We start from the raw sequence: 54,055 nt of genomic DNA, 5'->3' as shown, positions 1-54,055 counted from the left end.
CGACGCCCTTGGGCATGGCATTGTGGCAACCGGCGCACTCGGGCTTTTTCTGGATAACGGCATGGCACCCAGCGCAGCTCTGGGTCGCGCCGACCTTGTGCATGGCCGCTTCCAGGGTGACAAAACCGCCTTCCTTGGCCCCGGCCGGGGTGTGGCAGGTGGCCGAGCAGGAGGTCAGCGAGGCATGGTGGCAGGAGACGCAGGTCTCGTTTTTGGCTTCGTGGTACTTGTGGTCAAAGGGGACGGGCTGCATGCCGGCATAGGGCTTGGCCGGCTTGCCGTCCACGATGACGGGCGTTTCAGAGACAGCCGGGCGCACCATGGCGAAATCGGGCTGGCCGCGCTTGATGCGCAGATCCGCGCCCTGGGGCACCTTTTTCAGCGACGTCTCGGCAATGGCCTTCTGATCCAGCGGACCATGGCAGCCGGCACAGGTGATCGGGCCGGTGGGCACGTCCTTGCCAGCGGCGGCCGTGGCCTTGTGGCAGGTCACGCACTCGCCGTGGGCGGCCAGACGCAGGGAGCGAATCTCCTTGGGCTGGCGCTTTTCATCCACAGTGGTGGTGGGACCGTGACAGTAGGAGCAGGAACCGGGGACGTCTTCCGGCTTGGGAGCGGGAATGGTCTTGCCGGCCTTTTCACCGTAAATGTGGTGACAGGCACCGCACTTGTTCTCGGCTTTTTCCTGGGTGGCGGCGTGGCGGAAGTGCAGCCGCTTGTCCACGGTGATGGGCTGCCAGTTGGAAGCGACATCAGGTGTGGCGGTGTGGCAGCCTTTGCACTGGACATCCGTGGGACCGGTCTTTTGACCTACCGCCGCCATGTCCTTGTGGCAGCTGATACAGCCGGCATGGAAGCCGTCGCGTAACTTTTCTGCGGACACCGGCGCACCGTCACGCTGGAATCCGAGCTGCATCACGCCATCCTTATCGGAGGTGTGGCAGGTACCGCATTCTTTTTTGTAAAAATCTTTTTGTTTGCCCAAGGCCGTGGTGTGCTTGTCATGCAGGAAGACCACCTTGGGCTGCGACAGGGAACCGTAGGCCTTCATTGCATCAATCGTGATGATGTCGGCCCGCTGCTTGTCATTTGTCGGCTGACTGGCCCTTGCCAGACTGGCCGGCAATGCAGACAGACCGCCCAAGCCACAAATAGCCAGGACGGCCAGCAGCTGCTTCATGCGCCGTTTTCCGTTTTTCATACCTTCTTCGACCCTCTGCTTACGTGTTGCGTTCGCCCTTCCCCGGTTGGCAATAGACGTACTGCTCCCGCCCGCACACCTCCCTTGGTCCGTGATCACTCGAACTTGCGTTCCCGACACAACCCGCGCCACGGCCCGGCTCTTCCTGCCCCTTGACAGTGTCAGCCAAACTTGTCACGAGTTGCAAAACTTGCGTGACATTAAAACTAACCGCTTTTGTGAAAATTGTCACCTAATTTTTTCTTTTCGTGATAAACTGAACCCGGAGGCCACGTTGAGCGGCATTGACCTGGAGCATGTCCTGGAGGATATGGGGCACCCCATGTGCGATGAAAATACCCCGGTCCCGGCCAACGTCCCGGAACCCAATTTCCTCACAGCCGAGCAGATGCAACGGCTTGACGCCGCCTTTGACGCCTGGGTGTCCAAGGCCAAGGGCAAGCGTTCCGTGGTGTCGCGCAACCGGGCCAGACTGGTTTTTTTGCTGTTGCGCTACACCGGGGCCAAACTGGGGGAAATCCTGGCCATCGACGACCGGGTTGACTTTGTCCTGGCCTGCCGCAAGGTGCTCTTGGGCGGGGGGCGCGGGGATGAGGCCAAACCCCGGCGCGAGGTCTATCTGCCGGGCGAACTGCACATCGAATTAAAGCTGCTGCTGCGCGATGCGGATTACATCCCCTTGCGCGGGGGGATTTTCCACCTGGACCAGGGCTACATGCGCCGGGTCATCTACGACCGGGCCGCTGAATCCGGCATCCCCAAGCATCTGGCCAACCCCAACACCCTGCGCCGCTCCCGGGCCGTGGAGTTGCTGCACAACGGTGTGCCCCTGACCATTGTCCAGCGCATCCTGGGGCATTTGACCGCCAACTCCACCGCCGCCTTCCTCGATCTGCCCGAGGAAGAGCAAAAACGCCTGGAAAAGCACTTCCTGGACCGGGAAAACCGTCGGGCCACCGGGGTGCACAACACCTTTTTCGGCAAGATCGCCGCCATCAACGTCGGCGAGATCCAGTCGCACATAACCATGCGCACCCTTGGCGGCCTGGACCTGACGGCTGTGATCTCCACCAAAAGCCTGGAGGCGGTGGGGTTGCGGGAGGGCGGTCTGGCCACGGCCCGGATAAAGGCCCCGTGGGTGACCCTTGACGCCGGGAATGCCAGCGAACAACCGGGAGCGGAAAACCGTTTTCGGGGAGTAGTGGAACGGGTGACCCGGGGGGCCGACGCCGCCGAAGTGGTGGTGGTTCTGGCTGACGGCACGCGGCTTTGCGCCACGGTGGGGCTTAACGCTTTACGCGAAATGCACTTAGGCCAGGGTGATGGCGTGTGGGCCGGGGCCAGCGCCTTTTCCGTGATTATCGCGGCCGGTTGACCGGCCGGTCCCCAAGCCAGCCGGTGCAGGCGCCCGGCCGCAACAAGGAGACGCCGCCATGACGCCCCTTCCCCCTGGCTTTTCCCAGCGGTTGGCCGCCGTGGCCGGTGCCTTGCCACGGTTGTTGCGCACCATCCGCTGTTCGCTGATCACCAAGCTGGCCATCGTGTCCGGCTCAGCACTTATGTTTTTTTTCTTCTTATGGTCTTCGCTTAATATCAGCGCCATGAAGACCCTGGCCACCGAGGCCACCCTGTCGGACATGAATAGGCTCGGCAACACCGTCAATCTCGGCCTGCATTATGCCATGCTGACCTACGCCCCGGATACCATCCGCGAAATCATCAAAAGCATCGGCACCCAGCAGGGCATCCTGTCCATTCGCGTCTATAATAAAAAAGGCCAGATCAAATATTCCAATCTGCTCTCGGAAATCGACGAAATCACCGACATCAAGGAAGAGGCCTGCTACGTCTGCCACCGCACGGCCCCGCCCCAGGTCCATCTGGCCCTGCGCGAACGCACCCGCTTTTTCTCCGACGAATCCGGCCACCCCTGCATCGGCATCCTGCGGCCCATCGAAAACGAGCCGGCCTGTGTCAACGATGCCTGCCACGTCCATCAGGCCGACAAGCAGATTCTGGGGCTGCTCGACATCACCGTGTCCCAGGCCGCCAACGAGGCCACCCTGGCCCACTACACCGAGCGCAATTTCCTGGCCGCCCTCGGCGTTGCCGCCGGCACCTTTCTGGTGCTGTTTCTGTTTACCCATCTGCTCGTCAACCGTCCCGTGCGCACCATGATCCGGGCCACCCGGTCCATCGCCGCCGGCCGGGCTTTTACCGGCGTGGACATCCGCCAATCCGACGAACTGGGGGAACTGGGCCGGGCCATCGACTCCATGGGCAAGGAAGTGCTCAGCAAGCAGGCCGAACTGCTGCGCCAGAAAGACCGCTACCAGGATCTGTTCGAGCATGTGCCCTGCACCATCACGGTCCAGGACAAAAACCTGCGCCTTTTAAGCTATAATCAGGCCTTTGCCGAAGAATTCCACGTCCATCCCGGCGAGTACTGCTACAAGGCCTACAAGCACCGGGATGAGCCTTGCGACAACTGCCCGGTCATCCGCACCTTTGAGGACGGCCTGCCCCATGTCACCGAGGAAATTACCCTGGACCGCGACGGCTGCAAGCGGACCTTTTTCGTCAGCACCTCGCCCATGCCCGACGAGACCGGGGCCATCGCCTCGGTCATGGAAATCAGCCTGGATATTTCCGAGAGCAAATTTCTGGAAGAGGAGCTGGAGCGCTCGCGCAAAAAATACCAAGCCATCTTCAGTTGCATCCCAACCGCCCTGTTTGTTTTAAGCCGCGACAATCTGACCATTTTGGAACTCAATGCCCGGCCCCAGTCCCTGTACGGCTATGCCCCCGGGGAACTGCTCGGCACGTCTTTTTTGGCCCTTTTTGACGAGCCCGACCTCACGCCCTTTGAAGCGGCCATCCGGGCCGAACGCCCCATCGACCGGGTGCGCCACCGCCGCAAGGATGGCCAGCCCTTTGTCGCGGCCGTGCGCGTTTCCACCGCCGAATACCCAGGCTCCCAGGTCTATCTGGCCTCGGTCACCGACATCACCAACCGCCTGGAAACCGAGCAGCAGCTCATCCAGGCCAGCAAGATGGCCACCCTTGGCGAGATGTCCACCAGCGTGGCCCACGAACTCAACCAACCCATGACCGTCATCCAGACCATTTCCGACTACCTCGTGCGCAAGGTGCGCCGGGGCCAGTGCGTGGACCAGGAACAACTGACCGAAATGGCCGAAGGCATCAGCCGCCATATCGCCCGGGCCACGGGCATCATCAACCACATGCGGGAATTTGGCCGCAAGTCAGACCAGACCGTTGCGGCCGTGGATCTGGCCGCCGTGGTCCACCACACCTTTGAACTTTTTTCCCAGCAGCTCAAAGTCCGCAACATCGAGGTGGTTTTCGACATTCCCGATGGTCTGCCGCCGGTGGCCGCCCAGGCCAATCCCCTGGAGCAGGTGCTCATGAACCTCCTTATCAACGCCCGCGACGCCGTGGAAGAAGGCCATGACCCAAACACCCGGCCCGGCGACAAGCGCATCGTCATTACCCTGGCCCTGGCCGGGACACCGGACAAGCAATTCGTGACCGCCAGTGTTGCCGACAACGGCCCGGGCATCGCCCCGCAAGTGCTCGGGCGCATCTTCGAACCGTTTTTCACCACCAAGGACGTGGGCAAGGGCACGGGCCTGGGGCTGTCCATCAGCTACGGAATCATTAAGAATTACGGGGGAGATATCGTGGCGGACACGCCTGCCGGCGGCGGGGCGCGCTTTACCATCCGCCTGCCGGTGTGGCAGCAGGCCTAGCCGGGATGGCGCGTGCGGCAATTCCCCGTCCGGCTGCGACGTTTTTCCTTGCCTGCCCTGGCCGATCCGTTTCATAACGGCCAGGCGCAGCAACTCCCCCGGAGGCTCCCATGGCCCAGAAAATCCTGATCGTGGACGACGATCCGGATATCATCGCCTACCTGGAAGATGTGTTTTCCGACGAAGGCTATGCCACGGTCTCGGCCCGAAACGGCCGGCAGGCTTTGACAGCCATCGAATCCGAACGCCCGGACGCCATCACCCTGGATCTGGAAATGCCGGACATGACCGGCCCCAAATTCAACCGTGCCCTGGAGAAATCCGGGCGCGACATCCCCATCGTGGTCATCACCGGCCATCCGGGCCTGAAATACGTCATTCCCGGTGCCCGGGCCGTGTTTGACAAGCCCATCGACCGGCTGGCCCTGCTGGCCGCGCTTCGTGATATCCTCGGTCCGCCCGAGGCCTGAAAAGGACGGGAACCCTGGATCAGCCGCAAGGCGCAATTCACGGTTGGCAACAACCGGAAATCACGCTAGATAACACCAGGATGCGATACGGCACGCCCGGGACGAAGCCATCCTCCGGGCCAATTCCACAAGGAGGCGGGTATGGCGAAGAAAATTATGGTGGTCGACGATGATCCGCAGATCATCGCATATCTGACCACGCTTTTTTCCGACAACGGCTACGACATCTGCAGCGCCAACGACGGCGAAGCGGCGCTCAAAGTCCTTGAGCAGGAACACCCCGACTGCATCACCCTGGACCTGGAAATGCCCAACGAGTGGGGGCCGCGCTTTTACCGCAAGTATTCCCAGAAAGAAGAATTCAAAAACATCCCGGTCATCGTCATCAGCGGCCTGGACGGCCATGACCAATCCATCCGCAAAGCGGTTGCCGCCATCCACAAACCGTTTGAGCCGGAAGCGGTGCTCGTGGCCGTAAAAAAGGCCCTGGGCGAATAACCCGGCCGCAGGCTGGCTTTTTTCGGGCGGGACCAGCCGGTCCCGCCCTTTTTTTGCGCCCCGGCTCAGCCCCGCCCCCGGCTGCACACGCTGCCGGCGTCCCCCAGGCAGGCCCGGCCCGGCCCCGGCGGGTGTCCCTGGAGATCATCAGAAGCGGTGGCAGGCAGCTCCTCCACCGCCAGCCCTTGCAGGATGCCGCAGTGTGCAACCGGCGTCACCCCGCCGCAGCACTCCCGCAGCCCGACAAGCTGCCCCCGAAGCGCCTCCAACCGGGCAAGCCGCTCGGCCACATGGCCGATATGGGCGTCGAGCAGCGCCGCCACCTCCCGACAATCCGCCCCGTCGCCGTCTTTTATGGCCAAAAGCGCCCGAATTTCCCCCAGGCTCATCTCCAAGGCCCGGCAGTTGCGAATAAACAACAGCCGGGACAAATGCCCTTCGGTATACAGGCGGTAGTTGCCCTCGGACCGCTCCGGCTTGGGGAGCAGACCTTCGCGCTCATAATACCGCACCGTGTCGGGCAGACACTCCGACCGCTTGGCCAGTTCGCCGATACGCATACCCAGCTCCTTAAAAATACTGCTTGACCCTGTAGCGGCTCCAAGGTGTCTCATCGACCCAGAAGAGGCAAGGAGGAAGTACATGCCCCACCCGCACGAGCACAACCATGGCCCCGGCCAGGACCAGCCCCATAGCCACGCCCCGGCCTCCCCCTGCTGCTGCGGCGGCACCTGCGGCCCGGACCCTGAGCCCGCGACCGGCCCGCCGCCCATAGCTGGGCAGGCCGCCCACACCGACGTCTTTCGCATCGAAGCCATGGACTGCCCCACCGAAGAGCGCATGATCCGAAAGCTCCTTGGTTCGATGGACGGCATCAAAGGCCTGGCCTTTAATCTCCTCGGCCGGGAACTGACCGTACACCACGATCTGCCCGACACGACCGCCATTGTGGCGGCCATCGCGACGCTTGGCATGCAGGCCGTGCCGGTTGCGCCCGGGGCTTCCATGGCATCGCGCCCCGAGCCCCCGGCCGCCTGGCTGACCCCGCCCCTGGCCGTGGCCCTGCTGCTGGCCGTGGCGGCGGAAGGGCTGGAATGGTTTGGCCTGGGCACGCCCTGGCTGCCGGCTCTGTGCGCCCTGGCGGCTATCGCCTTAAGCGGCCTGCCCATCTACAAAAAGGGTCTTTTGGCCCTGCGCCAGCGCGACCTGAACATCAACGCGCTTATGTGCGTGGCCGCAACCGGCGCGCTCATCCTCGGCAAGTTCCCCGAAGCGGCCATGGTCATGGCCCTTTTCGCCGTGGCCGAAAAGCTGGAAGCCGCCTCCCTCACCCGGGCCAAAAACGCCGTCACCGCCCTGCTCGCCCTGGCCCCCCAGGAGGCCACCGTCGGCCGACCCGACGGCAGCTTTACCGTCGTTGCGGCCGCTGCTGTGCCGGTTGGGTCCACGGTGCGCCTGCGCCCGGGCGAACGGGTGGCCCTGGACGGTCTGGTCACGGCCGGGCGCTCGTCACTTGATCAGGCGGCCATCACCGGCGAAAGCCTGCCCGTGGAAAAAGGCCCAGGCGATACGCTGTTTGCCGGAACCGTCAACCAGGAAAGCGAACTCCTGTATCAGACCACCGCCCTGGCCAACGACTCCACCCTGGCCCGCATCACCCGGGCCGTGGTCGCCTCGCCGGGCAAAAAAGCCCGCACCGAGCGCTTTGTGGACCGCTTCGCCGCCATCTACACGCCCTCGGTTTTCGCTTGCGCCCTGGCCGTGGCCGTGCTGCCGCCGATGATCTTTGGCGCGTCCCTGGCCGAGTGGGTCTACAAGGCGCTGGTCATCTTGGTCATCGCCTGCCCCTGCGCCCTGGTCATCTCCACCCCGGTCTCGGTGGTCAGCGGTCTGGCCGCAGCAGCCCGGCGCGGCATCCTGATCAAGGGCGGCCTGTTCCTGGAACAGGGCCATGCCATAAAAACCCTGGTTCTGGATAAGACCGGCACCATCACCACCGGCCGGCCGGCCCAGACCGATTTCGTCCATCTGGCCGGCGACCCGGCCGCCAACCGGGCAATTGCCGTCAGTCTGGCCGCCCGGTCCGACCATCCCGTGTCCAAGGCCGTGGCCCGGGCCGGGCGCGAGGACGGTGTGGCTCTGCTGCCGGTGGCAGATTTCACGGCCCTGCCCGGACGCGGCCTGCGCGGCGTCGTGGCCGGGAGCGTCTATCATTTGGGCAATCACCGGCTCATTGAAGACCTCGGCCTGTGCTCGCCGGCCATCGAAGCCCGCCTGGACGTCCTTGAAGGGGCTGGCAAGACCGCCGTGCTCCTGGCCGACGCGAGCGGCGTCCTGGCGATCTTCGCCGCCGCCGACGCCCTGCGCCCCCACAGCCGCGAGGCCGTGGCCGAACTGCACGCGCTTGGCGTCAAAACACTGCTGCTGTCGGGGGATAACGGCCATACCGCCGCTGCCATCGCCTTGGCTGTCGGCATCGACGCGGCCAAGGGGGATCAGTTGCCCGAAGACAAGGCCGCTGCCGTGGACGCGCTGACAGCCCAGGCGGCCCAGGCCGGCGGAAAGGGACTGGTGGGGATGGTTGGCGACGGCATCAACGACGCCCCGGCGTTGGCCCGGGCCGACATCGGCTTTGCCATGGGCGCGGCCGGCACGGATGCGGCCATCGAGACAGCAGACGTGGCCATCATGGACGATGATCTGCGAAAGCTGGTGGCCTTTATTCGGCTGTCCCGGGCGACGGTAGCAACGCTCAAACAAAACATCGCCCTGGCGCTTGGCCTCAAAGGGCTGGTGCTGGTCCTGACGTTTCTGGGCTACGGCACCATGCTGCTGGCCGTTTTCGCTGACATGGGGACCAGCCTGCTGGTCATCGCCAACGGCCTGCGGCTGCTGCGGCGGTAAGCGGCCAACCGGCCTCCCGGTTTCCACGCCTGGAGCATTGACGGCCCCAGATCGAATATATATCTAAGGATCGAAGAGTTGTTACTCCTTGAGCCTTGCAGCCTGCAAAAAGGAGGAGCCCATGGCCGATGAACGCCAAGAGCGGCTCAAAAACGCCTTAAACGCGTACACAAAAAAGACCACGGCCAGCCCAAAGGCTGCCCGCGAGGCCTTGATCCTGGAGGGTATTTACACTGCTTCCGGGGAATTGAATAAGAACTACACCACGACCAAGGCCGAGAAACGTTGAGCAGACTGCACACGTCGTTTGTTCTGGGTTACCACGGATGCTTGAGAATTCCCGGAGAGAAAATTCTCTCCGGGAATTCTTTTTTTGAACCCAGCGAAAATGCCTACGATTGGCTTGGCCCAGGCGTCTATTTTTGGGAGTCCGATCCCGACCGCGCCTGGGAATGGGCCCACAACAAGGTGGCCCGAAAAAGCTGTGGCGATCCCTTTGTCGTGGGGGCGATTATCGATCTGGGCAATTGCCTCGACCTCATGGCCCAGGACAATTTAAAATTGGTCAAGTATGCGTACGAGAGTTTAAAGGCGACGCATGCTGCAGACCCAACCCTTGGAGCCTTACCGGTGAACGCTGCGTCCGGAAAGGGAGATGGCGATATGCTTTTGCGCCGGCTGGACTGCGCCGCACTGCAGCACCTCCATGTGGGATTGGAGTCGGCAGGAGAACCCCCGTTTGATACCGTGCGCGGATTATTTACCGAAGGCGGCCCGCTCTATCCTGGCAGTGGATTTCAAGCCAAAACGCACATTCAGATCGCTGTACGAACGTTGACCAATATCAAAGGCGTTTTCCGCGTGGAAAGCCCCCCGCATAGGCCGAGAAGTTAAGCAGCTCCAGGATTTCCCATGTGCCTGCCCCAGGCTGGCACATACGCGGCGCGTGGGAGGTTAAAGGCTCCCCCATGATTGAACGTGTTCGCACCAAAAAAAGCGAAGCCATAGCAATGGCTTCGCTTGTCTTAGTGGCGAAATAAAAACGGTAGCCGCTTAAAATGGCACGTCGTCCATGCCCGAGGCTTCGGACGGGAAGGCCGGGCCGGGCTCGTCGTCGGGATAGGGCTGACGGCCGCCGCCCGGCTGGGGCCGGGGCGCGCCGCCTTGGGGTCTGGGGGCACCGCCGCCGTAGCCGCCACCTTGCTGGCCGCCTTGGGGAGCGCCCTGGCCACCGGCCGCTGCCGCAGGACGCCGGGGCTGCTGCTGGGGCGCAAAGCCGTCATCGCCCATGGGCGCGTCGGCAGTCTGGCCGCCGCGTCCAGAAAGACCCTGGATCGTTTGCCCCCCCATGCCCGAAACGATTACTTCCGTGGTATATCGTTTTTGCCCTTGCTGGTCGTCCCAACTGCGCGTGCGCAAGGTGCCTTCTATGTATACAAGACTTCCCTTGGTTAAATAATTCCCGCAAAACTCGGCAGAACGGCCATAAACGGCCACGCGATGCCATTCAACTCGTTCGACCTTGTTGCCCTCGCGGTCCTTGTAGGACTCGTCGGTGGCCACGGAAAAATTAGCCACCGGCTGGCCCGAGGGCAGATAGGTCAGTTTTGGATCCTGTCCGAGGCGTCCGACAAGAATGACTTTATTGATATTACCGGCCATGGGGCCTCCTTGCTGTGGCGTAACGAATCGTTAGGGACGCGGCGCGAGCTTTTCCAACTCGGCCAGGGCGTCTTCGAGCTGGTACGAGGCCTGATCCGCGGCTTTGGCGTCGCGCTCGCCCAGCGCCCCTTCCAGGGCGGCCTTGGCGGCCATGACTTTCTCGACCCCCGGGGTCAGGGCTTTGCGCTCAGGGGCCGGCAGATCGCCCAGCCGCACCCGGTCGTCCAGGGTGGCGGCCAGTTCGACCAACCCGCGATGGCTGTCACCCGGGGTGGCCTCCACCGGCCAGGCCAGGGCGTAGAGCTTGGGATAACGCGTCTCGGCAGCTTCCTGGTCAAAAGTCTGGGCTATGACGCGGATCTGGATGTACTCGCCCATAACTACTCCTTTTCCTCCCAGTCCGTGCGAACCCGGTTGACCACGTCCTGGATAAGGTCGGTCTGGTCGGCCGGACACACGCCAACAAGAGGCGCGCCCTGGTCCACGTTCTGGTCGTGCTGGAAATAGACGGCATAGATGATGCCTTCCGGGCCTTCGTAGAGCAGCGGCTTTTCCCGCTTCATGCGCGAAACGATAAACAGTTCCAGGCCGGGTTTGACCGTCACCGAGCGCGGTCCCGAAGCCTTGACCTTTTTGTCGATGCTCGGGATGAAATAATATTTGGCCCGCTCCGGTGCGCAGAACAGATACAGCACTTTTTGCAGGATGTTGGCAATGACCTCGTCCTTGGACAGGTAGTGGCGGATGACCACCAGGGGCGTGCCGGCCTCGACAAAGCGGCCTTCCAGTTCCCGGTGCACGACGCCGACCACGCCTTTGGCGTTGGCGAAAAGGGGCTTGTCGTTATTTTCCCGGGTGAGCTTGGCCAAAAGAGTACCGGGCTTTTCGCCGAACGCACCAGTGATGCCGGTCACATGGGCACCGGTTTCGATGCCGGCAAAGGTCACCGTGCCGGTATGGGGGGCGGCCACCACGATTTCCTCGTAGGGCGCGGCCTTGATATTTTCAAGCAGGGCTTTGACGTCGATCACGAGTAGCATCCCCCGTCGGCGACTAGCGGCGCGACATTGGAAATTTACGGCTCTTTACAATGCGGCGCGAAGCGCCGCAAGCCAAATAGGAATTGCCTGTCCGGCCCGGGGCCGGGTTGTCCCCGCCGGGGCGGGCGAACAGCCAGCGCCACGCCCCCCTGAAAACGTCTCCAGTTGCAGGGGTCCGGGGGGATCATCCCCCCGGCCGCCGGAGGCATTCTTTTCTTTTCTATTCTTTTCTATTCTATCTGTAATACAAATTACGGCCGCCGATGGTCAGCAGCACCTGCTTGAGATTCTTGCGAATCTCGCGCCGGTCCCAGATGCCCTGGATATGTCCCCGGGCCAGGGCGTTATGGGCCTGATGGTAGTCCGGCGGGATATCCACCCCGGTGGTCTCGCGGATGACACCCGGGCCGGCAAAGCCGATGTTGGAAGACCGCACGGCGAACTGGTACGGCGAGCAGCCAAGGAAACTGGCCACCGGGCCGGCGTAGGAATTGGTATCGTAGAGCACCACATAGAGGCCGCCGGCTTCGATGTAGCGGCGAACGGCCAGGGTGACGCGCGGCATCTGGATGAGGCCGTTTAGGCTCTCCTGGATGCGGATGCCGGCGGTGCCGTGGACGTAGGCCAAAAACGGATAGTGGCGACGCCGCGCCCGGGCCAGGGCGCGGATGAATTTCTCGCCTTCGGCCGCACCCACCGAGCCGCCCCGGAAGGCGGAATAGAGCACGGTGGAGACGAGCTTGATGCCTTCGATCTTGGCGTCGATGGACACGCAGCCGGATTTGAGTCCGGTCTTTTTCTTGGCTGCTTCGAGCTTTTCCTCAAAGCCGGGATAATCGAGCGGATTGCCGGCTTCGATGTCGGCGTCGTAGTCAACGATGGAGCCAGGATCAAAGACGTTGCCCATGACCCACTGGTATTCCATGGGAAAATGGTGGCCGCAGTTGACGCACACGCCGGCAAAATCGCCGTAGAGATCAGGTGCCCAGAGGTCGGGGCAACCGTAGGTCTTGGCCCCGGGACAGGTGACGGCCCGATCCTCGGCCGCTTTGGGGCTGACGTAGCTCCAGCCGAATTCCTCCAGGCAGGCCCCCTGCTCGGGCTGGGACAGCTCGGTGAGCATGCGGCTTTTGGCCGGATCGCAAACGACAGGGGCGTTTTTGTCCCGGGTCTTTCGCAGCGGCGCCATGAGCTTGTGGGCGACAAGGCGCAGTTCGGCTTCCAGGTCGCCGGCGGCTTTGGCCAGATTCTTCGTGTGTTTGCGCAGGAAATCGTAGCGGATAAAGGAATAGCCCGACCACAGGACGCTTTTGGCCCGGGAGGCGATGCGCTCGCCGGACGGCCGCCCGTCGCGGTAGGCGGTCTCGGCCATGCGGCGGTATTTGCAGTAGCGCTTCCAGACGAGGCGGTCGGCGGCGGCGTCGTCGAGGGTCCAGCGCACGAACATGCTTTCGGAATCGCCGCTTTTGCGCCGCGAGGCGACCAGGGCGCGAAAAAGCTTAAAGCCCGAGATGCCGAGAAACACCTGGTCCGTGGCCTGGATGACTTCCTGGCGCAGGGTCTTGAAAAAGTCATAGTGATGGGGCCGGGCACCCAGGGCCGGTTCTTCCAGCACCTTGTCCACGTAGCCCATGCGCAGGTTGTCGGCGGCGGTGATGTTAAGCCGCTTGGCGCACTCGGCAATGAGTTCCGGGACCACGCGCTGGCCCTGGCGGATGCCGGACTCGATGGCGGCCGCGCCTTCGGGGGAGATGACGGAATAGTAGCCGCGCGAGAGCATCATGCGCACATCGGACAGGCCGATGGCCTCGGCCCCGCCGGAACCGCCTTCGGAAATAACCGACACCACCGGCACGCGCAGGCCGCCCATCTCATAGAGATTGCGGGCGATCTGCTGGGCCGCACCGGGGTAGTCCTCCACCGGAAACGCGCCCGGGGTAAAGACATAGGTGTGGATGGGGATGCGCTCGGTCTCGGCGACCTTCATATATTGCAGAGCCTTGGCGTTGCCCCAGGGCTTGACCGAGCCGCCGTTGCGAAACTCCTGGCCGTGCCCTTTTTCCTGGCCGATGACCATGACCGGCTGGTTGACGACCCTGTCGCCTTGGCGCCGGGTGATGTAGGCCCGGGCAATGAGCATGCTGGGATCGATGGAATATTCGTCCTGGCCGCCGATCTCGGTGTAGTTGTCGTAGACGTTTTCCAGAATGTCTTTGAGCGAAACCCGGGCCGGATGGCGCACGATGCGCACCATATCCATGGGCACGAGTTCGCTGTCGAGCTTGTTTTCCAGAAAGGCAAAGAGATCCTCGATCTGGCGCACCATCTGCGCCTTCTCGCCCGGGGCGGCAGCGGCCTCCCGGCTGGAAAACTCGGCGAGTCGCGCCTGCATCAGCGCGATATTGGCGTTTTCCCGGCCGCCGAAGATGTCTTTGATATAATTAAGGCGATCGGTCAGTTCGACCACGCGCTTTTCGATTTCCATAGTGCGTCTTCCCGAAAACGCCCGCTTACGATGCAGCGGACGCTAAAATTGCAGGATCGTGGAGGTTTTGTCTCGCAGGAAACGGACATTGGACTTCAGTTCCGTTCCCGTGCCATCGGCCCCGGACAGGGTCAGCTCATCGAGATAATCCACGCCCCGTTTTTTGGCCTCGGCCAGATCCTTGCCCCAGACAATGGCCAGGGCCAGGTTGGGATCATATTCGGTGGGAATCTCGTAAGGCTCGTCCATGGGGATGTGGGTATGCAGGGAGGCATAGGGCAGGGTCGGGGCCAGGAACTGGTCGATGCGGCCCACCCAGGGGGTGAACCGATTGGCCGGATCTTCGGCAATGATGCGGTATTCGATGCCCACCCCGTCAAAGGTGATGTTGGACTGGTCGTAGCCCATGGGTTCGCCAAGGCCCAGGCGGATCTGTTCGGCGATAATATTGACGCCGCCCTGGCCGCGCACGCGCGAAATGGCGGCCGACACGCCGTTTTCCACCTGGATGCGGGTGTTGACTTCCATCAGAAACGGCTGGCCCGTGGGGGAAACGATCCACTCCCAGGTACCCACGTTATCGTAGCCAACCTCCCGGGCCATGGCCAGGGAATAGCCCACGATGTCTTCCATGAGCTTTTCCGCGTCAAAGGCGTAGTCCACTTCCTGGGGGCGGAAACCCGGGGCGATTTCCACCCGTTTCTGCCGGCCGGTGGACTGGATGGTGCAGTTGCGCGTGCCGAAATGGACGATGCCGGTTCCGGTGCGGTCGGCCACGATCTGGACTTCGAGGTGGTTGAAATCGAAGATGCGCTGTTCGATCAGCACGCCCTCGTCGTGGAACTGGCGCTTGGCATAGTTGCGGATGCGCCGGTACACGGTTTTAAACTGCTCGATGTCATAGATTTCCTCGATACCCATACCGCCGCCGCCGGCCGAGGCCTTGACCAGGACCACCGAGTTGCTGATACCCTGCTCGGCCTGGAAGGCGAAAAGGGTTTCGGCGATCTCCTCGGCTTCCAGCTCGTCATAGACGGGCCGGTCCGAGCCCGGGACCGTCGGAATCGACAGGCTGCGGGCCAGACGCTTGGTGTTGATCTTATCCCCCAGCGAGCGGATGATGCGCCAGGAGGGGCCGATAAAGATCAAACTCCGCTCACGTTCGGCCACGCGCCGGGCAAAGCGGAAATCTTCGGCAAAAAAGCCGTAGCCGGGATGGACAGCGGTTGCCCCGGCATGGTCGGCCACGGCCAGGATTTCGTTGGCGTCGTGGTAGGAGCTGACGCGGTAGGCGGCGTTTGGGCCGCCAAGGGACCGGGCCAGGGCCAGATGTCCCGAAGCCTCGTCGGCCCGGGTGTAGACGCAAACAAAATCCAGGCCGAGCGAAACGCAAGCCTGGATGATGCGAATGGCTATTTCGCCCCGGTTGGCAACCAGGACTTTATGTTTTTTCGTCGACACGATCGGTCTTTTTATCCTCAGGGTTTTCGACGCCCTCGCGCGATTTGCGCAGATCGATGCGCCGTTTTTGGATTTCCAGAATCAACTTGTCGAGCCAGGCTTCCTGGCGCAGGGTCAACTCGCCAAAGGCCAGTCCCGCAAGGCCGCCCTCGGCCCGGCGGGCCAGGGTAGCCGGCAGGCCGGCAATCAACTCCCTGGGGCCGATGCACAGCGCCAGACGGCAGCTCTGCCCCAGCGCCAGCCGCCCCTCGGGATCAACCAGGGCCAGACCCGAGGCGCTGACATCATGCACGACATAGCGCGCCGCGTCGCCGTCCAGTCGGGCCACAAGCCCCTGGACACGCTCGCGATGGGCGCTGCGCTTGCCGACCTCGCCTTCGAGCTGGAACGTGACGTCCATCATACCCCGTCTCCTACTCGCCGATCCAGCGTTCCAACACAAACTCCACGCGTTGATTCCTGGCCCGGTGTTCGGGGGTGTCGTTGGGGTAGAGGGGTTCTAAATCAGCTAATCCGGTGGCTGTCAATCGGTTGGGGGCCATGCCCAGGGAGACAAGATAGCGCAAAACGGCAACCGCCCGCAACGACGATACTTCCCAGTTGTCGCGAAACCGGCTGCCGGTGCCCGGCGGCGCGTCGTCGGTAAAGCCCCGGATGTTGACCCGCTCGCCGGCCGTCTTGACAAGAAATTCAAACAGCGTCCTGAGCCGGGCCTTGCCGTCGTCAGTCAAATCGGCGCTGTCCTTGGGAAAAAGCACGCCGGTCGGGAAGGCAATGGTGATCTTGCCGGCCTCCAGGGTGGCCCCGATGACGCCGTCAAGCCCCTTTTGGGACACAAAAGAGCGGAACTGATCGTAGACCCGGCGCTGTTCGCCGATGATGCGCTGTTTGATGCGCGCCTGTTCCACCAGCACCGTCATATCGCCGGTGGAGATGGGGGCCATGGTCACGGTCTTGTCCTTGCCGCCAAGCGCTGACTTGACCGAGGAAAACGACTCCGAGAACTTCTTGACGTCCAGGCTCGACATGGAAAACAACATAATGAAAAAACTCATGAGCAGCATGGACACGTCGGCCAAGGTGACCAACCATTCGTTGGGCGTTTCAGCCTCCCCGATCTCATCGTCTTCGAAGCTGTCTTCATCGTCGGACATTACGGCGCTCCCTGGGGGCAATAAACGACGACAGCTTCTCGTAGACCAGCCTGGGATTGTTATTTTGCAGGATGCACTTGGCCCCTTCAAAAATGATGTCGAGTTGATGCGCCTCGCTGATGGTCCTGGCCCGCAGCTTGCCGGCCACAGGCAAAAAAAACAGCGTGGACAGCATGGAGCCATAAAAAGTGGTAATAATGGCCACGGCCATGGCCGGCCCGAGACTTTTGGGGTCGTCCAAACGGGTGAGCATCTGCACCAGACCGATCAGCGTGCCGATCATGCCGAATGACGGGGCAAAGCCGGCCAGGGATTTAAACACCGCCTCGCCCACGGCATGGCGGCGCTTCATGGAGCTTATTTCGATGCGCACCGTCTCGCGGATCAACCCCGGATCGGCGTTGTCGGCGATGAGCTGGCAGGCTTTTTTGAGGATAGCGTTGTCGGTCTGGATGTTTTCCAGGGCAATAAGCCCCTCGCGCCGGCTGATTTCGGCTATGCGCACCATCATTTCCACCACTTCGGCGTCGCGGACCTTGCGCGAGGAAAAAATCTGCAGCATCCCCGAAAAGGCCTGCATTACTTCGTGGATCGGAAAAGCCACACAGGTGGAGGCGATGGTGCCGCCAAGAACGATCATAAGGCTGGCGATGTCCAGAAACTCGCGCAGCGAGCCGCCCATAAAGATGGCGCCCAACACAAGGGAGATGCCTGAGGCCAGACCGAGAAACGTCCCGAAATCCATCCGTTAAGTCCATGGTGAGGTGGTTTCGGGACAGACACGACACGGAAAAGGCCTCCCCCTTCCCGATCCGCTGGTCCCATGCTACGACGACAGGCAACGGGAGTACTCTTATGTATATTAACGATGATGTAAAGCGTGCGGCCGAAGCCGCCACCGTGCGGCTTGGCCCCATTCCGGCGGGGTGCGTGGGACTGGTGACCGGCACGGGCCTGGGGGGTATCGCCGCCGCCCTGACCGAGCGCCGGGAAATCGCCACGGCCGAGCTCCCGGGCTTTCCCCGGGCCACGGCCCCCGGGCATGCCGGCGTGCTGCTGCTCGGCCGCATCGAATCCCGCCCGGTGCTCATGCTCTCCGGCCGGCTGCATCTCTACGAAGGCCACGCACCCCGCGATGTGGCCTACGGGGTGCGGCTGCTGGCCGGCCTTGGCGTCAAAACCCTGGTGCTGACCAATGCCGCCGGAGGACTCGACCCCCATTTCGCAGCCGGCGGGCTTATGCGCGTCACCGACCATATCAATCTGACCGGCCGCAATCCCCTGCTTGGCCCCAACGACGAAGGGGCCGGACCGCGTTTCCCGGACATGAGCCGGGCCTATTGCCGCCGCCTGGGTGCCCTGGCCGACCGCAAAGCCCTGGAATTGGGCCTGCGCCTGGAACGCGGCGTCTATGCCGGCGTCCTTGGCCCCTGCCTGGAAACGCCGGCCGAAACACGCATGCTGCGCCTGCTTGGGGCCGATGCCGTCGGCATGTCCACAGTCACCGAAGTCATCGCCGCGCGGCACCTGGGCCTGGATGTTCTGGCCATCTCGTGTCTGACCAACCTCAATCTGCCCGACTGCATGGACGAAACCACCCTGGAAGCGGTCATCGCCACCGCCAAGCAGGCCGAAGGCGACCTGACACGATTACTTACAGCTGTTATTCCAGAGTGTTAAGAGAGAGAAAGAGAGAAAGCGAAGAGGCCTCCGGCGGCCGGGAGGGGGTAGCCCCCTCCCGGACCCTCCCTGCCTGGGGGGCGCTTTAGCCTCAGGCAGGGCCTGAGGCTAAAGCGCCCCCCAGAAAGTGAGAAGTCGGGAAAAAAAGGCGAGAGCTTGCGGGCCGTGCCGGGTGTCCGGGGACGTGCAACCAACCGCCGGAGCAACGGTGGTTCCCGTCAAGCTGGCACTGCGACAGTGCTCGACCGATGATAGTACATTGTTACCCCACTACCCTTCGCAGCAACGCCGTTCCCTTTAACCCCTTGCCTTCAGGTGGGATTCCAAAGGGCTCAGCCCTTTGGCCGCCGGAGGCACTCTTCTGCCTTTTCTTCCCCCGCTCCCCCGGCCGGCGCGGCAAAGCCGACGGCACCGCGGCGGCCGAGCTGGCGTAGAAATTCCGCCACGGCCAGCCGGGCTTCGTCTGCATCCAGCCGATAGCGTGTCGCCAGGGCCGCGCCGATTTCCCCCACCGTGGTTTGGCCGTCGATCATGCGCCAGACAAACGTACCGACGGCGTCGAGTTCCACGGTCTTGCGCAGTACCCGTCCATCCCAGGCCCCGAACCGTCGGGCCAGCCCGGCCAGGGCCGGCCGCACCGACACGGGTACGGAGAGCTGCACCAATCCGCCGGCCGTTTCGCTGACCTGCACATCGCGGCTGGCCACCGGGGCCAGGGCCATGGCCTCGTCCCGGGTCATGACCGGTTCGGGCGGTTTTTTCGCGCTAAAGGGAAACACAGTGTGCCGCCGTTTCGGCCAGCCAGCCGGGATCGATGGGTTTGGGGGCGGCTATCGCCGCGCCGAGAAGTTTGTCGGCCGCCTCGTCGTGGCGCAGGACAGCCAGCCGGGAGGGTCGGCCGCACAGGCGCAGCAGCCGCTGGCCAAAGCCGGTTCCTTGCCGCTCAGCCAGCCACACGGCCGGGCAGCGGCCCATGGGTGTGGTGGCAGCGGCGACATCGGCATCAAAGCCGAAGCCCTGGGCGGCCAGCCGGGCCAGATGGTCCCGGGCCAGCAGCACTTCGGCCGGAGCCAGACGCAGGATATCCAGGCGGCGGCGGCCGGCGGCGAAATGCAGATTGAAACGCCCCGGGGCAAAATGGAATGAGGCGAGGAGAAATTCCGGCGGCGGCGTATAGCCCAGGCCAAAAACGGCAAAGGCCGGCGGTCCGGGCTGGTGGTGGTCCAGGCTTGCCAGCACGGCGGCGACCTCGGCCACCCGGTCGGGACTGGGGCCGGCGGCGGTGCCGTAGGCCTGGAATACGGCGGCCAGACCGCAGTCCGGGCAAAAAAGCGCCGCCCCAAGGCCGGTATGGGCACCCGTACTCCAGGCAATGGGCATGGATTCGAAGGCGGCCAGCCGGTCCAGCCAGCTCTCGGGCAAGGCCTCGGCCCGTCTGGCCCGGCCCTTGGGGGTCATGGCCCGAAAGGCGGCTTCCATGCCGTCGCGGCCGGCGTTTTGCCGCCATTTGAGTTCAAAGGCCGGGCCGGCCCCATCCTCAAAGAGCATATAGCCCAGCCCCAGGCGGGTGGGCCGCCAGGCGGACGGCACGGTCAGGCGCAGGCCGTTCCAGGCCGTGGGCGTAAAGGGGGGGGCAGTGGACGTCATGGCGGCAGTCTAGGCCATGGCCGGGGTCGGGGCAAGGCGTGGGACAGAAGGGGGCGGGGCACCGGCGGGCAGGCAGTATGACGCCGCTGCGGGTCAGGCGCAAAAGCACTGTATCCCGATCGGAACCGTATGGCACTGCAGTCGGGCCGCGGCGATGGACAGGTTGAAGGAGTGCTCTTTTTCTCTATGCGCGGCGACGGCAGAAAACCTAAAAAATGACAATATAGCAAAAATTACTAACTTGAAATGTTACAAAATCCGCTCTTTGAGCTAGTCAATTCATGCGTGATTTACAGGGAATACCGCATCCGCCCTTCACCGCGACATTTTTGGCACCTCATTACGCAGCAAAAATGTCGCAAAACGGGTTTTTTTGCCCAAACCAGGCTGCACCTCTCAAAAAAACCTTTTATTCAGGCCTGTTCCAGACAAGGCCCCAACATTGCACAGCCTACTGTGACGACAACACAACCGCACCCCCGGAGGCCCCATGTTTACTTCCTTCGATTCCTCGTAACCGGCACGGACGGCGGCACGCCGCGTGGCGGCAATCGGTGCATGGCCGACGCTCCTGTCGGTAGAACCCCAGGCTTCGGAGACAAACATGAAAAAAGGCATCCTCACCCTGCTTCTGGCCCTGTTTTTAACGACCCTGGCCTTGCCATTGACGGCTCTGGCCGACGACGCCCCGGCCCCGGTTTCCGACCCGAGCGGCGCATCCATCGGCACCGCTGCCGACGTCATCGGCGTCACCGCCGGCGCCCCCACCAAGGAAGACATGGAGACCCTGGCCGCCAAGGAACCCCTGGCCGCCAAACTGGCCGACGTCGTCGGGCACAACCGCATCGCCATCAACATGGTCTGGACGCTCATTTGCGGCTTCCTGGTCATGTTCATGCAAGCCGGCTTCGCCCTGGCGGAAACCGGCTTTACCCGGGCCAAAAACGCCGGCCACACCATGGCCATGAACATGATGGTCTACGGCATCGGCATGCTCGGCTACTGGATCTGCGGCTTTGCCCTGCAGATGGGCGGCGTCGGCGGTGTGGCCACCCTCGGCGGTGCCCAGGCCCTGGCCAACGAGTTCACCATCACCATCGGCGGCAATGACTTCGGCCTGTTCGGCACCACCGGCTTTTTCCTGTCCGGCGTGTCCTACGACGCCGTCATCTTCTCGGTGTTCCTGTTCCAGATGGTCTTTATGGACACCACGGCCACCATCCCCACCGGCACCATGGCCGAACGTTGGACCTTTAAGTCCTTCGTGGTCTACGCCTTTTTCATCTCCATGTTCGTCTATCCGCTTTATGCCAACTGGGTCTGGGGCGGCGGCTGGCTGTCGAGCCTGGGCAAGCTCTATGCCCTGGGCCATGGCGCGGTGGATTTCGCCGGCTCCTCGGTGGTCCACATGACCGGCGGTGTGGCCGCCCTGGCCGGTGGCATCGTGCTCGGACCGCGCCTGGGCAAGTACCGTGAAGACGGCACCCCCAACGCCCTGCCCGGCCACCACATTCCCATGGCCATTGCCGGCTGCTTCATCCTGGCTTTCGGCTGGTTTGGCTTTAACGCCGGCTCGACCCTGGCCGGCGGCGACCTGCGCATCGGCGTCATCGCCGTCAACACCATGCTGGCCTCGGCCGCTGGTTCGTTTTCCGCCATGCTGTACATGTGGCTGTTCTACGGCAAGCCTGACATCTCCATGGTCGCCAACGGCCTGTTGGCCGGTCTGGTCGCCATCACCGCGCCCTGCGCTTTCGTCAACTCCGTCTCGGCCGTCGCCATTGGCGCCATCGCCGGCGTGCTGCTGTGCGCCAGCGTCTTCTTCGTCGAGCGCACCTTGAAAATTGACGATCCGGTCGGTGCCATTTCCGTCCACGGCGTCAATGGTGCCTTTGGCATGCTCTGCGTCGGCCTTTTCAGCGACGGCACCTACGGTGACGCCTTAAACGGCGTGGCCGGCGGCGTCACCGGCCTGTTTTACGGCGAAGGCAGCCAGCTCATGGCCCAGCTCATCGCTATCGTCACCAACTTTGTGTTCGTCTTTATCGTCATGTATGCCTTCTTCAAGGTTCTGGACCTGATCATCCCCCTTCGTGTAAAGCCCGAACACGAACTGGAAGGATTGGATCAGCATGAAGTGGCCGTGTCCGCCTATCCGGAATTCGTCCTGCAGAAAACCCATCGTTAAGCACGGGGAATCCCATGAAAAAGATTGAAGCCATCATCAAGCCGTTCAAGCTCGACGAAGTCAAAGACGCCCTGGACGCCCTGGGCGTGCACGGCCTGACCGTCACCGAAGTGCGCGGCTACGGCCGCCAGAAAGGCCATGTCGAGGCCTATCGCGGCATCGAATACCAGGTGCAGTTTAACGCAAAGGTAAAAATCGAAGTGGTTGTGGCCGACGGGCTGGCCGAGAAGGTCGTGACCGCCATCCGCGAAACCGCCAACACCGGAGCCATCGGCGACGGCAAGATCTTTATCTACGCGCTGGAAGGCGTGGTGCGCATCCGTACCGGCGAAACCGGCGACGCCGCCATCTAGCGGCAACGCCCCTTAAGGCAGCGCGGGACATCCGCGCTGCCCCACAAACCAAACGCAGGGAACGTCGCCATGGACGTTCCCTGCGTTTGGTTGGCGGTTGACCTAAGTCATGTCCCTGTCGTCGCTCCTGTGGCAGGCTGCCCGTCAGGAGGACGCCCCATGCCCGACGAACCGACCCGGCCCACCCGGCTCCCCTACATGGCCGACATGCCCGACATGGCTGCCATGGACGAGGAAGACATCCTCGACGCCATGCGCCACCTCGGCGGCTATCTCGACATCTCCCCCACCGACGCCCTGGCCCTGTACCGCCTGGCCTTTGCCCACGCCGCAGCCCGGCTTGGCCGGGACGTGCCGGTCGCCGCAATCATGACCCGCGATCCGGTGTGCGCCGCCCCGGCCACAACCGCTCTGGCGGCGGCCCAGGCAATGGCGGCGGCCGGCGTCTCGGGCCTGCCGGTGCTGGAAGGCCGCAGCGTGGTCGGCGTGCTCTCGATCAAGGATTTGCTGCGGCTGCTGGCCCTGCCGGCCGAGGCTTCCGCAGCGGCGCTGACCGCACGCCTGCTCTCCCCCGACGCCTGCCCCGGCCCCCTGGCCGCCCCGACCCTGGGCGAAACCCCGGTTGCGGACCTCATGACCAGCCCGGCCGTGGTGATCGGCCCGGACACGCCGCGCTCGAAGGCCGCCCGCCTCATGGCCGAACAAGGGATAAACCGCCTGCCGGTGGTTGATGCCACCGGGCTGTGCGGCATCGTCAGCCGGGGCGACGTGGTGCGCTCCTGCCGCGGCGGCGACCAGGGGTGTCCTGTATGACATTTTTTACCAAAATGCGCGGCGCGGGAACACGCCCGCCCCGGGTGGGCGCAGCCGAAATCGGCTGGTCGTTTCTCGGGGCCGCAGCCGGCATCGCGGCCGTGGCTTTTCTGCACGAGCGGGTGGCCGATCCGGCCGGCCTGTCCATGCTCATCGGCTCCTTCGGGGCGTCGGCCGTGCTGCTCTACGGTGCCCCCAAAAGCCCGCTGGCCCAGCCGCGAAACCTCATCGGCGGCCATGTCCTCTCGGCCCTGGTCGGCGTGACGGTGCGCCTGGCCATTGCCTCGCCGGACTGGCTGGCCTGTTCCCTGGCCGTTGCCTTGGCCATCGCCGTCATGCACGCCACCGGCACGCTCCATCCCCCGGGTGGTGCCACGGCGCTGATTGCCGTCACCGGCGGCCCGAAAATCCTGGCTCTGGGCTACCTCTACGTCCTCTTTCCAGTGCTCTCCGGGGCGCTTATCATGCTGCTCGTCGCCGTAGTGGCCGTCAACGCGGCCCCGAACCGGCGTTATCCCGAATACTGGCTCTGACCCGGCACAGCCCAGGGACAGCCAACAACACCCGCTCGGAGGAACACCCCATGCCTGCCTGGTTTTCAAGCCGCCTGCGACAAGTGGAGGAACTGCTGGAACACATCGAGCAGCCCGAAGCCGTGCTGGATGTCCTGGCCATCCTGGAAGCCCCTCCCCTGGAACTCAACACGATCTGCCGCCTCCAACTGTATGCGGAAACCTTGCCCATGGCCCAGGAGTGTCCGCTGACGCCGGCCCAGCGGCATAGGCACTTTCTTTGGGACGCCTTTGACAAGCTGCCCTTGAGCCTGATCGTGCCGTTCGCCATTCCCTTTCGCCGCCTGCTGGCCCGGCACCTGTTCGGGGCCTGCGGAGCCGCCTTTACGGCCGAAGAAAACGTGCGCTTTAATTTCGCCCCGCTGCTGCGCGTTGGCGACGGCGTTTTCATCAACCGCAACGTCTTTCTCGACGCCAAGGGCGGCATTACGCTCGGGCATGGCGCGTCCCTGGCCGAGGACGTGCGCATCCTCACCCACCTGCACGGCGAAGCGTCGCACATCGAACGCATCTACAAGCCCGTCACGGTGGGCGATTACGCCAAGGTCTATTCCGGGGCCATGCTCTTTCCCGGCGTGACCGTCGGTCGCCAGGCCATTGTCGCGGCCGGCTCCCTGGTCGTTCACGACGTGCCGGACAACATGGTGGTGGCCGGCCGGCCGGCAACCATTTTGCGCGAGCGCCGCACCGACGGCAAGGAAGGCGCGGAATTGGACCATATCTGGTTATTTTAGGCTGATGATGCAGGAATAAAGAAAAGAAGCCTCCGGCGGCCGGGGGGGATCATCCCCCCCGGACCCCCTGAAAGGGAGAATTTTTTGAGGGGGTTGTTGGCGTTGGGCGAAACGCTGGCCGACGAAATACTGGGCAGTCGAAGATGGCGCTTGACGGAAACGCCTTTCCCGCTCCCACCCACGGCCTGTCCAGGCCGGTAGCCGGCCAGTGTGCCGGCCAACGGCCAAAACCCCTTGAAAAACTTTCCCCGATGGGGGGTCCGGGGGCCTCAGGCCCCCGGCCGCCGGAGGCTTCTTCTGTCTCTGACCTACACACCCTCTAAATCGAGTTCCAGGCGCAAGTTGTCGCGTACTACGGTATAGCGGTCGTCGGGCACGCGCTCGGTCACCCGGAACCCGGCTTTTTCATAGAGCCGGCGCGAGGCGGGCAGACCGTCCACGGTCCAGAGAAACATCCGGGCGAGCTTTTGCTCCCGGCACCAGGCCAGGGCTTGGGCGAGCAGGGCTTTGCCGACGCCACAGCCGCAGCAGGCCGGGTCCACGATAAAAAACCGTAGTTGCGCCCCTTCGGGCAGCCGGCGGCGGCCAAAGACGCTGATGGACCCGATCAGGCGGCCGTCCCGAAAAGCTGAAAGGACCAGATCGTGCCGGTCGTCGTAGCCTTCCATAAATTCCCCGAATTCACGGGCGATAAGCGCCTCAAACGGCGCGCCAGCCCCCCAGGCCGCGGCGTAGTAGCAGCCATGCAGTTCCGCCACCCGGCCGATCAACCCGGGCACGTAGCCCCGGCGGATGGTGACGCCTGATCCGGCTTGCTCTTGTTGTGGTGTCATCAGAGACTCCCTTGCAGCGGTGTGGCCCCGGCCCAGAGCTGCTCAAAGGCCAGATTGAGCATGGCGGCCACGCCCCGGTTGTGGATGACCACGGCGGTAAAGCTCGGCGGCCCGCCGGCCGGGTCTTGCATGGAAAGGAGTACGGTCTCGTCGTCGAAGGATTGCATTTTAAGCGGCAAGGTCTCGGCCAGCCGCACGGCCAGACCCTGGCTGCGCAGAGCCTGCAGCAGCGGGCCGACATCCGGGGAAGTAAGGGTGGCCGCGTCGCACAGCGCCCGGTAGTCGAGGCCGCGACCAAGCGGCGCTTCCATAAAGGTCTGATTCTGCTCCCCCGACAGGATGAGTGGTTGGGCGATCAGGGAATTAACCCGGTGCTTGGCGCTTGCGGCCAGGGCCAGGGCGCGTTGGGCGATGCGGGCCGGTCCGGTCAGCACCTCGGCATAGGCCAGGGGATCGCTCTGGCCACGCCCGCCGGCAAAGATCGGAGAGAGCGCCTCGGCCAGCCGGGCCGCAGCAGCGGCAGCTTCCCGCTTTTGCCGGGCAAGCTGCTCCCCGCGTTCGCGCACCAGCAGATCCAGGGCAATGGCCGGGGCCACGGCGGCATAGGCGCGCGGCGAGCCGTCCCGGGCCAGACACAGCCCCTTGGCGGCCAGACTCGCCAACACATCGTAGACCCGCTGCCGGGGAATGGCTCCCCGGGCGGCAGCCTCGGCCGGCGTCAGTTGCGGCCGGCCCAGCAGCGCCAGATAGGCAGCGGCCTCGTAACTGGTAAGGCCCAGCAGCGTCAGTTCCTGCGCTTCGATCATGTGTCACCACCTCCACGTGGTGACAATATTTTTGCCACCACCATCCAGTGGTGTCAAGAGCTTCAAACGCTTCAGGCAGCCCGCCGCATCTTGTCAACGGCGCATCCTGGGCGTACTCCCGCCCCTGGTCCGGGAACATGCCAACCACTTGGCCGTTGCCCCCGCCGTCGCCCAGGCCACCGGGCGTCATCAGCCAAGCCCGGACCCTATAAGGACGCAGCATGGATTTTTTTTCGCCGGCCCAGATGGTCGGCTATCTGGCCTTTGTCCTGGGTGTGACGGCCTTTGCCCAACGCATCGACTGGAAGCTCAAATCGCTTATAGCTGTGGAATGCCTGGCCTATACCGTGCATTTTGCCTTGCTTGGCAATCCCACGGCGTCGTTTTCGGCGGGCTTGTCGGCGGTGCGCATGTTTGCGTCGTTGCGCACCCGGTCGCCGTATCTGGCGGGATTTTTCCTGGCGGCCAACATCATCCTGGGGGTGTGGCTGGCCACGTCCTGGACAGCGCTGTTTTCTATCGCCGCCGGCTGCTCGGGCACGGTGGCGGCCTTTTTCCTGACCGGCATCCGGCTGCGGGGGCTCTTATTTTTCGCCACCCTATGCTGGCTGGGCAACAATATTGCCTCGGGCTCCATCGGCGGGACGCTGCTGGAATCGATTATCGCCGTGGTCAACGGCGCGACCATGTGGCGGCTGTGGAGGGAGGGGCGCACGCGTTAACGGCGGTGCCGGGGTGGCGCGGCGGGAGGGACCCACGCAGGCAAGGCAGGCTGAAGCAGGACCGAGCGGCACAAGCCGCCCGCAGCCCTACGGCTTGGCCACGAGCGACGGGCGGGCAGATTGCGCATGCCGGAGCGCGACAGACGCAACAAACTGGCGGTCTCGGGGGCGTGGCCGCCCGGATCAGACGATGGGGTCCATGGGCAGGACGAAAAAGAAGTTGTTGCCAAGATCGGTTGCTTCGTAGCCTTCCACGCCGCCGTGCAAGCGCACCACTTCGCGGATGAAATACAGACCATGGCCGGTGCCGTATTCGCCGGAAGCATTTTCGCCGCGCACGCCCTCCTCAAACAGATGGGCTGCGGTTTCCGGGGGAATGGCCGGGCCGGAGGTGAAGACGTTAAGCTTGATACCGTCGCGCCCGGGACCGAAGAAATTCTCCTTGCGCTCCCAGCCAAAGGAAATAAAGCGCCGCCGCTGGCCTGAGGCCGCGTCCACCACTTCGCGGGTGTATTTGACGGCATTGGAGAACAGGTTGGCGTAGACCTGACTGATCAGGCCAATATCCACCACCACCTCGATTTCCTGGTCAGGCACGCCGCCCAGCGACGTATCGACCTCGATGCCGCGCTCCTCAAACCGGGGCCGGTAGCGTTCCATCTGCAGGTCGATGACCTGTTTTTTAAAGTTGCAGGCCCGTTTTTCCAATACGTAGCGCCCTTCCTCGAAATGCGAGCGGCGCAGCAGGGTTTCCAGAAACAGGCTTGTCTGCTCGTAATGGGTCAGAATCTGGCGGTACTGGTCCATGAGACCCTCATGGACATAGCCCAGATCGCGCAGCAGCTTGTCCTTGGCCGCCGGCAAATCCTCGACCGGCTGGGATTCATTTTCAAAAAACTGCTTGAGCTTCCACTCGAAAAACTTGAGCAGATCAATTTTCGAGCGCAGCCGTTTGTAATACAGCTTGAAATAAATATTGGGCACAATGACGTTGTGGCCGATATCCTTGACCAGACTGCGGATAAACAGCAAATGTTCTTTATTCTTATTGGTCAGGATGCGATTATGGAGTTGGAAACCGAAACGGTTGGCGTAGCGCTCGAAGAAAAGCCGGTCATGCTCGGAGAGCTGGTCAGCCGGATAGATTTCCAGCATGCCGAACACATCTTCACGCGGCGTGAACGGCAGTTGCGAGATCAGCTCGTGATTGCCTTTGATGGGAATAAAAAGCCGGTCGTCGCGCACAACAGTCCGTTGGGGAAACGGCAGATCGCCGATCTCGCCGGCGTCGGCATCCATGCAACGGTAGGCACACCGGCGGATGGCACCGCTTTTGCTGTCGAGCACATACAGATTGCACTCGATATCAAAAAACAGTTTGGGGATGAGCAGACACACCGCATACAGGTGTTCCAGTTGCGGGAATTCCTGGGCCAGATCAAAAAAGATATTAAGCGCGATGCTTTGCTTGGCGGTAAAGTTGTAGGCCTCGTAATCATCCATCTTTTGATGAATGCGCCGAGCCACGGCGTCGATGATCTGCCGGTCGAGGACTGCGGGATCGATGGCCGCGCCGAGATCAAACCCCAAGGGGGAATCGTCGGCGTCCCAGGCGCTGGTCATTGCGGCCCCCCTCACGAAAGCGTTTCCCAATCCATTACCCGGCAAGTGCGGCGAAGACAATACATCCGGCCACCGACAGACCGCAAAGAACTTTGGCCGGCCCACCCGGGACCACGCCCGCAGTTTCCAGTGCAAATGCGGCCACCGACAGACCGCAAAGGGCGAGAGCCGGCCCCGTCAGGCCGGGCCGGAAGCCGCATCAATCGATGTGGACGTCGATGGGGCCTGGGCCAAAGCCCTTGAGTTCGGACACCAGCCCCCGGATACCGGCGGCCAGGATGCGCTCGACAAAGGGATTGAGCGTCAGCGGCCGGCCGCCTACGGTAATGGCAATGGACACATGGCGGGTGGCGCAGTCCTCGATGGTCGCCCGACCGGCCATGATGTCGCCGGCCAGGGCCGCACAGTCGTCGCGCCCGCAGGCTCCGCAGTCCAGTCCCGGCAAGACGAACCCCTTTTCCAGCACCAGGGCGGCGAGCGCCTCGACGGATTCGATATGGGGCAGGCCCGGGGCGCGCACGTCGCCAAACGTTCCCAGCACCAGCCCCGGTGCGGACAACTGCTCGACCTCGGCCGGGTCGCGCAGCATAAGCACCCGGGGCGCAACCACGTGCTCCCGGCCGCCTTCCATGACCAGCACATCGCCGTCGAGCATGGCCAGCAGGTCTGAAACCTTGCGGGGATCGTTCCAGAAAAGCGCGCTTTCCTGGCCGGCGATGGCCCCCACCGTGCGGCAGTGGACCAGAAACCGGTCGGTGTCGGTGTCTTCCTTGTCGATGCCGGGGTTGTGCGTACATTTCAGCGCGCACGGGGCATGGCCCAGCCCCTGCAGATGGGCCAGCAGGGCCTGGCACGCAGTCGTCTTGCCGGATTTTTTAAAACCAAGAATCTGAACGCCCTGTTTCATGACACATTCCTTGCGACCGTGTTGGTTTGCTCGGCGGTTTCAGGCCAGGCGTGGCCGTCGGCGAACAGCGGGGCAGCCAGTGTGCCGTCGCGCAGCCACAGGATGTCGTCGCAGATGGCCCGCAGCCAGGCGTGATCGTGGCCGCTGATGACCAGGGTCGTGCCATGGCGCTCCCGGGCGGCGACAACGGCCCGGCGCACCAGTTCGGCGCTGTCGCGGTCGAGATTGGCCGTGGGTTCGTCCAAAAGGAGCACCCGGGGGCGCAGGGCCAGCCGCGCGGCCAGGGCCACACGCTTGACCTCGCCGCCGGACAGCTCATGCCACATGCGCCCGGCAAAGCGGCCCGGGTCAAGCCCGACCATGGTCAGGGCTTCCTCCACCCGGTCGCGCACGTCACGCGCGCCCCGCGCGGTCAGGCCAAAACCCACGTTGGCCCGCACCGAGCGCTTGAGCAGATACGGCTCCTGGGGAAAGCAGGTCACCTCGCCGCGCAGGGCGTATTCACGCCCCACTGTCGGCGCGCCGCGATAGTGGATTTCGCCGGCCACCGGCGTTTCGAGAAAGGCCAGCAGCCGCAGCAAGGTGGACTTGCCGCCGCCGTTGGGACCGGCCAGCCCCAGGATGACCCCTTCGGCCACAGCCAGGCTGGGCAGGCGCAGCACTTCCCGATCCCCGTAGCACTGGACCACGTCGGTAAGCACGTAGAGGGCGCTCATGCGGCCGACCGGCGGCGAAAGGCCGCAGCAGTCATGTTGACGGCAAGGGCGATAATCATAAGCACGATGCCCAGGGCGATGCCCGTGGCAAATTCTCCTTTGCCGGTCTCCAGGGCGATGGCCGTGGTGATGGTGCGGGTGGACCATTTGATGTTGCCGCCGAGCATCATGGAAATACCGATTTCGGAAAAGATGCGGCCAAAGGCGGCTGTGGCGGCCAGGAGCAAACCAAACCGGGCCTCGCCGAGAGTGGCAAAAAAGACCTGCCTGGGTCCGGCTCCCAGGGTGAGAAGCGTGGGGCGCAGCCTGGGGTCGAGATTTTCCACGGCCTGGGCGGTCAGGGCAATGACAATGGGCAGTCCCAGGATGGTCAGGCCCACGGCCATGCCCGGCACGGTAAAGAGAAGCCCCCACTCGCCAAGCGGCCCGCGTCTGGACACAAAGGCGTAAACCACGAGGCCAATGACCACCGTCGGGAAAGAGAGAAAGGTTTCAACCACAAGCCGGATCAACCGTTTGCCGGGAAATTCGGTGTAGCCCAAAAAAAAGCCGGCCGGCGCGCCAAGCACCAAGGTGGCGGCCATGGCCTCCAGAGTCACGACAAGGGTGGTCCAGACGGCTGAAAACGTTTCCGGATCGCCGCCGGAAAGAAGGGCCAAAGCCTGGCGCAAGCCGTCAAGAATGTAATTCATGCCCTGTTGCCTCGCCCGGCCGCATCCCCTTGCGCGGTTGCGGCCGGGTCCGATAGCTGCGTTGGCGCAGCCCTTACTTGGTAGCGTTGGGAGTGAAAAGCTTCTTCCCCTTGAGCGTAAAGTCGCCCACGACCTTCTGGCCCTTGGCCGAGGCCAGCCAGTCGGAAAACGCCTCGGCTTCCTTGACCTTGACCTTGGGGCACTTGGCCGGATTGACCGGAATGACGCTGTACTGGTTGAGCAGCGGCTTGTCGCCTTCTACCAAAATGGCCAGGGCCGGCTTGCCCTTGGCCTGATCTTCATAAGCAATATAAGTGCCGCGGTCCACCAGGGTGTAGCCCTTGCGCTCGCCAGCCATATTAAGGGTGGCCATCATGCCCTGGCCGGCCGAAACGTACCATGCCTCTTTGTCCGGCAAAGCCATTGAGGCACCCTTCCACAGGGACTGTTCCATTTTATGCGTGCCGGAGTCGTCGCCGCGGCTGATAAAGGGGGCCTTGGCAGCGGCGATGGCCGCCAAAGCTTCGTCGGCCTTTTTACCCTTGATCTTGGCCGGATCAGCCGCCGGGCCGACAAGGATGAAGTCGTTGTACATGACTTCGGTGCGTTTGGTTCCGTTGCCTTCTTCCACAAATTTCTTCTCAGCCCCCGGAGCGTGGACCAGCAGCACATCCACATCGCAGTTTTTGCCGTGCTCCAAGGCCTTGCCGGTCCCTACGGCCACCCATTTGAGTTCTATGCCGGTGTCTTTTTGAAAGGCCTCGCCAAGCACGGGCAAAAGCCCGGTGTCGTCGGTGCTGGTGGTGGTGGCCATCATGAGGGCTTCTGCGGCAGCCAAAGCCTGTCCGGTCATTCCCAAAGTCAGAGCAAGGGCCAGCAGCAACCGGCCGATTCTATTCCCGCGCATCGTTTTCTCCTCTGTTAGATTTGACTTAACATATCGACAATTATAATATATTTGCCAGGATGCTGCAAGGAGCTTCACCTCCCATCCAGCGGAACGCCCGGCCTTTAAACACCCCACTCCCAGGCCTATAGCTTGCGGCAGCGCGTCCCGTTTTTGGAAGAGCCACCCTGCCAAAAAAAAATCCTTTCCCAGGCTAATGGGTTTGTTAAAGCGTCCGATAGGAATGCTGACAAGCACATACTTTTGCCTGTCTCCGCAGTGCCACTGCTCCTTTCGCCTAATACCCTCTTTTTATTCCATCTGCCAATTTTACACGCTTATGACTTGATGCGGTAGCAAGCAATTTTAAGCCTGTTACCGGTCTTTATTTTCATAATTTTTAAAAAAATAATGGCTAAAGGGTTTTCATCAAGGGCCGATAAGTGGGTCAAAGCAGCTGCCAATGGAGGCAAAGCCGCTTAAAAGATTTACTGGCAAAGGAGGCTTCCATACCATCAACGCACAAGAGTAGGCCGGCGAAAGCCACGGAAGTATAATCACCACCCCATGCCGCCGGCGATACTCTCGCCTTCATGGGAAACCAGCTGGATGCACAAACTTTTCACGGAGGAAAAGCCATGTCCATGGTCATTAATCACAATATGATGGCAGCCACTGCGGCTCGTAATCTGAATAACTCTTATAGCGCCCTGTCTACTTCGACACAGCGATTGTCTTCCGGCCTTCGTATCAACACCGCCGCTGACGACGCCGCCGGCCTCGCCATTCGCGAACTGATGCGGGCTGACATCTCCGCCACCAACCAGGGTGTGCGCAACGCCAACGACGCCATTTCGATGATCCAGACCGCAGACGGTGCCTTGCAGATCGTTGACGAAAAGCTCATCCGCATGAAGGAACTGGCCGAACAGGCTTCCACCGGTACCTACACGTCGGATCAGCGTCTGATCATCGACTCTGAATACCAGGCCATGGCTTCGGAAATTACCCGAATCGCCAACGCCACCGACTTCAACGGCATCTATCTGCTCAACGGCAACCTTTCTGGTGACACCCACAGTGGCAGCGGTCTGGTCGCAACCGGCAAGCTCAAGGTGCACTTTGGTTCGGGCAACAGTTCTTCGGAAGACTACTACTACGTCCAGATCGGCAATTCCACAGCCTCGGCCTTTGGTGTCGGCATCGGTGCCGGCGCAGGCGCCCAGGGCAAGAGCATCTCGACCCAGGAACTGGCCCAGAAGGCGCTGGATGCCTTAAAGACCGCCATCGTGTCCAAGGACAAGATCCGGGCCAACCTCGGTGCTCTGCAAAACCGGCTGGAGAACACCATCTCCAACCTGCAGGTCCAGAGTGAAAACCTGCAGGCGGCCGAATCCCAGATCTCGGATGTCGATGTGGCCACGGAAATGACCCAGTTCGTGCGCAACCAGATCCTTACCCAGTCGGCAGTGGCCATGCTGTCCCAGGCGAACTCCATGCCCAAGATGGCCATGCAGCTCATCGGTGGTTAACGCAGCGACTGAAATCCGGCTCAATTGACACGAAAGCCCGCCCCGGCATGCCGGGGCGGGCTTTTTACTGTTTGCAGCGGCAGCGCGTTGTGTTTGGAGCCGCTAGACGCACTCGCAGATTTTGAGAAAAAAACGCAAGGCAGGAAAGAGATAGCGTTTCCCGTGGTGCACCACGTAAAAACTGCGGCGCATATCCAGTCCCGGCACGTCCAGAGCGGCCACTGTGCCGCGTTCCAGGTAGGCCCGCGCGGCCAGGGCGGACACCGCCGCCACGCCCAACCCCGCTTCCACACACTCAAGCACCGCTAAAGACGAATGCACCACCAGCACCGGAGCAATACTGCGAAGATCAATACCGGCTCGGGCCATGGCTGCATCAAGGGTCTGGCGGGTACCGGACCCCTGCTCGCGCATAATCCAGGGCAAGCCCACCAACTGCTCCTGCCACCCGGCCGTATCCAGACGCGTCTGGCCGCGTTGGACCGGGGCAACCAGTACCAGAGCATCATCGAGATACGGGATGCTGACAAGTTCGGGAAAGGAGGCCGGCGCACCGATGATGCCGACATGTACCGTCCCATCCGCCACGTTCTGGCTGATTTCGCTGGAATCCCCACCAGTCAGATCAATACGGACCTCTGGATAGGCCGCAGCGTAGCGGGCCACCAGCTTGGGGATGATATACTGCGCCGGGATGGTGCTGCCGCCGATGACCAGTTCCCCGGCCACCCGCTTGGACAGCGCCAGGATATCGGCTTTGGCGTGATCGAGTTGGGTGAAAATAGTGGTACAGTAGCGAAAGAGCACATCACCGGCCTGGGTCGGCAATACGGTACGGCCGAGGCGATCAAAGAGCTGGGTGTCGAGTTCGTCTTCCAGGGCCGAGATGTGGGCGCTTATGGTGGGTTGCGAGAGCCGCAACTCGTCTCCAGCCCGGGAAAAGCTGCGTAATTCATAGACTTTGGCAAAGGCATGAAGACGGCGTACATCCATTGTGTCTATGCACCTGATTGATAGAATAAATTGAAGAAGACAAAAAAAAGCAGGGCCAAAATGGCCCTGCTTTGAAACGCTGTTGCTTAGGCGTTAGCGGCAGCTTCCTGTGGAGCGACTTCCTTGACCGAAGGCGCAGGAGCCTCACCATTGAGCTTGGTCAATTCGATGATGGCCATGGGAGCGCAATCGCCGGCCCGGGGCAAACCCATCTTGACCACGCGGGTGAATCCGCCGGGCTGTCCCTGAAAACGGGGACCGATTTCGTTGAACAGGCGGGCCACCAGCTGGTGGTTTTCCAAAACCTTGTAGGCCATGCGACGGGCGTGGACGCTGTCGGTCTGGGCCAGGGTGACAAGGTTTTCCACAACGCCGCGCAGTTCTTTGGCTTTGTGTTCCGTGGTGCGGATGCGCTCGTGGATCAGCAACGAACGGGCCATATTGCGCATCAGGGCCTTGCGGTGCGAGGCGGTCCTGCCAAGTTTGCGTCCGGATTTTTTATGTCTCATCGGCCTGCTTCCTCTTCAGCCATTCCTGGTATTTTTGCTCGAAGTTATCGATGCGCATTCCGAATTCAAGACCCATATCTTCCAGGACCCGGCGAATCTCTTCAAGGGATTTCTTGCCGAAGTTCTTGGTTTTAAGCATCTCGTGTTCGGTTTTCTGCATCAACTCGCCAACAGACTGGATGTTGGCCGATTTGAGGCAGTTGGTGGCGCGAACGGAAAGCTCGAGTTCATCAATGTTCTTAAAGAGGCTGGGATTAAGCTCGATGTCGTCGCGACGCCGATTTTTTTCCGCCTCGGATTCCTTTTCGTCAAAATTGATGAAGACCGTGAGCTGATCCTTGAGGATCTTGGCGCTGTAGGAAATGGCATCCTCAGGGGCAATAGAGCCGTCTGTGGTGACTTCCATGACGAGCTTGTCGTAGTTGGTCATCTGACCGACACGAGCCTGTTCAATGGTGTAGGCCACCTTTTTGACAGGCGAGAAGCTGGCGTCAAGGAGAATCAGGCCGATTTCTGATTCGAGCCCTTCGTGCATATCGGCCGTGACATAGCCCTTGCCCATACGCACTTCGAGATCGATGCGAAAATCGCGGTCTTCGGAAAGGGTGGCAATCAAAACGTCTTCGCTTAACACGGAGACGTTTTGATTCCCCTGGATGGCGCTGGCCCGAACTTCACCCTTTTCCTTGGCGAGCAGGGTAAGCCGCTGGGGCTCGTCGGTGGCCATGGCCAACCGGACCTGCTTGAGGTTGAGGATGATCTCGGTCACATCCTCAATGACTCCTGGAATAGTGGAGAATTCGTGCTGTACACCCTCAATCCGGGCGGCGACGATGGCCGCGCCCTGCAGGGAAGACAGGAGGACACGCCGCAAGGCATTGCCGAGCGTCGTGCCGAACCCGCGTTCCAGGGGCTCGCACACGAACCGTCCGAACATATTGGTGGAGACCGCATCCCGTTCGAGGACTTCGGGCTTCACCAGTTCGGTCCAGTTGCGGGAGTTGATGAGCCTTTGGCCGTTACGAGTCAACATGGCGTCACCTTAGGCAAAGGGTCTTTGCCGATTACTTGGAGTAAAGCTCGACAATGAGCTGCTCGTTGATCGGGAACTGCACATCCTCGCGGGTGGGCAGCGCGATGACCTTGCCTTTGAGTTTCTCGCCTTCCACTTCCAACCAGGCCGGGCAACCGCGCCGGGCGATAACCTGCTGCGCTTCCTGGATGATGGGGGACTGGCGATTGCGCTCGCGAACTTCGATGACGTCACCGACTCGGACCTGCAGCGAGGGGATGTTCACGCGGCGGGCATTGAGGGTGAAAAGGCCGTGACGCACGAGTTGCCGGGCCTGGCTGCGCGACGTGGCGAAGCCCAGGCGGTAAATCGTGTTGTCCAGGCGGCGTTCCAGAGCGGACAGCAGGTTTTCACCAGTGACGCCCTTTTGCATATCGGCGCGCTGGAAGTAGTCGCGGAACTGCTGTTCCAGAATGCCGTACATTTTACGGGTCTTCTGCTTCTCGCGAAGCTGGACCGCGTAATCACTCATTTTTTTGCGGATGCGGCCATGCTGGCCAGGGGCGTAGGGGCGGCGCTCGTAGGCGCACTTATCGGTGTAGCAGCGATCGCCCTTCAAAAACAGCTTGGCCCCTTCCCGGCGGCAAATCCGGCATTTCGCTTCAGTATAACGTGCCAAGGTCGTTCCTCCTCGATGCTCCGCAGGGCAACCGGTCGAGTCCGTGGGTGTGTTCCCTGCGGGTGTCCGATCCTCTGCCGGCCTTTGCCGCAGGTGGGATCGAATAGTGATCCAGGCCTCGGCAGAGGCCTGGTCGTAAAATACCGCTATGCCGTCAGGCGGCCCATGCCGCCGGCCTTGCGTCCCAACTTAGACACGACGCCGTTTGGGGGGGCGGCAGCCGTTGTGCGGGATGGGCGTGATGTCGCGGATAAAGCTGATTTTGAAACCAGCGTTATGGATGGCGCGCATGGCGGCCTCCCGGCCGGAGCCGGGCCCTTTGACCAGAACGCCCACAGTGCGCATGCCGTTTTCCTGAGCCTTGCGCGCGGCGTTCTCGGCGGCGACCTGGGCAGCAAACGGGGTGGACTTGCGCGACCCCTTAAAGCCTGCCCCACCGGAGGTGGCCCAGCTGACCACGTTGCCCTTCTGATCGGTGAAGGTCACGATGGTATTGTTGAACGTGGCCTGAATGTGGGCAACGCCCACGGGAATGTTCTTGCGTTCCTTTTTGCCGGTGCGGCGCGGTTTCGCCATACGCGTATCTCCAGAAAGCCCTTTGCGGGCAAGTTGCCGTGTTGTCCGTGGCGCACAAGGCACCAGCGGAAGGTTACTTCTTCTTCTTGGCCATCACACCACGACGCGGTCCCTTACGGGTACGCGAATTGGTGTGGGTGCGCTGACCGCGGCAAGGAAGCCCGCGACGGTGACGAAGTCCACGATAGCAGCCGATATCCATAAGGCGCTTGATGCTGGCCGTGATTTCACGACGCAGATCGCCTTCGACCTTGTGGTTTGCTTCGATTTCCTTGCGGATGGTATTCGTTTCCTCAGAGGACAGGGCGTCGGAGTTTTTGGTCCACTCCACGCCGGAAGCCTCAAGGATGCGAAGGGCCGTAGTACGGCCGATACCAAAGATGTAGGTCAGCGCGATGTCCATCCGCTTGTTCTTGGGAAGGTCGACTCCTGCGATTCTGGCCACGACGATCCTCCGTTATCCCTGACGCTGCTTGTGCCGGGGGTTGTCGCAGATCACCCGCAGTACGCCATGACGCCGGATGATTTTGCACTTGGGACAAAGTCTTTTCACTGAAGGTCTCACTTTCATGCCGTCTCTCCGTCTCCTGGCGACGGAAACGACCAGTGCCGCCGGGGCACCGGTCGCGTCATTCAGCCAGGCTTAAAATCCGAGGACCGTTTTTGGTCACAGCCACCGTATGTTCAAAATGCGCGGACAGGCTGCGATCCTTGGTCACGGCTGTCCAATTATCGGACAGCACCTCGACGTCGGGGCCTCCCGCCGTCACCATGGGTTCGATGGCGAGCACCATTCCCGGGAGCAGCGGGATGCGGGGAGCTTCCTTGGGCTCGAAATTCGGTATTTCGGGCTTTTCGTGGAGCTTTCTCCCAATGCCGTGACCAACGAACCGTCTTACTACACTTAGGCCATGGCCTTCAACATGTTTTTGCACGGCCCGCGAAATGTCATAGAGGTCATTGCCGGCTTTTGCCTCGGCGATGCCCTTGGCCAACGATTCCTGGGTGACCTGCAAAAGGGCTGCGGTCGTGCCGTCTATCGTTCCCACCGGCACCGTCGTGGCGGCGTCCCCATAGAAGCCGTCATACACCACACCCATGTCAAAACTCACTATATCCCCTTCCGTGAGCGTTCGCTCGGAAGGAAAACCGTGCACAACCTCTTCATTGACCGAACAGCACAGGGCAAACGGAAATCCGTACATACCCAGAAATGCCGGTTTCACCTTGAAGTCAGCACACCGTTTCAGGGCCAATTCCTCGAAAAACATGGTCTTAACGCCTGGTTCGACAGCTTGCGACAACTCGCGAAGAATAACTGCCACAAGGCGGCAGGCTTCCCGCATAGCCGCAAGCTCGAGGTCGTTTTTGAGGTAAATCCCCCTGACCTTTTTCAAGCCTACTGCCTGCCCTTGATTCTCCCCTTCTGCATGAGACCTTCATACTGACGGGAGATAAGATACGACTCAATCTGGGACATGAAATCCATCGCCACGCCCACGACAATCAGCAATGACGTGCCACCAAAATAAAAGGGCACGTTGAACTGTTGGATGAGCAACATGGGCAACACGCAGACTATGGAAATGTACATCGACCCCCAAAGGGTGATGCGCACAAGCACCTTGTCGATGTATTCCTTGGTCTTGGCCCCAGGCCGAATGCCCGGGATAAAGCCACCCTGCTTACGAATATTTTCAGCTATATCAGCCGGATCAAAGATAATGGCCGTATAGAAGTAGCAGAAGAAAACAATCAAGGCCACAAAGATGACATTGTACGTCATGGTCTGCGGACTAAAAAGCGCGGCCACAGTCTTAAGCCATGGCACACTGGAGAATTCGCCCAAAGTGGCCGGGAAAAGCAGGATCGAAGAGGCAAAAATGGGCGGAATGACTCCGGCAGTATTGACGCGCAAGGGCAAATGGGTGGTCTGGCCGCCATACATTTTGCGGCCAACCATCCGTTTGGCGTATTGGATGGGAATACGCCGCTGCCCGCGTTCCATAAAAACAATGGCCACCAGCACAGCAAGCATCAGGGCAATGATCAGGATGAGCACAAACGGCGAAAGTTCACCGGCTTTGATCAGGGCAAAGGTGGACAGCACCGCCCGAGGCAGGCCGGCCACAATGCCGGAATAGATGATGAGCGAAATACCGTTGCCGATGCCACGCTCCGTCATCTGCTCGCCCAGCCACATGAGAAACACGGTGCCGGCAGTCAGCGTTATGATGGTCATAAGCCGGAAAGCCCAGCCAGCCATGAGCACCACCGGGGCACCCGTGGGGCTGGCCATGCTCTCCAGGCCGACAGCAATGCCAAACCCCTGGATGACGGTGATCAGCACTGTGCCGTAACGCGTATATTGGGTGATCTTTTTCTTCCCGGCCGCGCCACCCTCTTTCTGCATCTTGGACAGCTCCGGGCTTACCACCGTTAAGAGCTGGATAATGATGGAGGCCGAGATGTAGGGCATGATCCCCAGGGCGAAGATGGAAAGGTTGCGCAGCCCTCCGCCGGAGAACATGTCGAACAGGCCAAAAAGGGTATTTTTAGCGCTTTCGAAGAAATCGGCCAGGGCGGCCGAATCCACGCCGGGCACAGGCACGTGCACGCCGATGCGGTAAACGGCCACAAGCAGGAAAGTCCAAAGGAGCTTTTTTTTCAGCTCCGGCAGACGGGCCAGATTCTCGACTCCGGTAAGGGCCACAGCAACTTCCGTTTATTCAGTAGGGGTTTCGGCCAGCGCTTCGGGAGAGCCCAGAGCAATGACCTTGCCGCCGGCGGCAGTGATTTTGGCAGCAGCCTTGGCGCTGAACTTATGGGCTTCCACAGTGACGGCACCGGAAACTTCGCCTTCGCTTAAGATCTTGACCAGGGAACCGGCCGGAGCCAGACCGCGACCATAGATGTCATCGAGGGTGATGGTATCCATGCTTTCAAAAGAAGCCATCAGACGGTCCAGGTTGATCGGCTGGAAAATGACCCGGAAGGGGTAATTTTTAAAGCCGCGTTTGGGCAGACGGCGGGCAATAGGCATCTGGCCGCCTTCGAACCAGGCGCGGTGCTTGGCACCGGCGCGAGAATTCTGGCCCTTGTTGCCGCGACCGGCAGTGCAGCCCCAGCCGGACGCCCGGCCACGGCCCAGGCGCTTGCGGGCAGTCCGTTCCTCGGGAAAGGGGTAGAGCTCGTGGAGCTTCATGACTCGGTCACCTCAACGAGATGCTTGACCTTCGCGATCATGCCGACGACGGTGTCGGTTTTCTCGAAGGAACGTTCCTGCCGAATTTTTTTCAGGCCCAAAGAAGCCAGGGTGCCACGCTGCTTGGGCGTATTGCCGTAGCGGCTTCTGGTCAGTTTGACTGTGATGGTAGCCATGGCATGCATCCTTATTTGCGCGGCGTGGAAAGCGCCTTGCCGCGCATGGCGCTGACGGAGTCGGCGCTGCGCAGCGAGGCCAGGCCGTCCATGGTGGCGCGCAAAACGTTGTGCGGGTTGTTGGTGCCAATGGCCTTGGTCAGGATGTCATGGACGCCGCAGGCTTCCATGATGGCGCGCACCGGGCCGCCGGCGATGATGCCGGTACCTTTGGAAGCGGGCTTGAGCATGACGCGACCGGCTCCAAACCGTCCGAGAATCTCATACGGCAGGGTGCCGTCGAGAAGCGGAATACGGATCATGGCCTTGCGGGCCTGTTCCGTAGCCTTGCGGATGGCTTCCGGAACTTCGTTGGCCTTGCCCAGGCCGTAGCCCACAGAGCCCTTGCCGTCGCCGACGACAACCAAGGCGCTGAAGCTGAACCGACGTCCACCCTTGACAACCTTGGCGACGCGATTGAGGTACACGATCTTTTCGATCTGTGACAGATCGGTCTGTTGGTCCATGCCGTCTTCCTTCCCGCGTTTAGAATTTGAGGCCGCCATCCCGCGCTCCGTCGGCCAGGGCCTGAACCCTACCGTGGTAAATGTAACCGTTACGATCAAAAACCACGGCCTGGATGTTGCGTTCAAGCACCTTGGCTGCCAAATCCTTGCCGACCAGCGTTGCGGCTTCCTTGTCGGCTTTAACCGAAGCACCGGCCCGGGAAAGGGTCAGGCTGGAGGAGGACGCCAGGGTCTGTCCGGTGAGATCGTCGATGACCTGGGCGTAGATGTGCCGGTTGGACCGGTACACCACAAGCCTGGGACGTTCGGCGGTGCCGGCCAGCTTTTTGCGGATGCGGACTTTCCGGCGCGCTCGCGCCAGGGTCTTGGTCATCTTCATACTGTCAAGCCCCTATTTCTTGCCGCCGGATTTACCGGCCTTGCGACGAATGACTTCGTTTTCGTACTTGATACCCTTGCCTTTAAAGGGCTCGGGCGGCCGGACACGACGGATGCGGGCGGCGGTTTCGCCCAAGAGCACTTTGTCGATGCCGGTGAGGGTCAGCTTGCTGCCCTCGACCTTGGCTTCAATGCCTTCGGGAAGCTTGAAATCCACCGAGTGGGAAAACCCGACGGCCAGCGACACCGAAGAACCAGTGGTTGCGACCTTGTAGCCAACGCCGATCACTTCAAGGGTCTTGGAAAACCCTTTGCTGACACCCTCGACGAGGTTGGCCAGCAGCGTGCGGCGCAGACCGTGTTGGGCGCGGGCAATCCGGGTATCATCAACCCGGGCAACCTGCACCTTGCCGTCGGCCACGGCATAGGTGATCTTGGGATGAGTCGGTGTGGTCAACTGCCCCTTGGGGCCTTTGACCGTCACCGCCTCGGCCGCCAACTCGACGGACACGCCGGCGGGCAACTCGATTTCGCGTTTTCCTATCCTGGACATGACATCTTCTCCGCGATGGGTCTTCTTACCAGATTTCGCACAGGAGCTCGCCGCCAACATTGAGCTCGCGGGCCTTGGCTCCTTCCAGGATACCCCGGGAAGTAGACAGGATGCTGATGCCCAGGCCGTTTTGGACCTTGGGGATGGCCTCGGCCGGCACGTACACGCGCCGTCCGGGCTTGCTCACCCTTTTGAGCCCCGAAATGAGCGGTTTCCCGCCCTGGTATTTGAGGTTGATGGTCAGCGCTGCTCCGTCAACGGCGTATTCGCCGATGTAACCCTCGTCCTTCAAGATGCCGGCAATGGCAGACTTGAGTTTGGAGGTGGGCAACGAAAGATCCGCGTGCAGGGCCCGATGGGCATTGCGAATGCGGGTCAACATATCGGAAATGGGATCGGTCACCGACATGGCGTCCTGCTCCTTGCTACCAGCTCGACTTGCGCACGCCGGGCATTTCGCCGGTCAGCGACATGTTACGAAAGCAAATACGGCACACGCCGAACTTGCGAAGAAACGCCCTGGGACGACCGCAAATGGGGCAACGATTATAACCCCGGGTAGAGAACTTTGGTTTGCGGCTGGCTTTCACCATCAAAGATTTACGGGCCACGGCCGCCTCCTTACTTTTTAAACGGCATTCCGAGCAGGTCGAGCATCATTTTGCCCTCCTTGTCGGCACCGGCCGTTGTGACGATGGTGACGTTCATGCCCTTGACGTGTTCGACGCGATCCACGTTGATTTCCGGAAAAATGCTGTGCTCCCGGATACCGAGGGTGAAGTTGCCGCGTCCGTCGAACCCGCGGTCAGGCACGCCGCGAAAGTCCCGAACCCGAGGCAGGGCAAAATTAATGAGTTTGTCCAGAAAATCCCACATCCGCTCCCGGCGAAGGGTCACACGGCACCCCACCGGCATGCCCTCCCGGAGCTTAAAAGCCGCGATGGACTTGCGGGCCCGTGTGATCACGGCCTTCTGTCCAGCGATGGCAGTCAGCTCGACCACGGCTTCCTCGATGAGCTTGTTGTTATTGCTCGCTTCGCCCAAACCCATATTGAGCGAGACAAAGGAAAGCCGGGGGATTTGCATGCTGGAGGTGTACCCGAATTCCTTTTTCAGATCCGGGGCTACCTTCTCGGCATAGATTTGTTCCAGGCGGGTCATACCGTTTCCTTTTGACGCTAGGCGATTTCGTGGTTGCACTTCTTGCAGAAGCGCACCTTGGTGCCGTCAGCGGTGTATTTGTAGCCGACCTTGGCCGGCTTGGCGCAACCATCGCACAGAAGGGCCACGTTGGAGATATCCAGGGGCGCTTCCTTTTCAATGATGCCGCCAGGGGTCTTGGCGTAGGGATTGGCCTTGGTGTGGCGCTTGACCATATTCACCTTTTCCACCAGCACGGCATTACGCTTGGGCAGAATCTTTAAGATCTTGCCCACTTTGCCCTTGTCCTTGCCGGCGGTGACCATCACCTTGTCGTCTTTGCGAATCCGATAGGTTTTCATGTCGTCCTCAATGTGCGGGAGCTGAAGCCCTAGAGGACTTCGGGAGCCAGCGACACGATTTTCATGAAGTTCTTCTGGCGCAGTTCGCGAGCCACCGGTCCAAAAATACGGGTACCGATGGGTTCGAGCTGGGCGGACAGAAGCACGGCGGAATTGGAGTCGAACTTGATATAGGAACCGTCGGCCCGGCCGACTTCCTTTTTGGTCCGAACAACCACGGCCTTCATCACCGCGCCCTTCTTCACTTTGGAATTGGGCAGGGCGTCCTTTACCGACACGACGATGATGTCGCCCACCGAAGCGTACCGACGGCGCGAGCCACCGAGCACCTTGATGCAGCACACTCGTTTCGCGCCGGAATTGTCCGCCACATCGAGATTGGATTCAACCTGAATCATGTCGAGCTCCTAGACCGCTTTTTCCATGATTTTTTCAAGATGCCACCGCTTACGGGCGGACAGCGGCCGATGCTCGATGATGCTCACGGTATCGCCGATGCCGCAATCGTTTTGCGGATCATGGGCCATGAACTTGTTGCGGCGACGGATGTACTTTTTGTACAACGGATGCTTCACCAGGGTCTCGACCATGACCACGATAGTCTTGTCGGCCTTGTCGGAGACCACGACGCCGGTCAGCACCCGGCGGTTGCTTTTATGTTCTTCCATGGTGATCCCCGATTAGCCTTGGCGCTTCTTTTCGTTTTGCACCGTCAGGATGCGGGCAATGTCCTTGCGGACCTGACGCAAACGGTGCGTTTTTTCCAGCTGGGCCGTGGCGTGCTGGAAACGCAGCTTGAAGAGTTCCTCGCGGGTCTCGCCAAGCTTTTTCGACAGGGCCTCGCCATCAAGAGCACGCAGTTCAGCGGACTTCATCTTAGAAACCCTCCCTGACCACGATCTTGGTCTTAATGGGCAGCTTGTGCTGGGCCCGGGTCAGGGCAACCTTGGCTGTTTCAAGATCAACGCCCTTGATTTCATAGAGCACGCGACCAGGCTTGACCGGAGCAAACCAGCCCACCGGAGAGCCCTTGCCTTTGCCCTGACGGACTTCAGCCGGCTTTTCCGTGCGCACACGGTCCGGGAAAACCCGGATCCAGACTTTACCGCCGCGCTTGATGTGCCGCATAATAGCGATACGGGCGGCTTCAATCTGCTGGCTGGTGAGCTTGCCGTGCTCCATCGCCTTGATGCCGATTTCACCGAAGTCGATGCTGGCGCCACGAATGGCCGGACCGCGCAAGCGGCCCTTTTGCATCTTTCGGAATTTGGTTTTTTTGGGAGCCAACATTACGCTTCCACCTCATGGTCCAAAATCTCGCCTTTGAAAATCCAGACCTTGACCCCGATGACGCCGTAGGTGGTCTTGGCGATGGCGTAGCCGTAGTCAATGTCGGCGCGCAGGGTCTGCAAGGGCACCCGTCCGTCGCGGTACCACTCGGAGCGGGCGATTTCCGCTCCGGCCAGGCGGCCGGCGCAGGAAACCTTGATGCCTTCGGCTCCGAACTTGCGGGACAGGCCGACGGTGCGCTTCATGGCCCGGCGGAAGGCCACGCGGCGTTCGAGCTGCAGCGCGATATTCTCAGCAACCAGCTGGGAATCGATCTCAGGACGGCGGATTTCATTGACCTCCACCGTGAACTCCCGACCGAAACGCTGCTTAAGGTCGCTGCGAACCTTTTCAATTTCCGTGCCCTTGCGGCCGATAACGATGCCGGGCCGGGCAGTGTGGATGATCAACCGGATCTTGCCCCCAGCCCGCTCGATCTCGATTTTCGAGATCCCGGCGTGGTACAAGGTCTTTTTGACGAACTTACGGATATTGCTGTCCTCGAAGACAAACGCAGGATAGTCCTTCTTGGAAAACCAGCGGGAGAGCCAAGTTTTGTTGTATCCGAGGCGGAATCCGTAGGGATGTACTTTCTGTCCCATCTGTCGCTCCTAATTCTCGGCCACAACGACGGTGATATGGCTCGTGCGCTTGACGATCCGAAAGGCGCGACCCATGGAGCGGGTCATGATCCGCTTCGCGGTCGGCCCGGGATTGACGATCACCTGCTTGACCGTAAGGTTGTCGATATCCACCCCGGAGATCTGTTCGGCGTTGGCCACGGCCGAGTGCAATACTTTGCCAATGATCTTGGCAGACTTTTTCGGGGTGAACTTCAGTATGTTCATGGCCTCCTCGACCGGACGGCCGAGGATATTGGCTGCGACGAGCCGCGCCTTTTGGGGCGACACGCGGATGTATCTGGCGATGGCTTTTGCTTCCATGGTTTTGTCCCGACGGGGTACGCTCCCCGACTACTTTTTCACTTTGCTTTTCTTGTCCGCGGCATGGCCGTGGAAGGTCCGCGTGGGGGCAAACTCGCCGAGTTTGTGGCCGACCATGTTCTCGGAAACAAAAACCGGAATGAACTTCTTCCCGTTATGCACGGCGAACGTCAGTCCCACCATCTCAGGCAGGATCATGGACCGACGGGACCAGGTTTTGATCACGCGCCGATCTTTGTTCTCCAGGGCGTAGGCGACCTTCTTCTCCAGGTGATCGTCCACGAACGGACCTTTTTTGAGCGACCGAGGCATAGGCGTTTCCTCTTACTTTTGTCCGCGCCGCTTGACGATAAGCTTGGACGAGGGCTTTTTCTTGTTGCGGGTCTTGTAGCCCTTGGTCGGTTTGCCCCACGGGGTGACCGGGTGGCGTCCGCCAGAGCTCTTGCCCTCGCCGCCGCCGAGGGGATGGTCGACCGGGTTCATGGCCACGCCGCGAACCTTGGGGCGGTTGCCAAGCCAGCGGTTGCGCCCGGCCTTGCCGATGGAGATGTTCTCGTGCATCACGTTGCCGACCTGGCCCACCGTGGCGAGGCAGGAAGCCAGCACATTGCGGACTTCGCCCGAGGGCAGACGAAGCAGCGCGTACTTGCCTTCCTTGGCCACCAACTGGGCGTAGGTTCCGGCAGCCCGGCACAGCTGACCGCCGCGTCCGGGATTGAGCTCAATGTTGTGCAAAAGCGTACCAACCGGAATCTTTTTGAGCTGCAGGGCATTGCCGGGTTTGATGTCCGCGCCGTCACCGGCAGCGATCATATCCCCGACCTTAATCCCAACCGGCGCCAAAATGTAACGCTTCTCACCATCAGCGTAATGCAAAAGTGCAATACGCGCGCTACGGTTGGGGTCATACTCCACAGAGAAGATCGTGGCCGGAACGCCAAACTTGTCGCGCTTGAAGTCAATGATGCGGTACAGGCGCTTGTTGCCGCCGCCACGACGGCGGGAGGTGATCCGACCGTAACAGTTACGGCCAGACTTGTGCGGCAGGCCCTCGCAAAGGGACTTCTCGGGCTCGGTACGGGTGATCTCCTCGAAGGTGGAGACCGTCTGAAACCGGCGGCCGGCCGACGTGGGCTTAAGCTTGCGGATTGACATGTCTAAACCCCTTCGAAGAACTCTATTTTTTCGCCCTGGGCCAGGGTCACATAGGCTTTCTTGTAGCCGGCGATGCGCCCGGTTACACGGCCCATACGGGAGCGGGCAAGGCTGCGGCGCTTCACAACGCGCACGCCGGTCACCGTCACCGAAAACGCCTTTTCCACGGCCTTGGCGATCTCAATCTTGTTGGCATCGGGATGAACAATGAACACCACCTGATTGTTGGCGTCCTTGACCATCGTGGCCTTTTCAGAAATTACCGGCCGAAGCAGGATGTTAGCGTATTCCATGACCAAGCCTCTCCTGAACCTTGAGCGCTGTGCCCTGCAGCATGACAACGTGTTCGTGCAACAGCACGTCGTACACGTTGAGCATATCTTGGCGCACGACCTTGATGCCGGGAATATTCCTGGCGGAAAGCTCGAGATTGTTATCCGAATCGGTAAGGACAATCAAGGCTTTTTTCCAACCGAAATCGGAAACGATCTTGATCATGTGCTTGGTCTTGATCTCGGGGAGATGAAACCCGTCCACCAAAACCAGCTGATCCTCTTCGACCTTGGCCGACAGGGCCATGCGCAGGGCCAACTGGCGCACCTTGCGATTGACCTTGAAGGTGTAGTCGCGGGGCTGGGGTCCGTGGACCACCGCACCGCCGCGCCACAGGGGCGAACGGGTGGAGCCGGCGCGGGCCCGGCCGGTGCCCTTCTGGCGCCAGGGCTTGCGGCCACCGCCGCGGACATAGGCGCGGGTCTTGACGGAGTGCGTTCCGGCCCGCTTGGCAGCCAGCTGAGCACGCACCACCAGGTGCAACAGCTCCGGCTGAACCTCGACCTCAAAAACCTCGGGTGCCAGATCGACCGTGCCGATTTCCTGGTAACTCTGGTTGAATAATTTCACATTTGCCATGGCTTACCCCGTTATCCCTGCTTGCGGACCACGACCACGCCATTGCGCGGGCCGGGTACCTGACCCTTGACCAGGATCAGATTCATTTCGGGGCGCACGTCGACCACCATCAGGCTCGGCACGGTAACCGTGCGCGCACCCATGTGGCCGGCCATCTTCTTGCCCTTCATGACCTTGCCCGGCTCGGTGTTGTGACCGATGGAACCGCCGGAGCGATGGGCCTTTTCCGTTCCGTGGGTCTTTTTGAGACCCGAGAAGTTCCAGCGTTTCATAACGCCGGCAAAGCCCTTGCCGATGGAGGTGCCGGTGACTTTGACGATTTCGCCCGGGGCGAAGATATCGACCGTCACGTCCATCCCCTGCTCGAACGGAGCCGGGCCGTCCAGGCGGATTTCCTTGAGCACCCGGAAGAAACCGCGAGCGGCCTTTTCCAAGTGGCCCTTCATGGGCTTGTTGACCTTGCGTTCCGGGATCTCGTCGAACCCGATCTGCATGGCGTTGTACCCGTCTTTTTCCAGGTTCTTGACCTGGGTGACGGGGCAGGGTCCGGCCTCGATTACGGTGACCGGAATGATTGAGCCGTCGTCGCCGAAAATCCGGGTCATGCCCAGTTTCCGGCCGAGAATTCCAAGCGTGGCAGCCATGCCAACCCTTCCTTAGAGCTTAATTTCCACGTCAACACCGGCAGGAAGGCTCAGTTTCCCGAGCGCATCCACGGTTTGCTGCGTGGGCTCCATAATGTCCAGGAGACGTTTGTGAACCCGCATCTCGAACTGTTCACGGGACTTTTTGTCCACGTGTACCGAGCGGTTGACCGTGACCTTGTGGATGTCCGTGGGCAACGGGATGGGACCGGCTACGCCGGCCCCGGTGTTGCGGGCAGTATCCACGATCTCGGCCACCGCTTTGTCCAGGATGCGGTAGTCGTAGGCCTTCAGTTTGATACGAATACGATCATTTTGCATGGAAACCATGATATTACTCCACAATCTCCGACACGACACCCGCGCCGACGGTACGGCCGCCTTCGCGAATGGCGAAGCGCAGACCCTTTTCCATGGCGATGGGGTGAATCAGTTCCACGTTGAAGGTGGCGTTGTCGCCCGGCATAACCATTTCCACGCCCTCATTGAGGGTGACCACGCCGGTGATGTCCGTGGTACGGAAGTAGAACTGGGGACGATAACCAGTGAAGAACGGGGTATGACGTCCGCCCTCTTCCTTGTTCAGGACATAGACTTCGCCCTTGAACTTGCGATGCGGCGTGATGGAGCCGGGCTTGGCCAGAACCTGACCGCGCTCGACATCGTCGCGTTTGACGCCGCGCAGGAGCACGCCGACGTTGTCGCCAGCCTGACCCTGATCGAGGATTTTACGGAACATCTCGACACCGGTGCAAGTCGTCTTGACCGTGTCCTTGATGCCGATGATGGCCACTTCGTCACCGATGGTGACGATGCCGCGCTCGATACGACCGGTAACGACAGTGCCGCGACCGGAGATGGAGAACACGTCTTCAATGGGCATCAAAAACGGCTTGTCGATGTCGCGCTTGGGCTCAGGAATAAAGCTGTCGCAGGCGTCAAGCAGGGCAAAGATCGGAGCGGCGTCGGGGCTGTTGATGTCGGCCGCTTCCAGAGCCTTAAGAGCCGAACCCTGGATGACCGGGATGTCGTCGCCGGCAAAGCCGTACTTGGAGAGCAGCTCGCGCACTTCCAGTTCGACCAGTTCCAGCAGCTCCGGGTCGTCAACAAGGTCAACCTTGTTCATAAAGACCACCAGCTGGGGCACGCCGACCTGACGGGCGAGCAGGATGTGCTCACGGGTCTGGGGCATGGGGCCGTCGGTGGCGGCGACGACGATGATACCACCGTCCATCTGGGCCGCGCCGGTGATCATGTTCTTGATGTAGTCGGCGTGACCAGGGCAGTCGACGTGGGCGTAGTGCCGTTTGTCGGTCTGGTATTCGACGTGGGCCGTGGCGATGGTGATGCCGCGTTCCTTTTCTTCAGGCGCCTTGTCGATCTGGTCGAAGGGAATGTAGTCGCCAAAACCCTTCATGCTGGCCAGACGCGTGATCGCGGCGGTCAGCGTGGTCTTGCCGTGGTCAATGTGACCGATGGTGCCGATATTGACGTGCGGCTTGGTGCGTTCAAATTTCGCCTTGCCCATAGGATCCCCCTGGCTCTTCCGCGCTTGCGGGTCTTCGTTGTGGCTTCCTCGCCCGAAACGCTCGCGGGCGTTATTTCTTCTTCATTATCTCTTCGGCCAGACTGGCCGGAACCTTTTCATAGTGGTCAAAGATCATGGTGAACGTGGCGCGGCCCTGGGATTTGGAACGCAAATCCGTGGCGTAGCCAAACATGGCGGACAGGGGCACGTGGGCCGTTATGACCTGCGCTGTTCCCCGCGACTCCATGCGTGCGATGCGGCCGCGACGGCCGTTCAAATCGCCCATGATGTCACCCATGTATTCGTCCGGTGTGACCACTTCGACCGCCATGATCGGCTCCAAAAGGACAGGCGAGGCCTTGCTGACGGCTTCCTTGAAACACTGGGAGCCGCAGATGAAAAACGCCTGTTCCGACGAGTCCACTTCGTGGAAGGAACCGAAGACCAGCTTGACCCGGATATCCACCAGGGGAAATCCGGCGATCACGCCGCCTTTGAGAGCATTCTGAATGCCCTTGTCGACAGCCGGGATGTATTCCTTGGGAATGATACCGCCGGAGATTGCGTTGACGAATTCGTACCCGCCGTCTTCTTTGGGCTCGATTTCGAGAACGACATGGCCGTACTGGCCGCGACCACCGGTCTGCTTGACGTAGCGCAGATCGTTTTTGATCGGCTTCGTGATGGTCTCACGATAGGCGACCTGGGGCTGGCCGACGTTGGCATTGACGCCGAATTCGCGCATCAGCCGGTCGACGATGATTTCCAGATGGAGTTCACCCATGCCGGAGATAAGCGTCTGGCCGGATTCCTCGTCGGTTTTGACGCGGAAAGACGGATCTTCCTTGGTCAGCTTGCCCAGCGCCTGGGACAGGGCATCACGGTCGGCCTTGGTTTTGGGCTCAATGGCGACTTCGATGACCGGCTCGGGGATATCCAAGGACTCCAGCGCAATGGGGCGGCTTTCCGAGCACAAGGTGTCACCAGTGGAGGTGATCTTCATGCCCACAGCGGCCACGATGTCGCCGGCTTCAGCGCTCTTTATATCTTCACGCTTGTTGGCGTGCATCTTGAGCAGACGACCCACCCGCTCTCTCTTGCCGGTATTGGCATTGAGAACGGTCATGCCGGACTCAATGGTACCGGAATACAGGCGCAAAAAGGTCAGGTGCCCGATAAACGGATCGCTCATCAGCTTAAAGGCCAGGGCAGCCAGGGGCTGCTTGGCATCGCACGGGCACTCGATGATCTTTTCCTTGTCGTCCGGATCGTGACCCGACATGGCCGGGATGTCGATGGGACAGGGCAGGAAATCGACCACGGCGTCAAGCAGGGGCTGCACGCCTTTGTTCTTAAAAGCAGAACCGCACAGCACCGGGCAGATGGACAGGGCGATGGTAGCCTTGCGGATACCGGCTCTGATCTCGGCAGGGGTCAGTTCTTCCCCGGCGAGATATTTTTCCATCAGGACTTCGTCTTCTTCGGCAATGGCCTCAAGCATCTGCAGGCGCCACTCTTCGTAGAGCTCCAGCATGTTCTCGGGGATATCGCCGGTGACGTATTCCTTGCCCTGGGTGGCATCGTCAAAGATCAGGGCCTTGCCCTCGATCATATCGACCACGCCCAGGAAGTTGTCTTCGGAACCGATGGGGAGCTGCAACGGCACGGGCTTGGCGCCCAGGCGATCGCGGATCATGTCCACACAGCGGAAGAAATCAGCGCCGGTGCGGTCCATCTTGTTGACGAAGCTCATGCGGGGAACGCGATACCGCTCGGCCTGCCGCCAGACCGTTTCTGTCTGCGGCTCCACGCCGGCAACGGCGTCAAAGACGGCAACAGCGCCGTCGAGCACGCGCAGGGAACGCTCGACCTCGATGGTAAAATCCACGTGGCCGGGCGTGTCGATGATGTTGATGCGGTGATCGCGCCAGTAGCAGGTGGTGGCAGCGGAGGTAATCGTGATTCCGCGCTCCTGTTCCTGAACCATCCAGTCCATGGTGGCCTGGCCGTCATGCACTTCGCCAATTTTGTGCGACACCCCGGTGTAAAAAAGAATACGTTCCGTGGTGGTCGTCTTTCCGGCGTCAATATGGGCCATGATGCCGATATTGCGCTGCCGCTCTATGGGTACGGTCCGAGACACGACGATATCCTTTAGGCGACTACCACCGGTAATGGGCGAACGCTTTGTTAGCGTCGGCCATGCGGTGCGTATCCTCTTTCTTTTTCACGGCGCCGCCGCGATTATTATAGGCGTCCAGAAGCTCGCCCGACAATTTGTCTGCCATGCCCTTTTCGCCGCGGGCCCGGGCCTGATTGATCAGCCAACGCAGGGCCAGGGTAACCTGGCGTTCGGGGCGCACCTCCATGGGAACCTGGTAGGTGGCGCCGCCGACCCGGCGGGGCTTGACTTCCATGTGCGGCTTGACGTTGCCGATGGCTTTTTCAAAAGCCTTCAGCGGATCTTCGCCGGACTTCTCGGCCAGCACGTCCACGGCCAGGTAAAACAGGTTTTCGGCCACGCCTTTCTTCCCATCGTGCATGAGCCGATTGATGAACTTGGTCATCAGATGGCTGCCGAACTTGGGATCAGGCAGCACAGACCTTTTGGAAACTGGACCTTTACGCGGCATACGCGTCTCCTTGCACCGAAATTACTTGGGCCGCTTGGCGCCGTACTTGGACCGGCTCTGGCGGCGATCAGACACACCTGACGTATCGAGCGTGCCACGGATGATATGGTACCGAACACCGGGAAGGTCTTTTACGCGGCCGCCCCGGATCATGACCACAGAGTGTTCCTGCAGGTTGTGGCCTTCGCCCGGAATGTAGGACGTGACCTCGATACCGTTGGTCAGGCGCACACGGGCGACCTTGCGCAAGGCCGAGTTGGGCTTTTTGGGCGTGGTCGTGTACACGCGGGTGCACACGCCCCGGCGCTGCGGGCAGGCCTGCAGGGCCGGCGTCTTGCGCCGCTTGGAAACTTTAGCCCGTTCCTTGCGGATGAGCTGGTTGATCGTGGGCATAGCCGTCTCCGTTCGAAGAATCGTAGTGTATGGCAAAGACAGAGGCCTATAGACCCACTGGCCCGCCATGTCAAGCGGCAATGGGTTTGGCCTCGGAATAAAACAGGCCCTCCCACCCGGTGCGGGCGGGAGGGCCTTACCCTCTACCCTAATTCAAAACGCTTGTCAGCCTAGAATGTGATCCGAATGCCGCCATGACCACCCCAGGCGTCCAGGCCGTGGCTGTCAAAGCCGATGCGCTGGTAGCGGCCCACCAGTTCAAACGCCACGTTCTGGGTCAGGTTGACGCTGAAGCCGACATCCACGGGCAGGGTCGGATTGGCGTAGTTGCCGCGTCCGCCGTTCTCCCAGTAAGGGATGCGGTCGGCCGAGAACAGGCCACCGATACCGGTGCCGACGAAAAAGGCCGCCTTGTCGGTGTGGATCGGATAGTAGCGGATGAGCGCGTTGGCACCAAACGCCCAGGGATTGGACGAATAGCCGTCATGGCTGGCCACGGTGTAGATGGCGTTGGTCACCGGTCCAGTCCGGTCGATCTTGCGCACATCAAACGAATAGGCCAAGGCTTCCACGCCAATGGACAGGCCGTCCATGATGAAATAGCCACCGTTGGCACCAAAGGTCATGATCGAATTGACGGCCTTCTGGCCTGTTCCGTAGATGCCGAATTCAGGGGCCACATAAAAGGTGCCAGCCTCGCCTATGGCGTGAGACGTGGCCGGTAAAGCCGCGAAAGCGATGCACAAGGCCATCAACAGCCCGGCAATCTTATGAAAACGCACGTTCATAGTCTTCCTCCTCAACAAAGAATGTTGTCCAAACCATTCCGTTGGCGCAAACTCTCGTGCAACACCCGAGTTTCGAAACTCGCTAGGGTGCGACACTTCGTTTTCATCACAACATAAGAACGCCTTCGGCCCTTGACCAGTGGGGGGGCAACGGATTCTCCCCAAGTCGCCAACCCCCATCGAGGCACTCCATGCAGCCTCATTAGCAAACCACCCCGGCAAGAGCAAGCGAATGCCCCCCCACCGGCAAGACTTGCCCTGGCGGCATCCCTGGGCTATGAGAATCGG

The 54,055-nt window shown here is 61.3% G+C and carries 69 protein-coding genes (1 of these 69 running past the window's edge); 15 read left to right on the top strand and 54 right to left on the bottom strand.

Translation table 11 applies throughout. The features are described from left to right. Positions 1-1,201: the 5' portion of a sulfate respiration complex hexadecaheme cytochrome HmcA gene (gene hmcA / locus GTA51_RS01055; RefSeq protein WP_160957936.1), read on the bottom strand. It extends 566 nt beyond the left edge of the window; the window shows 1,201 of its 1,767 coding nt (coding positions 1-1,201); its start codon is at positions 1,199-1,201; its stop codon lies beyond the left edge, outside the window. Between the two features lie 274 nt (positions 1,202-1,475). On the opposite strand from hmcA, the gene GTA51_RS01050 reads away from it, so the two are divergent. The 4 genes from GTA51_RS01050 to divK all read left to right on the top strand — a co-directional run bounded on the left by GTA51_RS01050 (position 1,476) and on the right by divK (position 5,942). Next, positions 1,476-2,576, top strand: a complete 1,101-nt coding sequence (locus GTA51_RS01050) for a TOBE domain-containing protein (protein WP_160957935.1) — start codon at positions 1,476-1,478, stop codon at positions 2,574-2,576. A 58-nt stretch (positions 2,577-2,634) separates the two neighbouring features. Beyond that, complete coding sequence (locus tag GTA51_RS01045) at positions 2,635-4,974, top strand: PAS domain S-box protein (RefSeq protein WP_160957933.1); 2,340 nt, start codon at positions 2,635-2,637, stop codon at positions 4,972-4,974. A 110-nt stretch (positions 4,975-5,084) separates the two neighbouring features. Further along, positions 5,085-5,444, top strand: a complete 360-nt coding sequence (locus tag GTA51_RS01040; protein WP_160957932.1) for a response regulator — start codon at positions 5,085-5,087, stop codon at positions 5,442-5,444. A 141-nt stretch (positions 5,445-5,585) separates the two neighbouring features. Continuing rightward, complete coding sequence (gene divK, locus GTA51_RS01035) at positions 5,586-5,942, top strand: DVU0259 family response regulator domain-containing protein (protein ID WP_160957930.1); 357 nt, start codon at positions 5,586-5,588, stop codon at positions 5,940-5,942. Positions 5,943-6,007: 65 nt separating this feature from the next. Here divK and cadR read toward each other — a convergent pair whose 3' ends face one another. Further along, entirely contained in the window at positions 6,008-6,502 is a 495-nt protein-coding gene (gene cadR / locus GTA51_RS01030) for a Cd(II)/Pb(II)-responsive transcriptional regulator (RefSeq protein ID WP_160957929.1), read from the bottom strand. A gap of 82 nt (positions 6,503-6,584) precedes the next feature. Here cadR and GTA51_RS01025 point away from each other — a divergent pair, with 82 nt between their 5' ends. The 3 genes from GTA51_RS01025 to GTA51_RS01015 all read left to right on the top strand — a co-directional run bounded on the left by GTA51_RS01025 (position 6,585) and on the right by GTA51_RS01015 (position 9,740). Continuing rightward, positions 6,585-8,846 (top strand): heavy metal translocating P-type ATPase, encoded by a 2,262-nt coding sequence (locus tag GTA51_RS01025; protein WP_160957928.1) that lies wholly within the window; start codon positions 6,585-6,587, stop codon positions 8,844-8,846. A 121-nt stretch (positions 8,847-8,967) separates the two neighbouring features. After that, positions 8,968-9,135, top strand: coding sequence for a hypothetical protein (locus GTA51_RS01020; protein WP_160957927.1), 168 nt, complete (start codon positions 8,968-8,970; stop codon positions 9,133-9,135). Then, a complete protein-coding gene (locus GTA51_RS01015; protein WP_160957925.1) occupies positions 9,132-9,740 on the top strand; it encodes a hypothetical protein in 609 nt (202 codons plus the stop codon). Before GTA51_RS01020 ends, GTA51_RS01015 begins: the two co-directional genes overlap by 4 nt. A gap of 159 nt (positions 9,741-9,899) precedes the next feature. Here the strand turns inward: GTA51_RS01015 and GTA51_RS01010 are convergent, their stop codons facing one another. The 8 genes from GTA51_RS01010 to GTA51_RS00975 all read right to left on the bottom strand — a co-directional run bounded on the left by GTA51_RS01010 (position 9,900) and on the right by GTA51_RS00975 (position 17,393). Then, the gene (locus GTA51_RS01010; RefSeq protein ID WP_160957924.1) at positions 9,900-10,508 is read right to left on the bottom strand and encodes a single-stranded DNA-binding protein; all 609 of its coding nucleotides are present in this window, start codon (positions 10,506-10,508) and stop codon (positions 9,900-9,902) included. A gap of 30 nt (positions 10,509-10,538) precedes the next feature. Beyond that, entirely contained in the window at positions 10,539-10,886 is a 348-nt protein-coding gene (locus tag GTA51_RS01005) for a hypothetical protein (protein WP_160957923.1), read from the bottom strand. Positions 10,887-10,888: 2 nt separating this feature from the next. Then, the gene (locus GTA51_RS01000) at positions 10,889-11,539 is read right to left on the bottom strand and encodes a biotin attachment protein (protein WP_160957921.1); all 651 of its coding nucleotides are present in this window, start codon (positions 11,537-11,539) and stop codon (positions 10,889-10,891) included. A gap of 244 nt (positions 11,540-11,783) precedes the next feature. Further along, the gene (locus GTA51_RS00995) at positions 11,784-14,033 is read right to left on the bottom strand and encodes an acetyl-CoA carboxylase carboxyl transferase subunit alpha/beta (RefSeq protein ID WP_160957920.1); all 2,250 of its coding nucleotides are present in this window, start codon (positions 14,031-14,033) and stop codon (positions 11,784-11,786) included. A gap of 42 nt (positions 14,034-14,075) precedes the next feature. After that, the gene (locus GTA51_RS00990; RefSeq protein ID WP_160957918.1) at positions 14,076-15,494 is read right to left on the bottom strand and encodes a biotin carboxylase N-terminal domain-containing protein; all 1,419 of its coding nucleotides are present in this window, start codon (positions 15,492-15,494) and stop codon (positions 14,076-14,078) included. Continuing rightward, entirely contained in the window at positions 15,475-15,897 is a 423-nt protein-coding gene (locus GTA51_RS00985) for a PilZ domain-containing protein (RefSeq protein ID WP_246197872.1), read from the bottom strand. The genes GTA51_RS00990 and GTA51_RS00985 overlap by 20 nt, the downstream gene beginning before the upstream one ends. Positions 15,898-15,907: 10 nt before the next feature. Then, positions 15,908-16,648 (bottom strand): OmpA/MotB family protein, encoded by a 741-nt coding sequence (locus GTA51_RS00980; protein WP_160957917.1) that lies wholly within the window; start codon positions 16,646-16,648, stop codon positions 15,908-15,910. Beyond that, entirely contained in the window at positions 16,635-17,393 is a 759-nt protein-coding gene (locus GTA51_RS00975; protein WP_160957916.1) for a motility protein A, read from the bottom strand. Before GTA51_RS00975 ends, GTA51_RS00980 begins: the two co-directional genes overlap by 14 nt. Before the next feature lie 110 nt (positions 17,394-17,503). On the opposite strand from GTA51_RS00975, the gene GTA51_RS00970 reads away from it, so the two are divergent. Continuing rightward, the gene (locus tag GTA51_RS00970) at positions 17,504-18,328 is read left to right on the top strand and encodes a purine-nucleoside phosphorylase (RefSeq protein WP_160957914.1); all 825 of its coding nucleotides are present in this window, start codon (positions 17,504-17,506) and stop codon (positions 18,326-18,328) included. A 332-nt stretch (positions 18,329-18,660) separates the two neighbouring features. On the opposite strand, the gene GTA51_RS00965 is transcribed toward GTA51_RS00970, so the two are convergent. Both GTA51_RS00965 and GTA51_RS00960 read right to left on the bottom strand, forming a co-directional pair. Then, complete coding sequence (locus GTA51_RS00965) at positions 18,661-19,107, bottom strand: PqqD family protein (protein ID WP_343039422.1); 447 nt, start codon at positions 19,105-19,107, stop codon at positions 18,661-18,663. Further along, on the bottom strand, positions 19,094-19,975 hold the full coding sequence (locus tag GTA51_RS00960; protein ID WP_160957913.1) for a hypothetical protein: 882 nt from the start codon (positions 19,973-19,975) through the stop codon (positions 19,094-19,096). The genes GTA51_RS00965 and GTA51_RS00960 overlap by 14 nt, the downstream gene beginning before the upstream one ends. A gap of 604 nt (positions 19,976-20,579) precedes the next feature. Between GTA51_RS00960 and GTA51_RS00955 the strand changes: the two genes are divergently transcribed. The 5 genes from GTA51_RS00955 to GTA51_RS00935 all read left to right on the top strand — a co-directional run bounded on the left by GTA51_RS00955 (position 20,580) and on the right by GTA51_RS00935 (position 24,635). Beyond that, positions 20,580-22,163 carry an ammonium transporter gene (locus GTA51_RS00955; RefSeq protein WP_160957912.1) on the top strand — a complete coding sequence of 528 codons (1,584 nt, stop codon included), beginning with the start codon at positions 20,580-20,582 and terminating at the stop codon, positions 22,161-22,163. A gap of 14 nt (positions 22,164-22,177) precedes the next feature. After that, positions 22,178-22,516 (top strand): P-II family nitrogen regulator, encoded by a 339-nt coding sequence (locus tag GTA51_RS00950; RefSeq protein WP_160957910.1) that lies wholly within the window; start codon positions 22,178-22,180, stop codon positions 22,514-22,516. A gap of 159 nt (positions 22,517-22,675) precedes the next feature. Further along, positions 22,676-23,329, top strand: a complete 654-nt coding sequence (locus tag GTA51_RS00945) for a CBS domain-containing protein (protein ID WP_170300316.1) — start codon at positions 22,676-22,678, stop codon at positions 23,327-23,329. After that, positions 23,326-23,862, top strand: coding sequence for an HPP family protein (locus GTA51_RS00940; protein WP_160957909.1), 537 nt, complete (start codon positions 23,326-23,328; stop codon positions 23,860-23,862). The genes GTA51_RS00945 and GTA51_RS00940 overlap by 4 nt, the downstream gene beginning before the upstream one ends. A gap of 50 nt (positions 23,863-23,912) precedes the next feature. Continuing rightward, positions 23,913-24,635 carry an acyltransferase gene (locus GTA51_RS00935; RefSeq protein WP_160957908.1) on the top strand — a complete coding sequence of 241 codons (723 nt, stop codon included), beginning with the start codon at positions 23,913-23,915 and terminating at the stop codon, positions 24,633-24,635. Positions 24,636-24,943: 308 nt separating this feature from the next. Here the strand turns inward: GTA51_RS00935 and GTA51_RS00930 are convergent, their stop codons facing one another. Both GTA51_RS00930 and GTA51_RS00925 read right to left on the bottom strand, forming a co-directional pair. Further along, positions 24,944-25,468, bottom strand: coding sequence for a GNAT family N-acetyltransferase (locus GTA51_RS00930; protein WP_160957906.1), 525 nt, complete (start codon positions 25,466-25,468; stop codon positions 24,944-24,946). Further along, complete coding sequence (locus tag GTA51_RS00925) at positions 25,468-26,274, bottom strand: TrmB family transcriptional regulator (protein WP_160957905.1); 807 nt, start codon at positions 26,272-26,274, stop codon at positions 25,468-25,470. Before GTA51_RS00925 ends, GTA51_RS00930 begins: the two co-directional genes overlap by 1 nt. A gap of 221 nt (positions 26,275-26,495) precedes the next feature. Between GTA51_RS00925 and GTA51_RS00920 the strand changes: the two genes are divergently transcribed. After that, positions 26,496-26,996, top strand: a complete 501-nt coding sequence (locus tag GTA51_RS00920; protein ID WP_160957904.1) for a YgjV family protein — start codon at positions 26,496-26,498, stop codon at positions 26,994-26,996. Positions 26,997-27,179: 183 nt separating this feature from the next. On the opposite strand, the gene GTA51_RS00915 is transcribed toward GTA51_RS00920, so the two are convergent. The 5 genes from GTA51_RS00915 to GTA51_RS00895 form a co-directional block, all read right to left on the bottom strand. Continuing rightward, the gene (locus GTA51_RS00915) at positions 27,180-28,619 is read right to left on the bottom strand and encodes a sensor histidine kinase (RefSeq protein ID WP_160957902.1); all 1,440 of its coding nucleotides are present in this window, start codon (positions 28,617-28,619) and stop codon (positions 27,180-27,182) included. Between the two features lie 199 nt (positions 28,620-28,818). Then, positions 28,819-29,526, bottom strand: coding sequence for a (Fe-S)-binding protein (locus tag GTA51_RS00910; RefSeq protein ID WP_160957901.1), 708 nt, complete (start codon positions 29,524-29,526; stop codon positions 28,819-28,821). Next, entirely contained in the window at positions 29,523-30,242 is a 720-nt protein-coding gene (locus tag GTA51_RS00905; RefSeq protein WP_160957900.1) for an energy-coupling factor ABC transporter ATP-binding protein, read from the bottom strand. The genes GTA51_RS00910 and GTA51_RS00905 overlap by 4 nt, the downstream gene beginning before the upstream one ends. After that, a complete protein-coding gene (locus GTA51_RS00900; RefSeq protein ID WP_160957898.1) occupies positions 30,239-30,934 on the bottom strand; it encodes an ABC transporter permease in 696 nt (231 codons plus the stop codon). Before GTA51_RS00900 ends, GTA51_RS00905 begins: the two co-directional genes overlap by 4 nt. A gap of 73 nt (positions 30,935-31,007) precedes the next feature. Next, complete coding sequence (locus GTA51_RS00895; protein WP_160957897.1) at positions 31,008-31,841, bottom strand: ABC transporter substrate-binding protein; 834 nt, start codon at positions 31,839-31,841, stop codon at positions 31,008-31,010. A gap of 617 nt (positions 31,842-32,458) precedes the next feature. Here GTA51_RS00895 and GTA51_RS00890 point away from each other — a divergent pair. Continuing rightward, complete coding sequence (locus GTA51_RS00890; protein ID WP_160957896.1) at positions 32,459-33,352, top strand: flagellin N-terminal helical domain-containing protein; 894 nt, start codon at positions 32,459-32,461, stop codon at positions 33,350-33,352. Between the two features lie 102 nt (positions 33,353-33,454). On the opposite strand, the gene GTA51_RS00885 is transcribed toward GTA51_RS00890, so the two are convergent. From GTA51_RS00885 to GTA51_RS00715, 35 genes are all read right to left on the bottom strand, one after another. Continuing rightward, entirely contained in the window at positions 33,455-34,345 is an 891-nt protein-coding gene (locus GTA51_RS00885; RefSeq protein ID WP_160957894.1) for a selenium metabolism-associated LysR family transcriptional regulator, read from the bottom strand. An 86-nt stretch (positions 34,346-34,431) separates the two neighbouring features. Beyond that, a complete protein-coding gene (rplQ, locus tag GTA51_RS00880) occupies positions 34,432-34,854 on the bottom strand; it encodes a 50S ribosomal protein L17 (RefSeq protein WP_160957893.1) in 423 nt (140 codons plus the stop codon). Next, positions 34,844-35,887: a DNA-directed RNA polymerase subunit alpha gene (locus GTA51_RS00875; protein ID WP_160957892.1), complete on the bottom strand. Its 1,044-nt coding sequence runs from the start codon at positions 35,885-35,887 to the stop codon at positions 34,844-34,846. Before GTA51_RS00875 ends, rplQ begins: the two co-directional genes overlap by 11 nt. Before the next feature lie 31 nt (positions 35,888-35,918). Further along, entirely contained in the window at positions 35,919-36,545 is a 627-nt protein-coding gene (gene rpsD / locus GTA51_RS00870; protein WP_160957890.1) for a 30S ribosomal protein S4, read from the bottom strand. A gap of 189 nt (positions 36,546-36,734) precedes the next feature. After that, positions 36,735-37,121: a 30S ribosomal protein S11 gene (rpsK, locus tag GTA51_RS00865; protein WP_024825658.1), complete on the bottom strand. Its 387-nt coding sequence runs from the start codon at positions 37,119-37,121 to the stop codon at positions 36,735-36,737. Positions 37,122-37,194: 73 nt separating this feature from the next. Continuing rightward, positions 37,195-37,566 carry a 30S ribosomal protein S13 gene (gene rpsM / locus GTA51_RS00860; protein WP_160957889.1) on the bottom strand — a complete coding sequence of 124 codons (372 nt, stop codon included), beginning with the start codon at positions 37,564-37,566 and terminating at the stop codon, positions 37,195-37,197. 12 nt (positions 37,567-37,578) lie between these two features. Continuing rightward, complete coding sequence (gene rpmJ, locus GTA51_RS00855; RefSeq protein WP_160957887.1) at positions 37,579-37,692, bottom strand: 50S ribosomal protein L36; 114 nt, start codon at positions 37,690-37,692, stop codon at positions 37,579-37,581. Positions 37,693-37,750: 58 nt separating this feature from the next. After that, complete coding sequence (map, locus tag GTA51_RS00850) at positions 37,751-38,518, bottom strand: type I methionyl aminopeptidase (protein ID WP_160957886.1); 768 nt, start codon at positions 38,516-38,518, stop codon at positions 37,751-37,753. Between the two features lie 2 nt (positions 38,519-38,520). Beyond that, entirely contained in the window at positions 38,521-39,834 is a 1,314-nt protein-coding gene (gene secY / locus GTA51_RS00845; RefSeq protein WP_160957884.1) for a preprotein translocase subunit SecY, read from the bottom strand. A gap of 12 nt (positions 39,835-39,846) precedes the next feature. Beyond that, positions 39,847-40,326, bottom strand: coding sequence for a 50S ribosomal protein L15 (gene rplO, locus GTA51_RS00840; protein WP_160957883.1), 480 nt, complete (start codon positions 40,324-40,326; stop codon positions 39,847-39,849). Beyond that, positions 40,323-40,502 (bottom strand): 50S ribosomal protein L30, encoded by a 180-nt coding sequence (gene rpmD, locus GTA51_RS00835; RefSeq protein ID WP_043633136.1) that lies wholly within the window; start codon positions 40,500-40,502, stop codon positions 40,323-40,325. Before rpmD ends, rplO begins: the two co-directional genes overlap by 4 nt. 11 nt (positions 40,503-40,513) lie before the next feature. Beyond that, the gene (gene rpsE, locus GTA51_RS00830) at positions 40,514-41,008 is read right to left on the bottom strand and encodes a 30S ribosomal protein S5 (RefSeq protein ID WP_160957881.1); all 495 of its coding nucleotides are present in this window, start codon (positions 41,006-41,008) and stop codon (positions 40,514-40,516) included. Positions 41,009-41,027: 19 nt separating this feature from the next. Beyond that, entirely contained in the window at positions 41,028-41,387 is a 360-nt protein-coding gene (gene rplR / locus GTA51_RS00825; RefSeq protein ID WP_160957880.1) for a 50S ribosomal protein L18, read from the bottom strand. Between the two features lie 12 nt (positions 41,388-41,399). Then, complete coding sequence (gene rplF / locus GTA51_RS00820) at positions 41,400-41,939, bottom strand: 50S ribosomal protein L6 (RefSeq protein WP_160957878.1); 540 nt, start codon at positions 41,937-41,939, stop codon at positions 41,400-41,402. Between the two features lie 25 nt (positions 41,940-41,964). Further along, entirely contained in the window at positions 41,965-42,348 is a 384-nt protein-coding gene (gene rpsH, locus GTA51_RS00815; protein ID WP_160957877.1) for a 30S ribosomal protein S8, read from the bottom strand. A gap of 16 nt (positions 42,349-42,364) precedes the next feature. After that, positions 42,365-42,550, bottom strand: a complete 186-nt coding sequence (locus GTA51_RS00810) for a type Z 30S ribosomal protein S14 (protein WP_075354031.1) — start codon at positions 42,548-42,550, stop codon at positions 42,365-42,367. A gap of 10 nt (positions 42,551-42,560) precedes the next feature. Continuing rightward, complete coding sequence (gene rplE, locus GTA51_RS00805) at positions 42,561-43,100, bottom strand: 50S ribosomal protein L5 (protein ID WP_043633123.1); 540 nt, start codon at positions 43,098-43,100, stop codon at positions 42,561-42,563. 17 nt (positions 43,101-43,117) lie between these two features. Beyond that, on the bottom strand, positions 43,118-43,441 hold the full coding sequence (gene rplX, locus GTA51_RS00800) for a 50S ribosomal protein L24 (protein WP_160957875.1): 324 nt from the start codon (positions 43,439-43,441) through the stop codon (positions 43,118-43,120). Between the two features lie 29 nt (positions 43,442-43,470). Further along, the gene (gene rplN, locus GTA51_RS00795; protein WP_160957873.1) at positions 43,471-43,839 is read right to left on the bottom strand and encodes a 50S ribosomal protein L14; all 369 of its coding nucleotides are present in this window, start codon (positions 43,837-43,839) and stop codon (positions 43,471-43,473) included. 9 nt (positions 43,840-43,848) lie between these two features. Next, the gene (rpsQ, locus tag GTA51_RS00790; protein WP_160957871.1) at positions 43,849-44,109 is read right to left on the bottom strand and encodes a 30S ribosomal protein S17; all 261 of its coding nucleotides are present in this window, start codon (positions 44,107-44,109) and stop codon (positions 43,849-43,851) included. Between the two features lie 12 nt (positions 44,110-44,121). Further along, a complete protein-coding gene (gene rpmC, locus GTA51_RS00785; protein WP_160957870.1) occupies positions 44,122-44,316 on the bottom strand; it encodes a 50S ribosomal protein L29 in 195 nt (64 codons plus the stop codon). 1 nt (position 44,317) lies between these two features. Then, positions 44,318-44,731, bottom strand: a complete 414-nt coding sequence (gene rplP, locus GTA51_RS00780; RefSeq protein ID WP_160957868.1) for a 50S ribosomal protein L16 — start codon at positions 44,729-44,731, stop codon at positions 44,318-44,320. Next, positions 44,731-45,372: a 30S ribosomal protein S3 gene (gene rpsC / locus GTA51_RS00775; protein WP_160957866.1), complete on the bottom strand. Its 642-nt coding sequence runs from the start codon at positions 45,370-45,372 to the stop codon at positions 44,731-44,733. Before rpsC ends, rplP begins: the two co-directional genes overlap by 1 nt. 9 nt (positions 45,373-45,381) lie before the next feature. Continuing rightward, a complete protein-coding gene (gene rplV / locus GTA51_RS00770) occupies positions 45,382-45,714 on the bottom strand; it encodes a 50S ribosomal protein L22 (protein WP_160957865.1) in 333 nt (110 codons plus the stop codon). A gap of 30 nt (positions 45,715-45,744) precedes the next feature. After that, positions 45,745-46,026, bottom strand: a complete 282-nt coding sequence (gene rpsS / locus GTA51_RS00765) for a 30S ribosomal protein S19 (RefSeq protein ID WP_006920471.1) — start codon at positions 46,024-46,026, stop codon at positions 45,745-45,747. Between the two features lie 12 nt (positions 46,027-46,038). After that, positions 46,039-46,869 (bottom strand): 50S ribosomal protein L2, encoded by an 831-nt coding sequence (rplB, locus tag GTA51_RS00760; RefSeq protein WP_160957863.1) that lies wholly within the window; start codon positions 46,867-46,869, stop codon positions 46,039-46,041. Positions 46,870-46,871: 2 nt separating this feature from the next. Then, positions 46,872-47,162, bottom strand: a complete 291-nt coding sequence (gene rplW, locus GTA51_RS00755; RefSeq protein WP_160957862.1) for a 50S ribosomal protein L23 — start codon at positions 47,160-47,162, stop codon at positions 46,872-46,874. Further along, entirely contained in the window at positions 47,149-47,781 is a 633-nt protein-coding gene (rplD, locus tag GTA51_RS00750) for a 50S ribosomal protein L4 (RefSeq protein WP_160957860.1), read from the bottom strand. The genes rplW and rplD overlap by 14 nt, the downstream gene beginning before the upstream one ends. Positions 47,782-47,792: 11 nt before the next feature. Next, entirely contained in the window at positions 47,793-48,425 is a 633-nt protein-coding gene (gene rplC, locus GTA51_RS00745; RefSeq protein WP_160957859.1) for a 50S ribosomal protein L3, read from the bottom strand. A 12-nt stretch (positions 48,426-48,437) separates the two neighbouring features. After that, entirely contained in the window at positions 48,438-48,755 is a 318-nt protein-coding gene (gene rpsJ, locus GTA51_RS00740) for a 30S ribosomal protein S10 (RefSeq protein WP_006920465.1), read from the bottom strand. A gap of 4 nt (positions 48,756-48,759) precedes the next feature. Next, positions 48,760-49,953, bottom strand: a complete 1,194-nt coding sequence (gene tuf / locus GTA51_RS00735; RefSeq protein WP_160957857.1) for an elongation factor Tu — start codon at positions 49,951-49,953, stop codon at positions 48,760-48,762. A 70-nt stretch (positions 49,954-50,023) separates the two neighbouring features. After that, positions 50,024-52,096, bottom strand: a complete 2,073-nt coding sequence (gene fusA / locus GTA51_RS00730) for an elongation factor G (protein ID WP_160957856.1) — start codon at positions 52,094-52,096, stop codon at positions 50,024-50,026. A gap of 19 nt (positions 52,097-52,115) precedes the next feature. Then, on the bottom strand, positions 52,116-52,586 hold the full coding sequence (rpsG, locus tag GTA51_RS00725; protein ID WP_160957854.1) for a 30S ribosomal protein S7: 471 nt from the start codon (positions 52,584-52,586) through the stop codon (positions 52,116-52,118). Between the two features lie 21 nt (positions 52,587-52,607). After that, positions 52,608-52,979, bottom strand: a complete 372-nt coding sequence (rpsL, locus tag GTA51_RS00720; protein ID WP_006918780.1) for a 30S ribosomal protein S12 — start codon at positions 52,977-52,979, stop codon at positions 52,608-52,610. A gap of 170 nt (positions 52,980-53,149) precedes the next feature. Continuing rightward, positions 53,150-53,767 (bottom strand): hypothetical protein, encoded by a 618-nt coding sequence (locus tag GTA51_RS00715; RefSeq protein WP_160957853.1) that lies wholly within the window; start codon positions 53,765-53,767, stop codon positions 53,150-53,152. Between the last annotated feature and the right edge of the window lie 288 nt (positions 53,768-54,055).

This window comes from Solidesulfovibrio aerotolerans (assembly GCF_009856865.1).
GTDB classification, from domain to species: Bacteria; Desulfobacterota; Desulfovibrionia; order Desulfovibrionales; family Desulfovibrionaceae; genus Solidesulfovibrio; species Solidesulfovibrio aerotolerans.
This window is presented reverse-complemented; position numbering and strand designations above follow the sequence as displayed.

Coding starts and splice junctions, on each gene's coding strand:
- GTA51_RS01045 (WP_160957933.1), top strand. CDS start 2,635: ATGACGCCCCTTCCCCCTGGCTTTTCCCAGCGGTTGGCCGCCGTGGCC.
- GTA51_RS01040 (WP_160957932.1), top strand. CDS start 5,085: ATGGCCCAGAAAATCCTGATCGTGGACGACGATCCGGATATCATCGCC.
- divK (WP_160957930.1), top strand. CDS start 5,586: ATGGCGAAGAAAATTATGGTGGTCGACGATGATCCGCAGATCATCGCA.
- cadR (WP_160957929.1), bottom strand. CDS start 6,502: ATGCGTATCGGCGAACTGGCCAAGCGGTCGGAGTGTCTGCCCGACACG.
- GTA51_RS01025 (WP_160957928.1), top strand. CDS start 6,585: ATGCCCCACCCGCACGAGCACAACCATGGCCCCGGCCAGGACCAGCCC.
- GTA51_RS01020 (WP_160957927.1), top strand. CDS start 8,968: ATGGCCGATGAACGCCAAGAGCGGCTCAAAAACGCCTTAAACGCGTAC.
- GTA51_RS01010 (WP_160957924.1), bottom strand. CDS start 10,508: ATGGCCGGTAATATCAATAAAGTCATTCTTGTCGGACGCCTCGGACAG.
- GTA51_RS01005 (WP_160957923.1), bottom strand. CDS start 10,886: ATGGGCGAGTACATCCAGATCCGCGTCATAGCCCAGACTTTTGACCAG.
- GTA51_RS00995 (WP_160957920.1), bottom strand. CDS start 14,033: ATGGAAATCGAAAAGCGCGTGGTCGAACTGACCGATCGCCTTAATTAT.
- GTA51_RS00985 (WP_246197872.1), bottom strand. CDS start 15,897: ATGATGGACGTCACGTTCCAGCTCGAAGGCGAGGTCGGCAAGCGCAGC.
- GTA51_RS00980 (WP_160957917.1), bottom strand. CDS start 16,648: ATGTCCGACGATGAAGACAGCTTCGAAGACGATGAGATCGGGGAGGCT.
- GTA51_RS00975 (WP_160957916.1), bottom strand. CDS start 17,393: ATGGATTTCGGGACGTTTCTCGGTCTGGCCTCAGGCATCTCCCTTGTG.
- GTA51_RS00970 (WP_160957914.1), top strand. CDS start 17,504: ATGTATATTAACGATGATGTAAAGCGTGCGGCCGAAGCCGCCACCGTG.
- GTA51_RS00960 (WP_160957913.1), bottom strand. CDS start 19,975: ATGACGTCCACTGCCCCCCCCTTTACGCCCACGGCCTGGAACGGCCTG.
- GTA51_RS00955 (WP_160957912.1), top strand. CDS start 20,580: ATGAAAAAAGGCATCCTCACCCTGCTTCTGGCCCTGTTTTTAACGACC.
- GTA51_RS00950 (WP_160957910.1), top strand. CDS start 22,178: ATGAAAAAGATTGAAGCCATCATCAAGCCGTTCAAGCTCGACGAAGTC.
- GTA51_RS00945 (WP_170300316.1), top strand. CDS start 22,676: ATGCCCGACGAACCGACCCGGCCCACCCGGCTCCCCTACATGGCCGAC.
- GTA51_RS00940 (WP_160957909.1), top strand. CDS start 23,326: ATGACATTTTTTACCAAAATGCGCGGCGCGGGAACACGCCCGCCCCGG.
- GTA51_RS00935 (WP_160957908.1), top strand. CDS start 23,913: ATGCCTGCCTGGTTTTCAAGCCGCCTGCGACAAGTGGAGGAACTGCTG.
- GTA51_RS00930 (WP_160957906.1), bottom strand. CDS start 25,468: ATGACACCACAACAAGAGCAAGCCGGATCAGGCGTCACCATCCGCCGG.
- GTA51_RS00925 (WP_160957905.1), bottom strand. CDS start 26,274: ATGATCGAAGCGCAGGAACTGACGCTGCTGGGCCTTACCAGTTACGAG.
- GTA51_RS00920 (WP_160957904.1), top strand. CDS start 26,496: ATGGATTTTTTTTCGCCGGCCCAGATGGTCGGCTATCTGGCCTTTGTC.
- GTA51_RS00915 (WP_160957902.1), bottom strand. CDS start 28,619: ATGACCAGCGCCTGGGACGCCGACGATTCCCCCTTGGGGTTTGATCTC.
- GTA51_RS00910 (WP_160957901.1), bottom strand. CDS start 29,526: ATGAAACAGGGCGTTCAGATTCTTGGTTTTAAAAAATCCGGCAAGACG.
- GTA51_RS00905 (WP_160957900.1), bottom strand. CDS start 30,242: ATGAGCGCCCTCTACGTGCTTACCGACGTGGTCCAGTGCTACGGGGAT.
- GTA51_RS00900 (WP_160957898.1), bottom strand. CDS start 30,934: ATGAATTACATTCTTGACGGCTTGCGCCAGGCTTTGGCCCTTCTTTCC.
- GTA51_RS00895 (WP_160957897.1), bottom strand. CDS start 31,841: ATGCGCGGGAATAGAATCGGCCGGTTGCTGCTGGCCCTTGCTCTGACT.
- GTA51_RS00890 (WP_160957896.1), top strand. CDS start 32,459: ATGTCCATGGTCATTAATCACAATATGATGGCAGCCACTGCGGCTCGT.
- GTA51_RS00885 (WP_160957894.1), bottom strand. CDS start 34,345: ATGGATGTACGCCGTCTTCATGCCTTTGCCAAAGTCTATGAATTACGC.
- rplQ (WP_160957893.1), bottom strand. CDS start 34,854: ATGAGACATAAAAAATCCGGACGCAAACTTGGCAGGACCGCCTCGCAC.
- GTA51_RS00875 (WP_160957892.1), bottom strand. CDS start 35,887: ATGTTGACTCGTAACGGCCAAAGGCTCATCAACTCCCGCAACTGGACC.
- rpsK (WP_024825658.1), bottom strand. CDS start 37,121: ATGGCGAAACCGCGCCGCACCGGCAAAAAGGAACGCAAGAACATTCCC.
- rpmJ (WP_160957887.1), bottom strand. CDS start 37,692: ATGAAAGTGAGACCTTCAGTGAAAAGACTTTGTCCCAAGTGCAAAATC.
- rplO (WP_160957883.1), bottom strand. CDS start 40,326: ATGAAGCTCCACGAGCTCTACCCCTTTCCCGAGGAACGGACTGCCCGC.
- rpmD (WP_043633136.1), bottom strand. CDS start 40,502: ATGGCTACCATCACAGTCAAACTGACCAGAAGCCGCTACGGCAATACG.
- rpsE (WP_160957881.1), bottom strand. CDS start 41,008: ATGGACCAACAGACCGATCTGTCACAGATCGAAAAGATCGTGTACCTC.
- rplR (WP_160957880.1), bottom strand. CDS start 41,387: ATGAAGATGACCAAGACCCTGGCGCGAGCGCGCCGGAAAGTCCGCATC.
- rplF (WP_160957878.1), bottom strand. CDS start 41,939: ATGTCCAGGATAGGAAAACGCGAAATCGAGTTGCCCGCCGGCGTGTCC.
- rpsH (WP_160957877.1), bottom strand. CDS start 42,348: ATGTCGGTGACCGATCCCATTTCCGATATGTTGACCCGCATTCGCAAT.
- rplE (WP_043633123.1), bottom strand. CDS start 43,100: ATGACCCGCCTGGAACAAATCTATGCCGAGAAGGTAGCCCCGGATCTG.
- rplX (WP_160957875.1), bottom strand. CDS start 43,441: ATGAAAACCTATCGGATTCGCAAAGACGACAAGGTGATGGTCACCGCC.
- rplN (WP_160957873.1), bottom strand. CDS start 43,839: ATGATTCAGGTTGAATCCAATCTCGATGTGGCGGACAATTCCGGCGCG.
- rpsQ (WP_160957871.1), bottom strand. CDS start 44,109: ATGGAAGAACATAAAAGCAACCGCCGGGTGCTGACCGGCGTCGTGGTC.
- rpmC (WP_160957870.1), bottom strand. CDS start 44,316: ATGAAGTCCGCTGAACTGCGTGCTCTTGATGGCGAGGCCCTGTCGAAA.
- rplP (WP_160957868.1), bottom strand. CDS start 44,731: ATGTTGGCTCCCAAAAAAACCAAATTCCGAAAGATGCAAAAGGGCCGC.
- rpsC (WP_160957866.1), bottom strand. CDS start 45,372: ATGGGACAGAAAGTACATCCCTACGGATTCCGCCTCGGATACAACAAA.
- rplV (WP_160957865.1), bottom strand. CDS start 45,714: ATGGAAGCAAAAGCCATCGCCAGATACATCCGCGTGTCGCCCCAAAAG.
- rpsS (WP_006920471.1), bottom strand. CDS start 46,026: ATGCCTCGGTCGCTCAAAAAAGGTCCGTTCGTGGACGATCACCTGGAG.
- rplB (WP_160957863.1), bottom strand. CDS start 46,869: ATGTCAATCCGCAAGCTTAAGCCCACGTCGGCCGGCCGCCGGTTTCAG.
- rplW (WP_160957862.1), bottom strand. CDS start 47,162: ATGGAATACGCTAACATCCTGCTTCGGCCGGTAATTTCTGAAAAGGCC.
- rplD (WP_160957860.1), bottom strand. CDS start 47,781: ATGGCAAATGTGAAATTATTCAACCAGAGTTACCAGGAAATCGGCACG.
- rplC (WP_160957859.1), bottom strand. CDS start 48,425: ATGGCTGCCACGCTTGGAATTCTCGGCCGGAAACTGGGCATGACCCGG.
- rpsJ (WP_006920465.1), bottom strand. CDS start 48,755: ATGGTTTCCATGCAAAATGATCGTATTCGTATCAAACTGAAGGCCTAC.
- tuf (WP_160957857.1), bottom strand. CDS start 49,953: ATGGGCAAGGCGAAATTTGAACGCACCAAGCCGCACGTCAATATCGGC.
- rpsG (WP_160957854.1), bottom strand. CDS start 52,586: ATGCCGCGTAAAGGTCCAGTTTCCAAAAGGTCTGTGCTGCCTGATCCC.
- rpsL (WP_006918780.1), bottom strand. CDS start 52,979: ATGCCCACGATCAACCAGCTCATCCGCAAGGAACGGGCTAAAGTTTCC.
- GTA51_RS00715 (WP_160957853.1), bottom strand. CDS start 53,767: ATGAACGTGCGTTTTCATAAGATTGCCGGGCTGTTGATGGCCTTGTGC.